This window comes from Pseudomonas sp. PARCl1 (genome assembly GCF_947311875.1).
GTDB lineage: Bacteria > Pseudomonadota > Gammaproteobacteria > Pseudomonadales > Pseudomonadaceae > Aquipseudomonas > Aquipseudomonas juntendi.
In genome coordinates this window covers 1-41822 of record NZ_CAMZMX010000045.1, presented here as the reverse complement: position 1 = coordinate 41822, position 41822 = coordinate 1, and the positions used below count along the sequence as shown (strand labels likewise).

The 41822-nt window shown below is 63.0% G+C and carries 39 protein-coding genes; 21 read left to right on the top strand and 18 right to left on the bottom strand.

Features of this window, described 5'->3' with window-relative positions; translation table 11 throughout:
• Positions 1–116: 116 nt before the first annotated feature.
• The 3 genes from QME24_RS20230 to QME24_RS20220 form a co-directional block, all read right to left on the bottom strand.
• Positions 117–428 carry a hypothetical protein gene (locus QME24_RS20230; protein ID WP_280091510.1) on the bottom strand — a complete coding sequence of 104 codons (312 nt, stop codon included), beginning with the start codon at positions 426–428 and terminating at the stop codon, positions 117–119.
• Positions 429–463: 35 nt separating this feature from the next.
• Positions 464–1759, bottom strand: a complete 1296-nt coding sequence (locus QME24_RS20225) for a site-specific integrase (protein WP_280091511.1) — start codon at positions 1757–1759, stop codon at positions 464–466.
• A gap of 227 nt (positions 1760–1986) precedes the next feature.
• Positions 1987–2481: a DUF6231 family protein gene (locus tag QME24_RS20220; RefSeq protein ID WP_009684600.1), complete on the bottom strand. Its 495-nt coding sequence runs from the start codon at positions 2479–2481 to the stop codon at positions 1987–1989.
• Between the two features lie 159 nt (positions 2482–2640).
• Here QME24_RS20220 and QME24_RS20215 point away from each other — a divergent pair, with 159 nt between their 5' ends.
• The 3 genes from QME24_RS20215 (at position 2641) to QME24_RS20205 (ending at position 4575) form a co-directional block, all read left to right on the top strand.
• Entirely contained in the window at positions 2641–3336 is a 696-nt protein-coding gene (locus QME24_RS20215) for an OmpA family protein (protein ID WP_009684601.1), read from the top strand.
• A gap of 212 nt (positions 3337–3548) precedes the next feature.
• Complete coding sequence (locus QME24_RS20210; protein ID WP_009684602.1) at positions 3549–3824, top strand: DUF1145 domain-containing protein; 276 nt, start codon at positions 3549–3551, stop codon at positions 3822–3824.
• Positions 3817–4575, top strand: a complete 759-nt coding sequence (locus QME24_RS20205; RefSeq protein WP_192440810.1) for a collagen-like protein — start codon at positions 3817–3819, stop codon at positions 4573–4575. The genes QME24_RS20210 and QME24_RS20205 overlap by 8 nt, the downstream gene beginning before the upstream one ends.
• A 91-nt stretch (positions 4576–4666) precedes the next feature.
• Here the strand turns inward: QME24_RS20205 and QME24_RS20200 are convergent, their stop codons facing one another.
• Positions 4667–5131, bottom strand: coding sequence for a CopD family protein (locus QME24_RS20200; protein WP_029887503.1), 465 nt, complete (start codon positions 5129–5131; stop codon positions 4667–4669).
• A gap of 98 nt (positions 5132–5229) precedes the next feature.
• On the opposite strand from QME24_RS20200, the gene dinG reads away from it, so the two are divergent.
• The 5 genes from dinG (at position 5230) to pdxH (ending at position 12698) form a co-directional block, all read left to right on the top strand.
• Positions 5230–7374, top strand: coding sequence for an ATP-dependent DNA helicase DinG (dinG, locus tag QME24_RS20195; protein ID WP_029887504.1), 2145 nt, complete (start codon positions 5230–5232; stop codon positions 7372–7374).
• A gap of 79 nt (positions 7375–7453) precedes the next feature.
• Positions 7454–9691: a beta-galactosidase gene (locus tag QME24_RS20190; RefSeq protein ID WP_281690977.1), complete on the top strand. Its 2238-nt coding sequence runs from the start codon at positions 7454–7456 to the stop codon at positions 9689–9691.
• 118 nt (positions 9692–9809) lie between these two features.
• Entirely contained in the window at positions 9810–10955 is a 1146-nt protein-coding gene (locus QME24_RS20185) for an EstA family serine hydrolase (protein WP_029887506.1), read from the top strand.
• A gap of 99 nt (positions 10956–11054) precedes the next feature.
• Complete coding sequence (locus QME24_RS20180; protein ID WP_054904080.1) at positions 11055–12032, top strand: OmpA family protein; 978 nt, start codon at positions 11055–11057, stop codon at positions 12030–12032.
• Between the two features lie 18 nt (positions 12033–12050).
• Positions 12051–12698 carry a pyridoxamine 5'-phosphate oxidase gene (gene pdxH / locus QME24_RS20175; RefSeq protein ID WP_009684611.1) on the top strand — a complete coding sequence of 216 codons (648 nt, stop codon included), beginning with the start codon at positions 12051–12053 and terminating at the stop codon, positions 12696–12698.
• A gap of 112 nt (positions 12699–12810) precedes the next feature.
• On the opposite strand, the gene QME24_RS20170 is transcribed toward pdxH, so the two are convergent.
• Entirely contained in the window at positions 12811–13050 is a 240-nt protein-coding gene (locus tag QME24_RS20170) for a hypothetical protein (protein WP_054904081.1), read from the bottom strand.
• A 146-nt stretch (positions 13051–13196) separates the two neighbouring features.
• Here QME24_RS20170 and QME24_RS20165 point away from each other — a divergent pair, with 146 nt between their 5' ends.
• Positions 13197–13661: a glycine zipper 2TM domain-containing protein gene (locus tag QME24_RS20165; protein ID WP_009684613.1), complete on the top strand. Its 465-nt coding sequence runs from the start codon at positions 13197–13199 to the stop codon at positions 13659–13661.
• Positions 13662–13772: 111 nt separating this feature from the next.
• Here the strand turns inward: QME24_RS20165 and QME24_RS20160 are convergent, their stop codons facing one another.
• From QME24_RS20160 to QME24_RS20130, 7 genes are all read right to left on the bottom strand, one after another.
• Positions 13773–15380, bottom strand: coding sequence for an NAD(P)/FAD-dependent oxidoreductase (locus tag QME24_RS20160; protein ID WP_009684614.1), 1608 nt, complete (start codon positions 15378–15380; stop codon positions 13773–13775).
• A 103-nt stretch (positions 15381–15483) separates the two neighbouring features.
• Positions 15484–16158 (bottom strand): hypothetical protein, encoded by a 675-nt coding sequence (locus tag QME24_RS20155; RefSeq protein ID WP_154211086.1) that lies wholly within the window; start codon positions 16156–16158, stop codon positions 15484–15486.
• A gap of 209 nt (positions 16159–16367) precedes the next feature.
• Positions 16368–17069, bottom strand: a complete 702-nt coding sequence (locus QME24_RS20150; protein WP_054904083.1) for an ABC transporter ATP-binding protein — start codon at positions 17067–17069, stop codon at positions 16368–16370.
• Positions 17070–17837, bottom strand: coding sequence for a high-affinity branched-chain amino acid ABC transporter ATP-binding protein LivG (livG, locus tag QME24_RS20145; protein ID WP_280091513.1), 768 nt, complete (start codon positions 17835–17837; stop codon positions 17070–17072). It abuts the gene before it with no gap.
• Positions 17834–19090: a high-affinity branched-chain amino acid ABC transporter permease LivM gene (locus QME24_RS20140; RefSeq protein WP_009684618.1), complete on the bottom strand. Its 1257-nt coding sequence runs from the start codon at positions 19088–19090 to the stop codon at positions 17834–17836. The genes livG and QME24_RS20140 overlap by 4 nt, the downstream gene beginning before the upstream one ends.
• A complete protein-coding gene (gene livH, locus QME24_RS20135) occupies positions 19087–20010 on the bottom strand; it encodes a high-affinity branched-chain amino acid ABC transporter permease LivH (protein WP_008097482.1) in 924 nt (307 codons plus the stop codon). Before livH ends, QME24_RS20140 begins: the two co-directional genes overlap by 4 nt.
• A 185-nt stretch (positions 20011–20195) precedes the next feature.
• Positions 20196–21311 (bottom strand): branched-chain amino acid ABC transporter substrate-binding protein, encoded by a 1116-nt coding sequence (locus tag QME24_RS20130; RefSeq protein ID WP_009684619.1) that lies wholly within the window; start codon positions 21309–21311, stop codon positions 20196–20198.
• A gap of 359 nt (positions 21312–21670) precedes the next feature.
• On the opposite strand from QME24_RS20130, the gene QME24_RS20125 reads away from it, so the two are divergent.
• Both QME24_RS20125 and QME24_RS20120 read left to right on the top strand, forming a co-directional pair.
• A complete protein-coding gene (locus QME24_RS20125; protein WP_009684620.1) occupies positions 21671–21982 on the top strand; it encodes a DUF2288 domain-containing protein in 312 nt (103 codons plus the stop codon).
• 165 nt (positions 21983–22147) lie between these two features.
• Entirely contained in the window at positions 22148–23035 is an 888-nt protein-coding gene (locus QME24_RS20120) for an NAD(P)-dependent oxidoreductase (protein WP_232892806.1), read from the top strand.
• Here the strand turns inward: QME24_RS20120 and QME24_RS20115 are convergent.
• Together QME24_RS20115 and rapA are read right to left on the bottom strand one after the other, a co-directional pair.
• Positions 22935–25199, bottom strand: a complete 2265-nt coding sequence (locus QME24_RS20115) for an EAL domain-containing protein (protein WP_232892807.1) — start codon at positions 25197–25199, stop codon at positions 22935–22937. The genes QME24_RS20120 and QME24_RS20115 overlap by 101 nt on opposite strands.
• A 254-nt stretch (positions 25200–25453) precedes the next feature.
• Positions 25454–28300 (bottom strand): RNA polymerase-associated protein RapA, encoded by a 2847-nt coding sequence (rapA, locus tag QME24_RS20110; RefSeq protein WP_054904086.1) that lies wholly within the window; start codon positions 28298–28300, stop codon positions 25454–25456.
• Between the two features lie 151 nt (positions 28301–28451).
• Here rapA and QME24_RS20105 point away from each other — a divergent pair, with 151 nt between their 5' ends.
• The 7 genes from QME24_RS20105 to QME24_RS20075 all read left to right on the top strand — a co-directional run bounded on the left by QME24_RS20105 (position 28452) and on the right by QME24_RS20075 (position 33317).
• The gene (locus QME24_RS20105) at positions 28452–29147 is read left to right on the top strand and encodes a hypothetical protein (protein WP_232892809.1); all 696 of its coding nucleotides are present in this window, start codon (positions 28452–28454) and stop codon (positions 29145–29147) included.
• Between the two features lie 63 nt (positions 29148–29210).
• Positions 29211–29540, top strand: coding sequence for a hypothetical protein (locus tag QME24_RS20100; protein WP_029885159.1), 330 nt, complete (start codon positions 29211–29213; stop codon positions 29538–29540).
• 67 nt (positions 29541–29607) lie between these two features.
• A complete protein-coding gene (locus QME24_RS20095; RefSeq protein WP_009684626.1) occupies positions 29608–29769 on the top strand; it encodes a hypothetical protein in 162 nt (53 codons plus the stop codon).
• Positions 29770–29904: 135 nt separating this feature from the next.
• The gene (gene ccoM, locus QME24_RS20090; RefSeq protein ID WP_003254862.1) at positions 29905–30021 is read left to right on the top strand and encodes a cytochrome c oxidase subunit CcoM; all 117 of its coding nucleotides are present in this window, start codon (positions 29905–29907) and stop codon (positions 30019–30021) included.
• A 244-nt stretch (positions 30022–30265) separates the two neighbouring features.
• Positions 30266–32254, top strand: a complete 1989-nt coding sequence (locus tag QME24_RS20085) for an FUSC family protein (RefSeq protein WP_235768014.1) — start codon at positions 30266–30268, stop codon at positions 32252–32254.
• A complete protein-coding gene (locus QME24_RS20080; protein WP_009684629.1) occupies positions 32241–32447 on the top strand; it encodes a DUF1656 domain-containing protein in 207 nt (68 codons plus the stop codon). Before QME24_RS20085 ends, QME24_RS20080 begins: the two co-directional genes overlap by 14 nt.
• 12 nt (positions 32448–32459) lie before the next feature.
• Positions 32460–33317 (top strand): HlyD family secretion protein, encoded by an 858-nt coding sequence (locus QME24_RS20075; RefSeq protein ID WP_192440797.1) that lies wholly within the window; start codon positions 32460–32462, stop codon positions 33315–33317.
• A gap of 22 nt (positions 33318–33339) precedes the next feature.
• Here the strand turns inward: QME24_RS20075 and QME24_RS20070 are convergent, their stop codons facing one another.
• Positions 33340–34098: an SDR family oxidoreductase gene (locus QME24_RS20070; RefSeq protein ID WP_280091514.1), complete on the bottom strand. Its 759-nt coding sequence runs from the start codon at positions 34096–34098 to the stop codon at positions 33340–33342.
• 112 nt (positions 34099–34210) lie between these two features.
• On the opposite strand from QME24_RS20070, the gene QME24_RS20065 reads away from it, so the two are divergent.
• Both QME24_RS20065 and QME24_RS20060 read left to right on the top strand, forming a co-directional pair.
• Entirely contained in the window at positions 34211–35119 is a 909-nt protein-coding gene (locus tag QME24_RS20065) for a LysR family transcriptional regulator (protein WP_192440793.1), read from the top strand.
• 125 nt (positions 35120–35244) lie between these two features.
• Positions 35245–35574 carry a DUF2025 family protein gene (locus QME24_RS20060; RefSeq protein ID WP_029885164.1) on the top strand — a complete coding sequence of 110 codons (330 nt, stop codon included), beginning with the start codon at positions 35245–35247 and terminating at the stop codon, positions 35572–35574.
• 70 nt (positions 35575–35644) lie between these two features.
• Here the strand turns inward: QME24_RS20060 and QME24_RS20055 are convergent, their stop codons facing one another.
• Positions 35645–38209 (bottom strand): EAL domain-containing protein, encoded by a 2565-nt coding sequence (locus QME24_RS20055; RefSeq protein ID WP_280091515.1) that lies wholly within the window; start codon positions 38207–38209, stop codon positions 35645–35647.
• Between the two features lie 51 nt (positions 38210–38260).
• Entirely contained in the window at positions 38261–39334 is a 1074-nt protein-coding gene (locus QME24_RS20050; RefSeq protein ID WP_033690737.1) for a diguanylate cyclase, read from the bottom strand.
• A 129-nt stretch (positions 39335–39463) separates the two neighbouring features.
• Between QME24_RS20050 and QME24_RS20045 the strand changes: the two genes are divergently transcribed.
• A complete protein-coding gene (locus QME24_RS20045) occupies positions 39464–40555 on the top strand; it encodes an MBL fold metallo-hydrolase (RefSeq protein WP_280091516.1) in 1092 nt (363 codons plus the stop codon).
• A 2-nt stretch (positions 40556–40557) separates the two neighbouring features.
• Here the strand turns inward: QME24_RS20045 and QME24_RS20040 are convergent, their stop codons facing one another.
• On the bottom strand, positions 40558–41454 hold the full coding sequence (locus QME24_RS20040; RefSeq protein WP_154211879.1) for a formate/nitrite transporter family protein: 897 nt from the start codon (positions 41452–41454) through the stop codon (positions 40558–40560).
• Between the last annotated feature and the right edge of the window lie 368 nt (positions 41455–41822).

Genomic DNA, 41822 nt, shown 5'->3' with positions numbered 1-41822 from the left:
CCGGGTTGGGTGAGCAGGGTCATGATAGTGGTCCTCATATGGCCGCTGCGAACGTGCAGCCATAGTGAGGGTTTTTAACGACACTCTCCGAGTGAGCCGGGACACACTCTCCGAGTTTAGTTACGTCCCATTACGGGAAACGCCAGCCATTCACCATCAACCTGAGGTACGGTGTTGTGGCGTGTGATTTCGTAGGTTCTTTCCTCGCCGCTCTTGCTGTTCGTCACAAATATCAGCTCTGCGGAATACCAGCCGGGAAATTCTCCCGCCCTTATTCTAAGTTCCCCCGCACGTTTGATTCTGGCCCCACTCCCGTCTGCTCCGGTGTAGACAGTGGGCGCAGGGAATGAAATTTCTACTTCCACGTCTACAAGGTCATACTCCTTGCCCATCTGGGATTCGACATGAACATTAAAGGTGTCAGTCATTGAGGTATCGCTCCGTCGATCATTGTGATTGATGATTATTCAGCAACGCTGAAAGCCTTTACAAGCGCCTCATAGAGCGTCTTTGTGGGAACCCTCTGAGACCCCGCGTAGAGGTCGTAAGTGATGTTCCCTGAGCTGTGCCCGGTGATGCTCTGAGCGATGACCTCAGGGGTCGCAGCGGCCTTCAGCAGACCCGACAGGGAATGCCTCAGTGAGTGGAACGACTGATTCCCGCCAGAGGCCAGACCCAGAGGTTCCCTGAGGGCCTCATTAAGCGGCTTGTTGAAGTAATGTTCCTTGGCCTTGAACAGACGGCCTTCGTTGGCATCGACCCACTCAAGGAAGGTCTGAAGGGAGAACCCATAGGCCCCATCCACCAGAGGGACTTGCCTCACGGAGAAGCTGTTCTTCAGGGTCTTTCCACCGTTTTCATCTTTGTTGATGTCGATAACGGTGATGCCGTCCACCTGCTTAATGTCCTCCTTGGTTAACTGGTAGATTTCGCCAATGCGGGCACCTGTGAGAACCCCAAGGGACAAGGCCCAGCGCTTCCAATCGTCTATAGCCAGACCATTGGCGTGATCCATGATCTTTACAACCTGATCCTGAGTTAGGGGCTTGCGAGTGCTCTCAGCGCCTCTCTCGATCTTCAAGCCCTTGTCAAAGGAACGCTCAAGGAATCCGTTGTTTACCGCCCAGCTCATCACAGTTGATAGCTGAGTGAGTAGCTTGTTGGATGTCAGAGGTTTGCGACCATCAATGACTTTCTCCTTCAGCGCCACCATATCGGCCCGAGTGTGGGTCTTGAGGTTCAAGTCTCCAAGGAGCCCGCTGAGGGTCCGGCAAGCGGACGTGACTGATTTGTGAGTGGTCGCAGTGACGTTGCCCTTGCGCTCAGCCAGATAGAGCCCTGAGAGGGTCTCAAAGGTCACTGGCTCATCTGACGGTAAAACAGATAGGGGCAGGGACGCATTTACAGATAGGGACACGGAAGGGGCTACAGACGTGCTACAAGACAGCTCCCCAATGATCTCCGTGAGTTCCTGAGGACGACCCTCAAGACGCTCCTGAGCAGCCCTGAGAACTCGCTGGCCTGTCCCGATAGCTCGTTGCTGGCTCCCAGTGAACCGACCAAGCGAGGCAGCCTCAGCGAGGTGATTGCTCATCTGGTCATAGATTTCCATGTAGAGGCCCCGTGAGTCCTCGCTATGGCCCTGTAGGGCGTCCTCAGCGATCTCCTTGAGTCGTTCCTTGAGGTCCTCCCACGAAGCCTCAGGGCGGTCGAGGTGGAAGACAGCCAGTGTCTTGAGGATGTCCTTTGAGAACTGCATAGCGGTTGGCCTATCGGTGGAACGGAGAGAAATGGCGAGACTACGGGTTGAGCATCCCCGAGGGCGAACCCTCAGGTAATAGATTCCTGACCGTCTGTAGTGCCAGACCGAAAGGGCCTGAGATGGTCTTTGGTGACAAGGCTGGTTACAGGCTGGTGACAGTTGGTCCTGCTCGGGCATAGCAATGCTGGTGGTCATGGTTAGGTAAGCCCTTGATATTCATGGGTTTACCACCAGTACTTCCCAAACATTTCCGGATTGGCCCAGAACCTGGCGTTGAGCCAGTCCGGGACCTGCTTGTAATCATGCAGATCATAGGTGAACAGGCTCAACACCTGCTCATCGCGGCAGAATTTCTCGCTGGCTGACAATGCCAGGGCGAAAAAGTCGGTGTCCTGCCAGCTGCACGCCGCCAGGTCGGCCAGCACGGCAACCCGGCTGGCATTGAGGTTGCGAATGCCGCCCAGCAACTCCAGGCCGGTTCGCTTGGGCAGGTGTTCCAGGCAGTCCACCAGCAAGGCCAGGTCGAAACGCTGGGCTGCCAGTTCGGCAGGCAGTGGCCCTGGCGCAGCGGTAGCGATGGTCACCTGCGGGTGCGCTTGGGCAAAGGCGTCCAGCGCCGGGAAGCGGGTGCCCACCAACAGCAGGCGTTGCGGGGTGAAGCGTTCGAGCAGGGCCGCCAGGGCCTGCTGCGGAGTACGTTGGGAAAAACCTGCGGTCATTGCCAATCCTCGTTCAAGTCGTCCAAGACTAGCCGGCTGCAGCGTGCGGGCATAGAGGCATGTGACCGCGTCGTGGCTAATTGCTGGCAGCATTGGAATGCGCGGTCTTTACTCCCAGAGATCGGCCTTATGCCGATTCCCCCTAGGAGAAGCAATGAAATGAGCATAGTACGCACAGCGTTACCCCTGGTACTGCTCACCAGTGTGTTGACTGGTTGTGCAGGTTTGCAAAAAACCGACTGGCCTAAATGTGCCGCCGTCGGGGGTGTCGGTGGCGCCGCGCTGGGCGCTATCGAAAGTTCCAGCTGGGCTGGCTGGGGCGCGTTGCTGGGCGGCGGCCTGGCGGCAGGTTATTGCTGGGCCCATGGTGATGGCGACGAAGATGGCGATGGCGTGCCGGACAGCCGCGACAAGTGCCCGGGCACCCCACGGGGTGTGCAGGTCGATGCCAACGGTTGCCCGCCAGCTGCGCCGGCGGTGGTCGAGGAAGTGGTGGTGGTGGAGAAGGAAGAAGTCATCGTCATTCGTGATGTGCACTTCGAATTCGACTCTGCACGCCTGACTGCCACTGACAAGGAGCGCCTCAACACGATTGCCACGCGGCTGAAACAGGAAGCGCCCTCTGCCCGCCTGAGTGTCAGCGGCCATACCGACAGTGTCGGCTCCGACAGCTACAACCAGAAACTGTCCGAGCGCCGTGCCCACTCGGTGACCGACTACCTGGTGCAGAGTGGTGTACCGCGCAGCAGCTTCGTTTCGGTGGTAGGTGCCGGTGAAACCCAGCCGGTGGCCGACAATGCCACGGCCGAAGGGCGTGCCATGAACCGCCGTACCGAGATCAAGATCCAGCGCTAGCTCGGCGTGCGCCCGTGCCTTGGGCAGTGGCACGGGCGCTTTCTCAGCGCCGCCGACAATGAAACCGAGGAAAGGCGCGCGCGCAACCGACGGGTGGAACTGCACCTCAGCTGACGGGTGCTGGCGCCTGCCTTGGCATTGCAGTTAATGTGGAGCGCACGGCCGGCGCGAACGGGCCGGCACGCCATAACAACAATCAATGGGGGCGGGGTATGAAGTTCATCCTGGGCCTGGGCAAGGTCCTGACAGTCGCATTCTGGGGCGTGGTGTTGTTCAACCAGTTGCTGCCCCAGCCGTTGCCTTTCAATCTGCTGATCAATGCCCTGGGCATCGTTGTGCTCAGCCTGCATCTGCTGGAAATTCTGTTCTTCAATGGCAGCTTGCGCGGGCGCAGCCACCGTTGGTTCGATCGCCTGCAAATTCTGTTGACGGGGATATTCCACGTCATGTCCATTCCCCGTGCGCAGGAGGCGCTGCGAAATGCGTAATCTGATACTGCTTGCCCTGTTGGCTGCCCCCTTTGCCCACGCCGAAAGCCTGGAGGTTGCTGCCAATTCCATGCTGCGCCTGCCGAGCAAGTCGGCCAGCGTACACCTTGAGCATTTGCGTGTTGCCGATGCTGCCACCCTGATGCTGCCTGCGTCGCTGGCGCAATTGAAGGTCGACCAGTTGGAGCTGGGGCGTGATGCGCGGATCGTCGTGGCCCCTGGCGAGCAGCTGTTGCTGATCGACGTGCGTAGCGCGCGCCTGGGCGAGGGCAGCGAGTTCAGTGCCACCGGCGCTGCGGGCAGCTACCAGCGGCCAGCCCGCCCCGGTCGTAGCCTGGACCTGGTACTGGCGGAGCTGGATGCCCAGCAGCTGGTCATCGACGCCCGGGGCGGCGCCGGTGCACCGGGCTACGCTGGGCTCGACGGCGGCAATGGCCAGGCCGGCGGCTGCACCTGGGGCCAGGCCAGCCGCGGGGCCAATGGCGATGATGGCGGCAACGGCCATGATGGTGCAGCAGGTGGGCGCATACGCCTGAGCTTGCCGCAAGGCTTTGCCCAGGAGCACATCGTCGTGCGCCTCGATGGCGGGGCGCCGGGCAAACCCGGTGAGCCTGGCAAGGCCGGCAAAGGTGGGGCGAGCAAGGGTTGCCTGGTGTACCGCACCGATGCCGGTGCCAATGGCCGACCGGGGCAGCCTGGCCAGCCAGGCTTGGCGGGGGCGGCGGGCGAGCTGATCCTGCAGCGCCTCTGAACCGTGCGCAGGGGCCTGGGTGCGGCGTTGTCGCCATGGGCCCCACCCACCGGTCGCGCAGGCAGCCCGCCAGGCGAAGGGCTGCCTGCGATCAGATCACCAGCCGCGAACTGGCCACCGCGACCACGGCCAGCCCCAGCAACAGGTTGATGCCCACCATTCGCCGAATGCGGGCCAGCACCGCCGCACCCGTGGGCCAGTCCTGCGCCTGTACCGCCGCTTTCAACTCTGGCAACAGCAAGGCCTGGATGCGCATGAACAAGGCGAACATGGCGATCCCGCCGCCGATCATCACGTGAACGTACTTCGGCGCAGTCTCGAACCCGCTGAAGCGCAGGTGCAACATGCCGATACCACTTATCGCCAAGATCGCCACCGCCAGCCAGACCCAGACGAAGAAGCGTCGGAAAACTTCCACCCACAAGCGCAGGCGCGCAGGCCCCTCAAGGGCTGTAACCGTGGCGGGGCGCAGCACCAGCCAGGCGAAGAACATGCCGCCAACCCATACCAGGGCGGCCAGAACATGCAGTGTGTAGGGCAGGGTAAAGGCGAGCATCCGGATCTCCATGCGGCACAATAGGCAATAGCGGGGTATGATAGCCGCCCCATGCGAAACACTGAAAATATATCCAGCCCTACGGGCGCCTGCAGACCATGATCAGCAACGAACTCAAAGCCACCATCCAGGGCGCCTATACGCGTTTTCTCGAAGCCAAGAGCCTCAAGCCGCGCTATGGCCAACGCCTGATGATCGCCGAAGTGGCCAAGGTGCTTGGCGACATTCCCTGCGACGATGAAGGTCGCCGTGCCGGCGAGCCTGCCGTGGTGGCGGTGGAGGCGGGCACCGGTACCGGTAAGACGGTCGCCTATGCGTTGGCCGCGATTCCGGCCGCCAAGGCCGCCGGCAAACGCCTGGTGATCGCCACCGCGACCGTGGCCCTGCAGGAGCAGATCGTCATCAAGGACCTGCCCGACCTGATGCGCAGCAGCGGGCTGAACTTCAGCTTCGCCCTGGCCAAGGGCCGTGGCCGCTATCTGTGCCTGTCGAAACTCGACATCCTGCTGCAGGAAGGCCATGCCCAGTCGGCCACTGCCCAGCTGTTCGAAGAAGAAGGCTTCCACATCGAAGTCGATGAACGCAGCCAGAAGCTGTTCAACAGCATGATTGAAAAGCTCGCCGGCAACCGCTGGGACGGTGACCGTGACAGCTGGCCCGAGGCCCTGGAGGACCAGGACTGGGCCCGGCTGACCACCGATCACAGCCAGTGCACCGGTCGCCACTGCCCGAACTTCCAGCAGTGCGTGTTCTACAAGGCCCGTGAGGGGATGGGCAAGGTCGATGTGATCGTCACCAACCACGACATGGTACTGGCCGACCTGGCCCTGGGCGGCGGCGCGGTATTGCCCGATCCGCGCGATACCCTGTATGTATTCGACGAAGGCCACCACCTGCCAGACAAGGCCATCGGCCATTTCGCCCATTACTCGCGGCTTCGCTCCACCGCCGACTGGCTGGAGCAGACTGCCAAGAACCTGACCAAACTGCTGGCCCAGCACCCGCTGCCGGGGGACCTGGGCAAATACATCGAGCAGGTGCCGGAGCTGGCGCGGGAAGTCCGCACCCAACAGCAGTTCATGTTCACGCTGTGCGAACAGGTCGCCGACTTCCGCCCGAGCGAGGACACCGAAGGCCGCGAACGGCCGCGTTACCGCTTCGAGGGTGGCGTGGTACCGGAGCAGATCCGTGAGGTCGGCATCGAGCTGAAAAAGGGCTTTGCCCGGCTCAACGATCTCTTCACGCGGCTGGCCGACCTGCTCAAGGAGGGCATGGACGGCGAGGTCAGCATCGGTATCGCCAGCCACCAGGCCGAAGAGTGGTACCCACTGTTCGGCAGCCTCGTCACCCGTGCCCAGGGCAACTGGGAGCTGTGGACGGCCTTTACCGCCGAAGACCCGGAAGACAGCCCGCCGATGGCACGCTGGCTCACCCTGGCTGAAAGCGGGGCGTTGTTCGACATCGAAGTCAACGCCAGCCCCATCCTCGCTGCCGAAATGTTGCGCCGCAGCCTGTGGAGCGTGGCCCATGGCGCGCTGGTGACCTCGGCCACACTGACCGCGCTGGGCAAGTTCGACCGCTTCCGCATGCGCTCGGGGTTACCGCGCGATGCCGTCACCTGTGTGGTGCCCAGCCCGTTCGTGCATGGCGATGCCGGCCTGCTGCGGGTGCCTGACCTGCAAGCCGACCCGCGCGACGCTACCGCGCATACGGCGGCGATCATCCGTGAGCTGCCGGGTATCGTCGAAGGGGCCCGGGGTGCGCTGGTGCTGTTCTCGTCACGCAAGCAAATGCAGGATGTGTTCGACGGCCTGGACCGGGACTGGCGCAAACTGGTGCTGATCCAGGGCAACCTGTCCAAGCAGGAAACCCTCAACAAGCACAAGGCCCGGGTCGACGATGGCCAGCACAGCGTGCTGTTCGGCCTGGCCAGCTTTGCCGAAGGGGTCGACTTGCCGGGGGCCTATTGCGAGCACGTGGTCATCGCCAAGATTCCGTTCTCGGTGCCCGACGACCCGGTCGAAGCTGCCCTGGCCGAATGGATCGAGGCCCGCGGCGGCAACCCGTTCATGGAAATCGCCGTGCCCGACGCCTCGCTCAAGCTGATCCAGGCCTGCGGTCGGTTGCTGCGTACCGAACAGGACCGCGGCATCATCACCTTGCTTGACCGGCGCCTGGTCACCCAGCGCTATGGCAAGGCTATTCTCAATGCGCTGCCGCCGTTCCGGCGGGAGATTTCCTGATCGCCGGAGCACTTGCTTCGGCGCGCTGTCCATTACTCAGTCCTGGGCCATGACGGCCCTGAAGGAGAGCCCCAGCCTTATGGTCCGCCGTACCCTGCCCGCTGTTTTCGCCCTGTTGTTCAGCTCGTCCGTATGGGCCGGGCAGCAGACGCTGTTCAGCTTCGTGCGCCCGGCCTCGGTGGTCAACGTGGCGACCGAGGATGCCGGTATGCCGCAGTACAACGCAGAGCAGACGGCCGAAGGCGAGGTGCTGCGGCGTGTGGTGTTCAACCCGGCGCAGCGGCCGACCTTGCGCCTGAGCCCGCAAAGTGGTGTGTGGGACTGGTCCAGCGGCAAGTTTCTTACCTTGCGCCTGCAAAGTGCCATGGACTGGGCGCTGACCGTGGATGCCACGGTGCAAGGCAGCGATGGGCGCACCCTGACCAGCCGTATCGATTTGCCGGCCGGCCCGGCGCAAACCGTGATGGTGCCGCTGACCGCCAGCTCGCCGTTGAGCCAGGGCATGCGCGCAGGCCCCCCCATGCCCTGGCTGCACGGCGGCCAGCGGCTGCTGCTGACCAGCAGCGCCGGCGCTGTAGACCTCAAGCAGGTGGCCTCGGTCAGCTTGAGCATTCCCGGCCCCAAGGTCGCCCAGAACCTGCTGATCGAACGGGTGGGCATTCAGGATGACGACCAGGCCCATCAGGCGGCGTACCGTGAACTGATCGATGCCTATGGGCAGTCCACGCGTGGCAGCTGGCCGGAAAAGGTGGCCAACGACGAACAGCTCAAGGCAGCCGCCACCCGTGAACAGCAGCAACTCAAGGCTTGGCTGGCCGAGCGCGGCAAGCAGCAGTTGGATGCCTATGGCGGCCTGCTGGCGGGGCCGGCCTTTGCTGCCGAGGGTTTTTTCCGTACCGAAAAGCGTGATGGCCGCTGGTACCTGATTACCCCTGATGGCCACCCGTTCTATTCGCTGGGTGTCAATGCCGTGGCCGCCGACGGCGGGCGTACCTACACCGCCGGGCGTGAGGCCATGTTCAAGGCACTGCCGGGAGAGGGCGACGCCCTCGGAGCGTTCTACGGTGAAGGCAACAACGACGACGGCAATGCGTCCTCGCAGGGGCGCAATTTCAAGAAAGGGCGCTGGTTCGACTTCTATGCAGCCAACCTGCAGCGGGCCTATGGCAAGCCCTGCCCGCCGGCGGCAACAGCGCAGCCGGCCGCTTGCCCACCGCTGGTAGTGGACACTGGCCGTTGGCAGGCGCATGCGCTCGACCGTTTGCAGGCCTGGGGTTTCAACACGCTGGGCAACTGGAGCGAGCCTGCCCTCGGCCAGGCCAGGCGCATGCCCTACACCCTGCCGCTGTCGATCGTTGGCGATTACGCCAGCATCAGCACCGGCATGGACTGGTGGGGCCGCATGCCCGACCCGTTCGACCCGCGCTTTGCCATGGCCACCGAACGCGCCGTGGCCATTGCTGCCCGTGATCACCGTGACGATCCCTGGCTGATCGGCTACTTTGCCGATAACGAGCTGGCCTGGGCCGCACCGGGTAGCGAGCCCAAGGCCCGTTATGGCCTGGCCTACGGCACATTGCGCCTGACCACCGACGTGCCTGCCAAGCGCGCCTTCCTCAAGCAGTTGCGTGACAAGTACCGCAACCAGGAGGGGTTGTCCAAGGCCTGGGGCATCGAGCTGAACGCCTGGGAACTGATGGAGGATCCAGGCTTCGAGGCACCGCTGCCCAGCCCGGAGCACCCGGAAATCGAGCGGGACTACCAGCACTTCCAGCAGGTGTTCGCCGAAACCTACTTCAAGACCATTTCCGATGCCTTGAAATGGCATGCACCCAACCACCTGTTGCTGGGGGGCCGTTATGCCGTGAGTACGCCAGAGGCGGTCAACGCCTGCGCCGAGTTCTGCGATGTACTCAGTTTCAACTTTTATACGCTCAAGCCGCAGGACGGCTACGATTTCGCCCGCCTGGCCGAGCTGGACAAGCCGGTGCTGGTGTCTGAATTCCAGTTCGGTTCGCGTGATCGCGGCCCGTTCTGGCCGGGGCCACTGGAGCTGGCGCGAGAAGAAGACCGCGGCCCGGCCTATGCCAATTTCCTCACTGCCGCCTTGCAACAACCCATGATCGTGGGCGCGCACTGGTTCCAGTACCTCGACCAGCCGGCCAGCGGTCGCCTGCTCGATGGCGAGAACGGCCACTTGGGGCTGGTGGCGATCACCGATGTACCGTACCCCGGTTTTATCGATGCCGTGCGCAAGGCCAACGCCCAGGCCATGGCGCAACTGCGCACCGGCCTGGAGAAGAAGCCGGCGCCATGATTACAGGTGGGTGCGGTGCACTGGGCATCGCGACCGCCGGGCTCAAGCCAGTTTGCAAAACGCCCAACTACTGAAACAATGCAGACCTTTTTGACTATCGTCACACGGAGAGCAGCGGGTGCAGATCCAGGGTCACTATGAGCTGAAGTTCGAAGCCGTGCGCGAGGCTTTTGCCGCGCTGTTCGATGATCCCCAGGAGCGTGGCGCCGCGCTGTGCATCCAGGTGGGGGGCGAAACCGTGGTCGACCTGTGGGCCGGCAGTGCAGACAAGGACGGCCAGCAGGCGTGGCACAGCGACACCATCGCCAACCTGTTTTCCTGTACCAAGACCTTCACCGCGGTGACCGCACTGCAGCTGGTCGGCGAGGGCAAGCTGGCACTCGATGCACCGGTGGCCAACTACTGGCCCGAGTTTGCCCAGGCCGGTAAGCAAGCGATCACCCTGCGCCAACTGCTCAGCCACCGTGCGGGTTTGCCCGCCCTACGCGCGCTGCTGCCGGCCGAAGCCTTGTATGACTGGCAGGTCATGGTCGATGCCCTGGCGGCCGAAACGCCGTGGTGGGCGCCTGGCACGGAACACGGGTATGCCGCCATCACCTACGGCTGGCTGATCGGCGAACTGATTCGCCGGGCCGACGGTCGGGCCCCGGGTGACTCGATCGTGGCGCGTACCGCTCGCCCGCTAGGGCTGGATTTTCATGTTGGCCTGGCCGACGAAGCGTTTCACCGCGTGGCGCATATTGCCCGCGGCAAAGGCAACCCCGGCGACGCCGCGGCGCAGCGCTTGCTGCAGGTGACCCTGCGCGAGCCCGAGGCCTTGTCCACCCGTGCCTTTACCAACCCCCCGGCGATCCTGACCAGCACCAACAAGCCAGAATGGCGGCGCATGCAGCAGCCGGCGGCCAACGGCCACGGCAACGCACGCAGCCTGGCGGGGTTTTATGCCGGGTTGCTGGACGGCAGCCTGCTCGAGTCCGAATTGCTCGACGAACTGACCCGCGAACACAGCCTTGGCCAGGACCGCACCTTGCTCACCCAGACCCGCTTCGGTCTGGGCTGCATGCTCGATCAGCCGGAGGTGGCCAACGCCACTTTCGGCCTGGGGCCCCGCGCCTTTGGCCACCCTGGGGCCGGGGGTTCTGTGGGGTTCGCCGACCCGGAACATGATGTCGCGTTCGGCTTCGTGGTCAATACCCTCGGGCCTTATGTGCTCATGGACCCGCGGGCGCAAAAACTGGTCCGTGTGCTTGCCGGTTGCCTTTGATCGGGTAATGCGGGTATTGCTTCCGCCCTTTGACTATCCTCAATGCCAACGCCTGAAGTGCCTAGGCAAAATATCTTTCTATTTCATGGTGTATCGCTGATGTCTTCACATAAAACCTTAGCACTCGCCCTGTGTCTGACCGCCGTTACCGGTTGCGCCAGCCACTCCCCGGAGGGCTCCAAGGAAGGTGGTTCCAGCTGGTGGCCTTTCGGTTCGGACAAGGTCGCCGAGCAGGAAGTGAAGGCAGCCGTCACAGACAATGTGGCCAAGGCCGATGCCAAGTCGGAAAGCACCAGCCGCTGGTGGTGGCCGTTCGGCGGTGACGACCAGCAAGCCAAGGGCCCTGTGGTGCCTAAAATCGACCAGCAGGCGACCCAGGCCTGGCTGGACGAGTACGAGCCGAAGCTGCGCGAAGCCATCAAGGACAGCAAGCTGGAACTGGAGCGCCGCGACAACGTGTTGGCCGTGACCCTGCCGGTGGACAGCTCGTACAACCCAGACCGCCCTAACATGCTGCTGCCCATGTCGCTTGGCCCGATCACCCGGGTTGCCAAAACGGTTGAAGGCGACCCTAAGACCGCCGTACTGGTATTGGGCCATGCCGACACCAGCGGTGCCGCTGCTGCCAACCAGAAGCTCAGCCTGGAACGCGCCGCGTCGGTTTCGGCTATTTTCCGCCTCAGCGGCCTGCAGCGTGACCGCCTGACCCTCAAGGGTATGGGTTCGGTAATGCCGCGTGCTGCCAATGACAGCCCCGAGGGCCGTGCCCTCAACCGCCGCGTGGAAATGCTGCTGACCCCGCAAAACACCATGGTCGCGCTGCTGGCCAAGTACCAACAGGCTGCTCCGGCACCGGCGCCGGCTGCAATGGTGGCCGTGCAGGATGCCAAGGCGCCTGCCGCCAAGCCGGCCACCAGCAAGCCGGCTGCCAAGCCCGCAGCGAAAAAGCCCGTGGCCAAGGCCAAGGCGCCTGCCAAAACCACGGCCAAGAAAAAAGCCGCGCCAGCCAAGCCTGTCGCCAAGAAAGCTACCACCGACAAGAAAGTAGCTGCCAATAGCCCTGCGAAGACCAACTGATCGTCAAGGAACGCAGCAATGACCCAATCCCTGGCCGATATGCGCCGCGACTACACCCGTGATGGCCTGGCAGAAGCCCAGGCGCCGGGCGAGCCGTTCGCCCTGTTTCACCAGTGGTTCGCCGACGCGGTCAAAACCGAGCAGGCGCCGGTGGAAGCCAACGCCATGACCTTGGCCACGGTGGACGGCGAGGGCCGTCCGCATTGCCGGGTACTGTTGCTCAAGGGGCTCGATGAGCAGGGTTTCACCTTTTTCACCAATTACGACAGTGCCAAAGGCCAGCACCTGCAAGCCAACCCGTTTGCAGCCATGACCTTTTTCTGGCCGGCGCTGGAGCGCCAGGTGCGTATCGAGGGGCGGGTGGTGAAGGTGTCGGCCAAGGAGTCGGACGACTATTACCAAGTGCGCCCACTGGGCAGCCGCCTGGGGGCCTGGGCATCACCGCAGAGCCGGGTGATTGCCGGGCGTGAAGAGCTGGAGGGGCTGGTGAAGGCCACCGAAGCGCGGTTTTCCGATACACAGCCACATTGTCCGGAACATTGGGGTGGCTATCGCTTGCTGCCTGAGCGGGTCGAGTTCTGGCAGGGGCGGGCGAGCCGTTTGCATGACCGCCTCAACTACCGGCGGGTCGATGGGCAGTGGCTGCGGGAGCGGTTGGCGCCCTGAGATTTTCCAGGGCTTGCCATGCCATGTCGCGACACCGCGACAGGGCATGGCCTTGCGACCCATCGCCGGCAAGCCGGGCTCCCACAGGTGGGATCAGGGCATGGTCGGTCTTTCAACGTGACCTTGAATACTCCACCGCCTCCCGTTGCAGCCAGCCTGCCAGTTCCCTGCGCTTCACCTTCGCCAGCCGCGCCTGCTCCAGCCTCTGCAGCATGAACGCGCGTTTGTGCGGATCAGCCCCTGCCAGCGACAACGCCAGGTCGCGGTCCATCCAGCGGCGCATGCGCACGTACAGCCACCCGTGGAAATAAAGCCCCGCAACGGTGGTCACCACGACGATGAAGTAATCCATGGCTATCCTTGGTCTCAATTGAAGCGCCATGGCACAGCCGCGCTGGCTGTACCCCGGCTGAATGAAAACAACTTTATTGCGTTTGTACCGTGACAGCCGTCAATGTGCAGCGTCTAATAAGCACCTGACTTATGGAGATTTTACCCATGCGTAAATCCGCTTTGCTGGTGGCAACCTTTACCACCATGTCGCTGCTGCTAGGGGGCTGTGCCTCGAGCCTGACCGGCGATAGCTACTCCCGTGATGAGGCCCGCCGCGTGCAAACCGTACGGATGGGCACTATCGAATCCCTGCGCCCGGTCAAGATCGAGGGTACCAAGACCCCGATCGGTGGCGGCGCAGGCGCCATTGTCGGTGGTGTGGCGGGCAGCGCCGTCGGCGGTGGCCGTGGCAGCATCGTTGCCGCAGTCATCGGTGCCGTTGCCGGTGGCCTGGCGGGTTCCGCTGCCGAAGAAGGCCTGACCCGTACCCAGGGTGTCGAGATCACTGTGCGTGAAGACGACGGCAGCATGCGTGCCTATGTCCAGGCCGTGCAGGAAAACGAAATCTTCCGTGTGGGCGACCGTGTGCGCATCATGACTGTTGACGGCACCAGCCGCGTTTCGCACTGAGCGTAGCGCAGCCAAACAAAACCCCGACTGGCGACTGCCAGCCGGGGTTTTTTTATGCTTCAGGCTGATGGCAGAGCCGGGGTACGCGAACCACGGTTCGGCTGACCCCCGTCAAAGGCCCAGCATGTCCCGCGCTACCGCTTCGGCAATGCGAATGCCGTCGACCCCTGCCGACAGGATGCCGCCGGCATAACCTGCGCCTTCGCCGGCCGGGAACAGCCCCTTGAGGTTCAGGCTTTGATAGTCCTCACCGCGGGTGATGCGCAGCGGCGAGGAGGTCCGGGTTTCGATCCCGGTCAACACCGCATCAGGCAGGTTGTAGCCCTTGATCTGCCGGTCGAATGCCGGCAGTGCCTCGCGGATCGCCTCGATGGCGAACGCCGGTAGGCTTGGTGCCAGATCGCCCAGGGTCACGCCCGGCTTGTAGGATGGCTCGACACTGCCCAGCGCGGTCGACGGCCGCCCCGCAACGAAGTCACCCACCAGCTGTGCCGGCGCCTGGTAATTGCTGCCCCCCATCACGTAGGCATGGGCCTCCAGGCGTTCCTGCAGTTCGATACCGGCCAGCGGGCTGCCTGGGTAGTCGCGTTCGGGGTCGATGCCGACGACGATGCCGGAGTTGGCGTTGCGCTCGTTACGCGAGTACTGGCTCATGCCGTTGGTGACTACCCGGCCCGGTTCGCTGGTTGCGGCGACCACGGTGCCGCCCGGGCACATGCAGAAGCTGTATACCGAACGGCCGTTACTGGCGTGGTACACCAGTTTGTAGTCGGCAGCCCCCAGTTTCGGGTGACCGGCGTATTTGCCAAGGCGCGCCTTGTCGATGAGCGTTTGCGGGTGCTCGATGCGAAAGCCCACCGAGAATGGCTTGGCTTCCATGTACACGCCTTTGGCATGCAGCATGCGGAAGGTGTCGCGGGCACTGTGGCCCAGGGCCAGAACCACATGGCGCGAGTGCAGTTGCTCGCCGCTTTCCAGCACCACGCCGGTCAACTGGCCATCTTCGATCAGCAGGTCGGTGACCTTTTCCTGGAAGCGCACTTCGGCCCCGAGGGCGATCATGTCCTGACGCATCTGCTCGACCATGCCGGTCAGGCGGAAGGTGCCGATGTGCGGCTTGTTGATGTACAGGATCTCGTCGGGCGCACCGGCCTTGACGAACTCTTCCAGCACTTTGCGGCCGTGGTGCTGCGGGTCCTTGATCTGGCTGTACAGCTTGCCGTCCGAGAAGGTGCCGGCGCCGCCTTCGCCGAACTGCACATTGGACTCGGGGTTGAGCACGCTCTTGCGCCACAGGCCCCAAGTGTCCTTGGTGCGCTGGCGCACTTCCTTGCCGCGTTCGAGGATGATCGGCTTGAAGCCCATCTGCGCCAGCAGCAGGCCGGCAAAAATGCCGCACGGGCCAAAGCCGACCACGATCGGACGTTCCTGCAGGCCGGCCGGGGCCTGGCCAACGAACTTGTAGGTCACGTCGGGGGCAGGGCCGATGTTGCGATCATCGGCGAACTTGGCAAGCAGCTCGGCTTCGTTGCTGGCTTGCAGGTCGATGGTGTAGATGAACAGCAGCTCGCTGTTCTTCTTGCGCGCATCGTAGCTGCGCTTGAACAGGTTGAAGCTGAGCAGTTGCTCGTCGCGGATGCCCAGGCGCTGGACGATGGCGTCACGCAGCGCTTCGTCGGGGTGGTCCAGGGGCAGCTTCAGTTCGGTGATTCGTAGCATGGCAGGGTCCAGTATCCCGGCCATGGGCGGCCGGCGGCTTTACACAAACCGCCAAGTATAAGCTGTTAGCCGCCTTGACTGGCAGGATAAAAGCGCCCGGTGATCAGTTGTCGCGTGCGCCGCCGTAGTAGCCGCAGCCTTGCAAGGTCTTGCCGTCGATGCGCAATTCGGCACGCAGGTGGTCAACGGCCCCAGTGGCGCTGTCTACGCAGCGTTGTGGTGCGACCCACAGTTCCACATGCTGACCGTTGGCTTCGCTGGTCAGGGTCAGGCCGCCACCGGGGACTTCTTCTTCAAGGAATGGCAGGGGCAGGGGCGCTTGACCCACACGGTTGAGCACCATGCCCTTGCCACTGGCCTTGACGTCCCAGCCCGGCTCGTGGCCGCTGGCGCGCAGGGTCAGTTGCCTGAAATTGGGGTCCTCGCAGGCGCGGGCGGACGGTTCCAGGCGGTACAGGCGACGCACTTCCAGCTGGCCGTCGCTATTGGCCTGCTTGCTGCCGGTGAGGCGGCCGCGCACATCGGCGAACAGCTTGTCATTGGCACCCTTGGCCAGGTTGGCGGCTTCTTGCAGGATGCCGGTGGCGCCAACGTCATTGATCACGAAGGTACGGTTTTCGCTGCAAGGCTTGAACAGCAGCTGGCCACCGGCAGCGCGCAGTTCGCCCTGCATGCGCGTGGTGCCGATGTTCGGGTCGCTGGGGGCGTCAGCCATCAGTTGGCAGCCGGTGAACAGGGGCAGCAGGGCGGTGAGCAGCAGGGTGGGGGTCAGGCGCATGGGGCGGGGCTCCGGGATCTTTGCCGTGAAAGCTGGCCACGTTACGCAGGCTGGCGGTGGATCTCAAGTCAAGGGTTGCTCGCACAGGCGCCCACTGCCCTGAGGATTGCGGGTGGCTTGCAGGCGCCGGCTTGCCGGCGACGGGGGGCGATGCAGACAACACGTTCCTTGCAGGCAGAAAAAAGGGCCTGTGAAGGCCCTTTCCCCAATCAACCACCCAGATACGCGTCGCGCACCTTCGGGTCGGTCAACAAGGCTTCCCCGGTACCGTGCATCACCACCCGGCCGTTTTCCAGCACGTATGCCCGGTCGGCAATCTTCAGCGCCTGGTTGGCGTTCTGTTCCACCAAGAACACCGTTACGCCGTCGCGGCGCAACTGTTCGATGATGTCGAAGATCTGCTGGATGATGATTGGCGCCAGGCCCAACGAGGGTTCGTCGAGCAGCAGGAGCTTGGGCTTGCTCATCAGGGCCCGGCCAATGGCGAGCATCTGCTGCTCGCCACCCGACATGGTGCCGCCACGCTGTGAGTAGCGCTCCTTGAGGCGCGGGAACAACTGCAGGACTTTGTCCAGTTGCGCCTGGTAGTCGCCTTTGTCGGTGAAGAAACCACCCATGGCCAGGTTCTCCTCGACGGTCAGGCGGGCGAACACGCGGCGGCCTTCCGGTACCACCGCAATGCTCTTGCGCATGATGTGCGAGGACGGCTGGCCGACCAGTTCTTCACCCAGGTACTTGATGCTGCCGCTGTGCGCCTGGGGTGAGCCGCACAGGGTCATCAGCAGGGTCGACTTGCCGGCCCCGTTGGCACCGATCAGGGTGACGATCTCCCCTTGGTTGATCTCCACGTTGACGCTGTGCAGTGCCTGGATCTTGCCGTAGAAGGTGGAAACGTTCTCGAACTTCAGCATTTACGCTTCCCCCAGGTAGGCTTTGATCACATCAGGGTTGTCGCGGATCTCCTCGGGCGTGCCGTGGGCCAGGGGGGTGCCCTGGTTGATCACCACGATATGGTCGGAAATACTCATCACCAGCTTCATGTCGTGCTCGATCAGCAGCACGGTGACGTTGTGCGACTCACGCAGGTAGCCGATCAGGGCCTTGAGGTCTTCGGTTTCCTTGGGGTTCAGGCCAGCTGCCGGCTCGTCGAGCATGATGATGCGCGGCTGCGTCATCATGCAGCGGGCGATTTCCAGGCGGCGCTGCTGGCCGTAGGCGAGGGTGCCGGCGGTACGGTTGGCGAACTCGGTCAGGTTGACCTTTTCCAGCCAGTACTGCGCGCGCTCCATGGCCTCCTTTTCGCTGCGGCGGAAGCCCGGGGTCTTGAACAGGCCTGCGAAGAAGTTGGTGTTGAGGTGACGGTGCTGGGCGATCAGCAGGTTTTCCAGCGCGGTCATTTCCTTGAACAAGCGCACGTTCTGGAAGGTGCGCACCACGCCCTTGCGGGCGATCTGCTGCCCGGCCAGGCCCTGGATGGGCTGGCCATCGAGCAGGATGGTGCCGCCGCTGGGCTTGTAGAAGCCGGTAAGGCAGTTGAACACCGTGGTCTTGCCGGCGCCGTTCGGCCCGATCAGTGCCACCACCTGTTTTTCCTTGACGGTCAGGCCCACGCCGTTGACCGCCAACAAGCCGCCGAAGCGCATGCTCAGGCCGCTGACTTGCAGAATTTCGCGGCTCATCGACGCAGCTCCATGTGTGGACGTTGCATAGGCAGCAGGCCTTGCGGACGCCAGATCATCATCAACACCATCAGCGCACCGAACATCAGCATCCGGTATTCGCTGAACTCTCGCATCAGCTCTGGCAGCAGGATCATCACGATGGCCGCGAGGATCACGCCCAGTTGTGAGCCCATGCCGCCGAGCACGACGATGGCGAGGATGATCGCCGACTCGATGAAGGTGAACGACTCGGGCGTCACCAGGCCTTGGCGGGCAGCGAAGAAGCTGCCGGCGAAACCGGCGAAGCAGGCACCCAGGGTGAACGCCGAAAGCTTGATCACCGTCGGGTTGAGGCCCAGTGCACGGCAGGCGATCTCGTCTTCGCGCAGGGCTTCCCAGGCGCGGCCGATCGGCATGCGCAGCAGGCGGTTGATGACGAACAGTGCCAGCAGGGCCAGCAGCAGGGCCACCAGGTAGAGGAAGATGACCTTGTTGATCGAGTTGTACGGCAAGCCGAAGAACTCATGGAAGGTCTGCATACCCTCGGCGGCACGCCGTTCGAAGGTCAGGCCGAAGAACTCCGGCTTGGGGATGTTGCTGATGCCGTTGGGGCCGCCGGTCCAGTCGGTGAGGTTACGCAGGAACAGGCGGATGATCTCGCCGAAGCCGAGCGTCACGATCGCCAGGTAGTCGCCGCGCAGGCGCAGCACCGGGAAGCCGAGCAGGAAGCCGAAGGTGGCAGCCATCAGGCCGGCGATCGGCAGGCATACCCAGAAGCTCCACCCCAGGTAATGCGACAGCATGGCGTAGCTGTAGGCGCCGACGGCGTAGAAACCCACGTAACCCAGGTCGAGCAGGCCCGCCAGGCCAACCACGATGTTCAGGCCCAGGCCCAGCAACACGTAGATCAGGATCAGCGTGGCAATGTCGACCGCGCCGCGTGAACCGAAGAACGGCCACACCAATGCGGCGACGATCAGGCCCATGATCACGTAGCGCTGGGTTTTCGGCAGGGTCAGGTAGTTGCTGACTGCCGGTGGGATCAGTTTGCGGTCCGAGCGGCGGCCCATCACCGCACTCCACTGCCGGTCGAACAGTACCCGCAGGAACATCAGTAGCGAACACACGGCAATGATGCTGATGGTGAACGTGCCTTGGCTGTGCACCACCAGGCTGATGCCGTCGATGCTCAGTTTCAGGCCCAGCACCGGGAAGGCCACGGCCCAGACCAGCAAGGCGCTGAAGAACGCCTGTTTGAGATTTCTGTTCATACTTTTTCAACCTCCGGGCGGCCCAGGATGCCGGTCGGCCGGAATAGCAGGACAAGAACCAACAAGCCGAATGCCACGACGTCCTTGTACTGGTCACCGAAGATATCGGCGCCGAACGCTTCGGCCACGCCCAGCACCAGCCCGCCGAGCATGGCGCCCGGGATGCTGCCGATGCCACCCAGTACCGCCGCCGTGAAGGCCTTCAGGCCCACCAGGAAACCGGCGTTGGGGTTGATCACCCCGTACTGCATGCTCAGCAGCACGGCCGCCACGGCTGCCAGGGCGGCACCGATGACGAAGGTGAGGGCGATGATGTTGTTGGTGTTGATGCCCAGCAGGTTGGCCATCTTAATGTCCTCGGCGCAGGCGCGGCAGGCGCGACCCAGGCGGGAACGGGAGATGAACAGTGTGAGCAGGGTCATGGCCACCAGGGTGACCACGAACACCAGGATCTGCATGTAGCTGATCAGGACCTCCTCCGCGCCACCTGGCCCGAACGAGAAGCTGCCGGGGATCAGGTTGGGGATGGACTTGTCCTTGGAATCTTGCGACAGCAAGACCGTGTTCTGCAGGAAGATCGACATACCGATGGCGGAAATCAGCGGGATCAGGCGGTTGCTGTTGCGCAGGGGGCGGTAGGCAACCCGTTCGATGCTGTAACCGTAGGCACTGGTGACGAAGATCGTCGCGACGAAGGCAACGGTCATCAGGATGGGCAGCGAGTGGATGCCCATCATGGCCAGGCCCGCCAGGGCGATGAAGGCCACATACGAACCGATCATGTACACCTCGCCGTGGGCGAAGTTGATCATGCCGATGATGCCGTACACCATCGTGTAACCGATGGCGATCAAGGCATAGGTGCTGCCGATGGTCAATCCATTAACCAGTTGTTGGAAGAAATGGTAGATCTCAGGCATTACAGCGCTCCTAAAAACCTGATTTGCATTTCGCTGGCGAGGGTAAGGCCAGGAAACCGCGGGTGACGGTTTTAAGATTTTCAGGTGAGCCCGCCCCCGGATCGCGGGGGCCAGGCCCATGAACCTCGTAAAACAAAGCCCACTGCTCGCACAGTGGGCTTCTAGGTCAGCTATTAGTCACGCAGTTACTGAGGGGAGACTTCGGTCTTCGGCTTGCCGAAGTGCCATTCGTAGACCACGAACTTGAAGTCTTTCAGGTCGCCTTTGGCGTCGTAGGACAGCTCGCCGGTCGGGGTTTTGAAGGTGCCGGCGTGGATGGCCTCGGCCACCTTGTCGGTGTCTTCGGACTTGGCGGCCTTGATGCCTTGGGCGATCAGTTCCACAGCCGAGTAGGCAGGGAATACGAACGGGCCGCTTGGGTCCTTGCCGTCAGCCTTGATGGCGTCGACGATCTTCTTGTTCGCAGGGTCGGCGTCGAACGACTTCGGCAGGGTGACCAGCAGGCCTTCGGAGGCGTTCTGGGCGATCTGCGAGATGGAGTCGTTGCCCACGCCTTCCGGGCCCATGAACTTGGCTTTCAGGCCTTTTTCCTGAGCCTGGCGCAGGATCAGGCCCAGCTCTGGGTGGTAGCCACCGTAGTAGACGAAGTCAACGTTGTTCTGCTTGAGCTTCTGGATGATCGAGGAGAAGTCCTTGTCACCCGCGTTGAGGCCCTCGAACACGGCGACCTTGGTGCCTTTTTTCTCCAGGGTCTGCTTGACCGCGGTGGCGATGCCTTCACCGTACTGTTGCTTGTCGTGCAGTACCGCCACCACTTTCGGTTTGACGAAGTCGGCGATGTAGTTGCCGGCCGCCGGGCCCTGAGCGCTGTCCAGGCCGATGGTGCGGAAGATCAGCTTGTAGCCACGGGCAGTGATTTCCGGCGAAGTGGCGGCCGGGGTGATCATGATCACGCCTTCGTCTTCGTAGATGTCCGATGCCGGCTGGGTGGAGCTGGAGCACAGGTGGCCGATGACGAACTTGACGCCGTCGTTGACCACCTTGTTGGCGACTGCCACGGCCTGTTTGGGGTCGCAAGCGTCGTCGTATTCCTTGGCTTCAAGCATTTTGCCATCGACGCCACCAGCGGCGTTGATATCCTTGATAGCTTGCTTGGCGCCGATGAACTGCATGTCGCCGTACTGGGTCACAGGGCCGGTCTTGGGGCCGGCGATGCCGATCTTGATGGTATCGGCGGCAAACGAATGGCTGGCTACCCCGGCCAGTACCATCGCGGCGAACAGCTTGGAAATCTTGATCATAGTGCTCCACTCATTCTGTTGTAATTCTTATAGTCCTGGCGGCCAGGGCTACAGACCGGGCGGGATTTGCGGCGTGGCCATGCCAACGCGCAAGCCCACCTTTCCCCCGGAACATGTCCCGGAACTGTACCGGTACAGTGTAGAGCGCTGTCGGATCGCTTGAAAAGCGGTCAAAAAGTGCCTGCTTCCTGGGTTGTCGCTTGATCGAAAGAAAGATACAGAAAGGCGCCATCAAACTGCCTGTATCTGCGCTTTCAGCCCACAAGTTCGGGGCTAATCGACCAAATTACATATTTGAAACCGGGTTTTTCTGCAAAAATGCCGGCCTTTTTTATTGGCGATTTTTGCGGATACCACCCATGACCGATCAAACAAGCACCCTCTATGCCAAATTGCTTGGCGAGACTGCAATCATCGAGTGGAAAGCGCTGGAGCGTTTCTGGGCAAAGGGTGACCTGATTTGGGTCGACCCCAGCCTGGATCTGATCGCTGTGGCTGAGGCGATGGCCGAGAACCGCAGTGAAATCTTCGCCAAATGGCGTAGTGATGGCACTGTGGGGCCTGTCTCGGCAGAGCAGGCCCTGGACCTGCAAACCCGCGATCCAGAGATATGGGCGGTGGTGGTGTCACCGTTCATCGTGATCCAGGCGAAGCGTGCTGACCAGGCGTGATCTTTTTTGGTGCGTAAAAATGCGCACCGGCCTCGTTTTGGTGCTCGCTGCTGCTCAGGGCGGGTAGAGGTAAGTAACAATTCGGCGTGGCGGTAACAGTTTACGGGATGCGTAATGAGGTTGCCCCGCACACCAGCTCGATATCGAATCTGACGGGAGTCATTGATGAACACTGCACTACCTTCGCTTGGTTTTGCCGGCATTGGCCTGATGGGCTTGCCCATGTGCCGCCGGTTGCTGGCTGCGGGCTATCCGCTGACGGTCTGGAACCGTAGCCCGGACAAGTGCGCCGCGCTGGTCGCCGCCGGTGCCCGTCTGGCTGGCAGCCCGGCCGAACTGTGCCGCGACAGCGACATGGTGTTGTTGTGCCTGGCCGACACGGCGGTGGTGCGTGAGGTGGTGTTTGGCGAGCAAGGCGTTGCCGAGGGTGGCCGTGGTGGCCAGTTGCTGATCGACTTCTCGAGCCTGGAGCCTACTGCCACCCGAGAAATGGCGGCCGAGCTGGCAGCGCTGTGCGGCATGGCCTGGCTCGATGCGCCGGTGTCAGGCGGCACCGCGGGTGCCGAAACTGGCACGCTGGCGATCATGGTCGGTGGCGAAGCGGCGGACCTGCAGCGCGCTCAGCCGGTACTTGAGGTGCTGGGCCAGCGTGTCACGCACATGGGGGCGGTGGGCGCAGGCCAGGTGACCAAGGCGTGCAACCAGATGATCGTCGCCTGCAATGCGCTGGTGATTGCCGAAGTGGTGGCCCTGGCCGAGCAGGCCGGGGTGGACGCCACGCTGCTGGCCGAGGCGCTGGCCGGTGGTTTTGCCGATTCCAGGCCGTTGCAGATCCTGGCACCGCAAATGGCCGAGAGCCGCTTCGAGCCGGTCAAATGGCACGTGCGCACCTTGCTCAAGGACCTGGACGGCGCGGTCAAGTTCGCGCGCGAGCAAGGTTCGGCAACACCGCTCAGTGGCCTCGCCGCGCAACTGATGCGCCTGCACGGTAGCCATGGGTACCTGCATAAAGATCCGGCGACCCTGGTAACGCTGTATCGCAGCAAGGGGTAAACACCACGAGGGTGCGCTGCAGCCGGTCCAGCATGGGTTGCAGCTCGGCCCAGGGCATTGGCCGCCCGAGCAGAAAGCCTTGCAGGTAGTCGCAGGCGTGGTCTGCGAGAAACGCCTGCTGTTCCTCGGTCTCCACGCCTTCGCTGACCACTTGCAAGTGCAGGGTATGCGCCATCACGATGATTGCCTGGACAATTTCACGGTCTTTCTGGCTGGCCGGCACGCCTTGCAGGAAGGTGCGGTCGATCTTCAGCACATCCAGGGGCAGGTGCTTGAGGTAGGCCAAGGACGAGTAGCCGGTGCCGAAGTCGTCGATCGACAGGGCGACGCCCAGGGCGCGGACCCGTTTCAGCAGGTTGACCGTGCGCTGGATATCCCCCATCAAGGCGTTTTCGGTCACTTCCAGCTCCAGCTGGTGCGCTGAGACCCCGGCGTGGAACAAGGCCGTCTCCACCTCGTTGGGCAGTTCGTCATGGCTGAGGGTCACCGCCGAGCAGTTGACCGTTACCTTGAGGTCGCCGTGGCCGCCGCGCTGCAGCAGGGCCAGGTCGGCGCAGGCGTGCCGCAACACCCACAAGTCGAGGTCGACGATCAGGCCGTTGGTTTCGGCTATGCCGATGAACCGGTCGGGCCCAAGCAGCCCATGCTGGGGGTGCTGCCAGCGTACCAGGGCTTCCAGCTTGGCCACCCGCCCAGTGCGCTGGTCGAAGATCGGCTGGTAATGCACGCACAGGCCGCGCTCTTCCAGCAGCGCCAGTCGCAACTCTTCTTCCAGTTGCAGGGCAATCGAGGCGCGTGCCTTGAGACTGTCATTGAAAAAATTCAGGCTGTTGCGGCCGTTGTCCTTGGACTGGTAAAGGGCCAGGTCCGCATGCTTGAGCAGCTCTTCGGCGCTGCTGCCATCATCCGGAAAGATACTCACCCCAATACTGGTGGTCATCACCATGCGCCTGCCGCAAAGCTCGATGGGGTCTTTCATGCGTTGCATGATGCGCTGGGCCAGGTGGCGGGCTTCGTCGCGGCTGTTGAGGCTGGTGACCACACAGAACTCATCGCCACCAAAGCGTGCCACCAGGTCCTGGCTGCGGGTCGCGGCCTTGATATGGTTGGCAATGACCTTGAGCAATTCATCGCCAGCGTGGTGGCCAAGGCTGTCATTGATGCGTTTGAAATGGTCGATATCCAGGAACATCACCGCCAGGCGGCTTTCGCTGGCCAGGTGCTCGGCCAGGCGTTCGGCGAACAGTTGGTTGAAACCACGGCGGTTGACCAGGTTGGTCAGTGCATCGTAGTGCGCTGCCTGCTGCAGTGACGCGCGGGCCTGGTCCAGTTCGCTGAGCAGCACGCTGACCCGGCGCAGGTCATGCTCCTTGCTTTGCAGCTTCTTGTCGGCCAGGGCCGCACTGATGCTGGCACCGCTGATCAGCAAGGTGATGAAACCGATGCCCAGCGCCAGTTGCAGGCTGTTATCCCCAGACGGCAAGCGCAGTGCGGTATCGCTGGGGATGACCAGGGTCATCGCCGACATCGCCGTGAAATGGGAAGCCACCATGCCCGCGGCGATCAGCAGGCTGGCGCCGTACTTCGCGGCCTGGTACAGGGTGCCGCTGCCATTGCGAAAGTTGCGCGCCAGGTACAATGCCAGCAGGCTGGTGAGCGGGGCGATGATGGCAGCACCCAGCAGCGGGCCGGTCTGGTAGTACTGCCGGGCGCCGGTTTGCATCGCGGCCATGCCGACAAAGTGCATGAGGACGATACCCATGCCGATCAGTACCGCGCTTTGGACGATGTGTGGCGTGCGCATGTCCTTGCGATCGAGGCTGCGCATGGCCAGCCAGGCAACCGCCAGGGCAATGAGCAGGGAAAGGATGGTCAGCGGCAGGTCGTAGTGCACTTCGACGGATGCCTGAAAGGCCAGCATGCTGATGAAATGCATGGCCCATATGCCGCCGGCCAGGCAGCAGGCGCCAAGTACGTTCCATTGCCGGTGGGCGGTAGGGTCTTCGCTGTGGGACTGGCGCTCGGCCATGTCGAGGGTGGCGAAACAGGCTGCGCAGGCTACTACGTAGGCGAGTAGAACCAGCAGCGGCTCATGCCGACAATCGAGCAGGATACGTCCGGTTGCCGGCAAGTCGGCGAACAGTTGCAGGCCCAGCCACTCCATGGAATGCCTCTCGATCGAGTTTTCACTCGTCTGCGCTACAACCCTGTGCAGACTGCCCAGAGGCAGTATAGGAACAAGTGTTTAAGCCTTCCTGGATAATGGCACATTGATTTCTACGATTTGGTTATCAACCTAATCGCTGTCGGAAATATGGCCCCCACCCAAGGGCAGCGTGCCCGCTATGTGCCTGGCACCGGCTACGCCAGTTTTCGCGGGTACCTGCGCTGCCCAGGGGGAGGGGTGCTGGTATGGCTTCAGCCGGCGACTAGTACACGAATGGCTTCCAGGCGCAGGGCAGCTTTTTCCAGCATTGCCAGGCCCTCTTCGCGCTGCTTGCGCAGGGCGTCGATTTCGCTGTCACGCACGCTTGGGTTCACCGCTTGCAAGGCGAGCAGGCGCGCCAGTTCTTCGTCGGCCTCCGCTGCCAGGCGGCGTTGGGCTTCGGCCACACGCTCGACGTGGGTCGGCAGGATCTTCTCTTCGCCACCGCTGATGCGCTTGGCCAACACGTCGCGCTGCGCCTGGACAAACTTGTTGGCACTGGCCCGTGGCACGCTTTCAAGCTGGTCGTTGAGCGTTTCGAAGGCCACGCGCGAGGCCAGGTCGTTGCCGTTGGCATCGAGCAGGCAGCGCAGTGCCGCAGGGGGCAGGTAACGTCCCAGTTGCAAGCTTCGCGGTGCCACCACCTCGCTGACGAACAGCAGTTCGAGCAGCACGGTACCGGGCTTGAGCGCCTTGTTCTTGATCAGGGCGACGGCCGTATTGCCCATGGAGCCAGACAGCACCAGGTCCATGCCGCCTTGCACCATCGGGTGTTCCCAGGTCAGGAACTGCATGTCTTCGCGCGACAGCGCCTGGGCGCGGTCGTAGGTAATGGTCACACCTTCGTCGTCGCCCAGCGGGAAGCTGGCGTCGAGCATTTTTTCGCTCGGCTTGAGGATGAGGGCGTTCTCGGAGTGGTCTTCGCTGTCGATGCCAAAGGCGTCGAACAGCGTTTCCATGTAGATCGGCAGGGCGAACTGGTCGTCCTGCTCGAGGATGGCTTCAACCAGCGCCTCGCCTTCACCCGCGCCGCCCGAGTTCAGCTCCAGCAAGCGATCGCGGCCGGTGTGCAGTTCGGCTTCCAGGCGCTCGCGTTCGTGACGGGCGTCGGCCACCAGGCTGTCCCAGGCCTTGCTGTCGCCGCCTTCGAGCAGCGGCAGCAGGCGTGGGCCGAACTGGTGCTGCAGGGCGTTGCCGGTCGGGCAGGTGTTGAGGAACGCGTTGAGCGCTTCGTGGTACCACTGGAACAGGCGTTCCTGCGGGCTGCCCTGCAGGTAGGGAACATGCAACTGGATGGTGTGCTTCTGGCCGATACGGTCCAGACGGCCGATACGTTGTTCCAGCAGGTCCGGGTGGGCCGGCAGGTCGAACATCACCAAGTGGTGCGAAAACTGGAAGTTGCGGCCTTCGCTGCCGATCTCGGAGCAGATCAGCACCTGGGCGCCGAACTCCTCATCGGCAAAGTAGGCGGCTGCCCGGTCGCGCTCCAGAATGCTCATGCCCTCATGGAACACCGAGGCCGGAATGCCGGAGCGCACGCGCAGGGCGTCTTCCAGGTCCATGGCGGTTTCGGCGTGGGCACAGATGACCAGCACCTTGGTGCGCTTGAGCATTTTCAGGGTGTCGATCAACCAGTCGACCCTTGGGTCGAAACGCCACCAGCGCTCGTCGTCGGTGCTGTCACCCTGTGCCTGGAAGGCGACCTCCGGGTACAGCTCGGCTTTCTCGCCTGGCGGCAGCTCGCGGTATTGCTCGGGCATGGCCACCGGGTAAGGGTGCAGTTGGCGCTCCGGGAAGCCCTGGACCGCCGCGCGGGTGTTACGGAACAGCACTCGGCCGGTGCCGTGGCGGTCGAGCAGCTCACGGATCAGCCGCGCGCTGGCCTGGGTATCGCCATCGCTGACCGCGGCCAGCAGCGCTTCGCCCTCAGCCCCCAGGAAGCCCTGGATGGTGGCGTGTGCCTTCGGCGACAGGCGGCCTTCGTCGAGCAGCTCTTGCACGGCTTCGGCGACCGGGCGGTAGTGATCGCTTTCGGCGCGGAAGGCGGCCAGGTCGTGGAAACGGTTGGGGTCGAGCAGGCGCAGGCGAGCGAAGTGGCTGTCCTGGCCAAGCTGTTCGGGGGTAGCGGTAAGCAGCAGTACGCCAGGAATCACCTGGGCCAGTTGCTCGACCAGGGCGTATTCGGCGCTGACCTGGTCCTCGTGCCAGACCAGGTGGTGAGCCTCATCGACAACCATCAGGTCCCAGCCGGCGGCAAACAGCGCATCCTGGGCCTTCTCGTCCTCTACCAGCCACTCCAGGGCCACCAGTGCCAACTGGGCGTCATCGAACGGGTTGCTGGCGTCGCTTTCGATGAAACGTTCGGCGTCGAACAGCGCCACCTGCAAGTTGAAGCGCCGGCGCATTTCTACCAGCCACTGGTGCTGAAGGTTCTCCGGCACCAGGATCAGTACTCGGCTGGCCCGGCCCGTCAGCAACTGGCGGTGAATGACCAGGCCAGCCTCGATGGTCTTGCCCAGGCCCACTTCGTCGGCCAGCAGTACCCGCGGCGCGCTGCGGTCGGCGACTTCGCGGGCAATGTGCAACTGGTGAGCGATTGGCTGAGCGCGGCAACCGCCCAGCCCCCACAGCGCCGACTGCATCTGCTTGCTGGTGTGCTGCAGTGTGTTGTAGCGCAGGCTGAACCACGCCAAAGGGTCGATCTGCCCGGCAAACAGGCGGTCGCTGGCCAGGCGGAACTGAATGAAGTTCGACAGCTGGGTTTCCGGCAAGGTGCGCGGCTGGTTCTGCCCGTCGAGGCCGTGGTAGACCATCAGCCCGTCGATGTCCTCGACCTCGCGTACGGTCAGCTTCCAGCCTTCGAAGTGGGTGATCTGGTCACCTGGCGCGAAGCGCACGCGAGTCAGCGGCGCATTGCGCAGGGAATACTGGCGCGTGTCGCCAGTGGCCGGGTAGAGCACGGTCAACAGGCGGCCATCCTGCGCCAGGATGGTACCCAGGCCGAGCTCTGCTTCGCTGTCGCTGATCCAGCGTTGCCCCGGTTGATACTGCTGCGCCATACTGCCTGAACTCCCGCGATGAAAAAGCCGATTATGTTAACGGATCGGCCGGTGAGACCAAAGTGCCGAGCGCACCTAATGGTGCCGAAAGCCATCAGTCTAGCCGTTTCACCGCTCTGTACCGCACCGCCGACGAGGGCCACGCACCAACATGTCTGCCAAGCACAGCTGGATCAGCGCTTTCATCGCCCTGGGCAGCCTGTTGCTGCTCAGTGCCTGCGAGCAGAAAACCTTCGAGCCTTTGGCCCCCATTCCCACCGATCAGCTTGAAGTGCTGGGCGTGCAGGCGCCGATCAAGAGCGTGCATTTTCGCGACCGCGATGGCGAAGGGCTGCTGGTATTGAGCCGCAGCGATGGCCAGGCCAGCGACCCGGAAAGCGAGCAGGAGGTCGACAAGGTGGTGCTCAAGGCCACCTTGTACGGGCGCACGGCGCAAAGCGATGCGTTCAAGGCCCGCTGGCAGATCGAGCAGGAAACCACGTGCCCCGGCCTGGACCTGGATGTCGACTTCTATACGGATGTCAGTGACGTCAGCGACCTGAACAAAGATGGCGTGGCCGAAGTGACAGTTGCCAGTCACGCCTTTTGCGGCGGGGGTATCGACCCCCACGACATCGCCATCGAAATGCGTGAAGGGCAGGCCAGCTACACCATTACCGGGCAGTCGCTGATCAGCCCCGCAGGCGAGGACCCGGTGGGGGGCGAGCGCACCGACAGCGCTTCGCTCAAGAACGCCCCGCAAGTGTTGCGTGACCACATGGATGCGGTCTGGCAGCAGGTCTACAAGCGCCCCTGGAGCGAAGCCAGCCCGCCCAGTGACGACGAGCCTGACGATGATGTGGAGTAAAGGCTGGGCCTGAGATCAAGGTAATGCCGCGCCTGCCGATACAGCGGGCATAGGAGAACGCCCATGCTGCCGCCGATCATACCGCTCAGTGCCGCCCCGGTGACCTCGCAACAGGACCCGGTCAAACCTACCCCCGACATCAAGCCGGTGGTACCGGCGCAGCCTGCGTCCGGCGAAACTGCCATCGACCTCAAGCAGCAGCGTGATCCACAGGAGCAGGCACTGCTGTTGCGTGATGAGCAGCGCCGCCAGCAGCAACGGCGCCAGCAGCGTGGGGAAGGGCGCTACAACCCCGAGCCTGGCGACGAGGTCAACGCCGACAATACTGTCCCGGTCGTGCCATTGATGGACGAGCCCAACCGCCAAGGGCTGCTGGTGGACATCGAAGTCTGACACGGGGCTGGTCAGCGCCTGCGTCGGGCTTCATCATGCAAGTCTCCGTTGATCGTCGAGCCCACCCATGAGCCAAGACAACCTTATCGATTTCGATGCTGAACGCGCCAAGCGCGTGCATGACCTCAAGGAAAAGCGCCTGAACGAGATGCGCAATGCATTCGAACAAGCCCTGCCGTTGAACACCGGCAAGAAAAAGAAGCCCAAGGGCAAGCCGAAGAAGCGCTGAAACTTGACGCAGGTCAACCCTGCACCTGCCTCGTGTGCCCGGGCCCGGGCACCATTGACCCTGATCAATTTTCCCTCGCCCGACATTGGTTAACGTTCTCCCATCGGACAACGGCAAACGAGTGGGGAGGCCAGCATGTTCTTCGACAATGTGGTTATCGCCGGTGTGGTAACGGTCGGGCTGATGGTTGCTTTCTTTGCCGGTCTGGGCATTTTCATCTGGAAGGACTCGAACAAGCGCAAGCCGCGCTGACCTTCCGGGTACACGAGCACGCAAGGCATTTAGGGCGACTTCGGTCGCCCATTTTTTTTGCCTGGCATTTGCGTGTTGCCTGCTGGGCCGCAGGGCTCAAGCCAGCTATCGCGCAGCGTGGCGTGCGCTGGCGCAGCAGTTGGATTGCAATGAAGATGAGTAGCTAGCTAATTATTCATTTTCACTTTATTCTCTGCGCCATTGTCTATCTTTTTACTACTACCCTCCCCGCAAGGTTCGCCCAGTGCCCATCACGCTTCAGGCCCTGTTCGCCCCCACCCCCCTCGCCATCAAGTTCGCCATCAAAACCCTGCTCGGTGGTGGCCTGGCGTTGTGGCTGGCAATGCGTTGGGGCCTGGAGCAGCCGTCCTGGGCATTGATGACGGCGTTTATCGTTGCCCAGCCGCTGTCTGGCATGGTGGTGCAGAAAGGCCTGGCGCGGTTGGCCGGGACCTTTGTCGGTACGGTCATGGCGGTGGTGCTGCTGGGCCTGTTCGCCCAGACCCCGGGGCTGTTTCTGATTGCCCTGGCCTTGTGGCTGGCCTTGTGCACCGCCGCCTCTACCCAGTTGCGCAGTGCCTGGGCCTATGCCTTCGTGCTGGCCGGCTACACGGCAGCGATCATCACCTTGCCGGCCATCGACCACCCGCTGCAGGTGTTCGACCAGGCGGTGGCCCGCTGCACCGAGATCAGCCTGGGTATTTTCTGCGCCACGGCCAGCAGTGCCTTGCTCTGGCCGATGCGGGTCGAGCAGCAGCTTGGCGGCCAGGCGCGTCAGGCCTGGCAGAACGGTCTGCAGGCCGCCAGTGCGATGCTGGGTGGCGAGGACGATGCACGCAGGGGCTTGCTGGAGAGCCTGGGGCGCATCGTTGCCATCGACAGCCAGCGCGAGCATGCCTGGTTCGAAGGCAACCGCGGGCGTCAGCGTGCCCGTGCCATTCGGGGGCTGAGCCAGAAGCTGATGGTGCTGTTGCGTATTTCCCGGTCGGTGCGCCGGCAGTGGCGGCAACTGGATGAGCAGCAGGCGGAACACCTGGCCCCCTGGTTGTCTGAAGTTCGGGCGCTGCTGGACAAGCCCGACCAGCCCAGCCTGTTGTTGCTGCGCCAGCGCGTCTGGGATGCCGCGCACGATGAGCATATAAGTTCGGTTGAGCATTACTGCCTGGCGCGCATGGCCCTGCTGCTGGATTACGCAATGGCCGCCGGCCAGGCGCTGGATGCTGTGGAAACGGGCACGGCGCCGAAGGATGTCGGCCAAGGCCTGGCCGTGCACCGCGATTGGTCGCTGGCCTTGCTGTTCGGTTCGCGTAGCGCACTGGCGTTTCTGGTGATGAGCGCTTTCTGGCTGGCCACCGCCTGGCCTTCGGCGCCGGGCGGCCTGGTGCTGACCTGTGTGGTCTGCAGCCTGTTCGCCAGCCGCGAGAATGGCGCGCAGATTGGCTTGAGTTTCCTGCGCGGGATCTGCCTGGCCATACCGGCAGCGTTCCTGGTCGGGCAGATTCTGCTGCCGCAATGGAGCAGTTTCGCGCTGCTTTGCCTGGGCATGGGCGTGCCGCTGTTGTTCGGCGCGCTGGGCATGGCCCACCCGCGTACCGGCGCCACTGCCACCTCTTATTGCCTGCACTTCATCGTACTGGTGTCGCCGGTGAATGCCATGCAGTTCAGCGTGGCGACCATGCTCAACAGTGCCTTGGCCATGCTGGTAGGGGTGTCGGCAGCGGTCATGGCGTTTCGCTTGTTGGTGTTCCGTCACCCGGCCTGGCTTGGGCGGCGCCTGCGTGCTGCAACCCAGAGTGACCTGGTGCGCCTGACCCGGCGTGACCTGCGCGGGGCCGATACTTGGTTCGGCGGGCGCATGGCCGACCGCCTGATGCAGTTGGCGCGGCATGCCAGCGAGTTGCCCGAGGGCGAGCGCAAGCGCTGGGACGATGGCCTGCACGGGCTGGATATCGGTGATGAACTGGTGCACCTGCGCATGTGCCTGGCGGTCGCGCAGGCGCCGTTGGGCGGCGCCGAGCGGGAGTACCTGCAGCAAGTGGAGGCGGTACTGGCCAAAGGGCCTGCCGCCGGGCGCGGGCAACAGCTGGACAGTGCCAGCGAACGATTCATTGCTGCGTTGCACCGCCAGCCTGCGAGCGACCCGCTGCGGTTGGCCGAGGGCGCGGTGCTGCAATTGCAGAAAAGCTGGGGCAAGTGGTGCCGCTGGCAGGAGGAAGCCCATGGGGTTGCGTGAATGGGAAGTGGGGGGCGTGCTGCTCAGCCCGTTTTTGCTTTATGTGTTGCTGGCGCTGGTGCTTACCGGCCTGCTGCGCCTGCTGGTGCAGGCCACACCGTTGGCGCGCTGGATCTGGCATGAAGCGCTGTTCGATGCGGCGGTTTTCGTTTGTGTGCTGTTCCTGGTGGTACGCCTGCTGGGAGCTTTTTAAAGGAGTGTTTCGATGCGTGCGGCCGTACGTACTCTTGTAACCCTGTGTGTGGTGGCCCTGGCCGTGTTGGCCGGCTACCAACTGTGGCAGTACTACATGCTTACCCCCTGGACCCGGGATGCCCGTGTGCGCGCCGATGTGGTGGTGATTGCACCTGACGTTTCCGGCTGGGTGCGCCAGCTCAAGGTGCATGACAACCAGCAGGTCAAGGCGGGTGAGCTGTTGATGAGCATCGACCGCGAGCGTTTCCAGGCCGCGTTCGACCAGGCCAGTGCGGTGACGCAAACTCGCGCCCAGCAGCTGCGCCTGCGCGAGAGTGAAGCAGCCCGGCGTACCGCCCTGGGGCCCGAGGCGATCAGTGCCGAGCTGCGGGAGAACGCGCAGATCAATGCTGCCATCGCCCGTGGCGAGTTGCAGGAAGCCCAGGCGCAGCTGCAGGTGGCGAAAATCAACCTGGCGCGCAGTGAAGTGCGTGCGCCGCGCAGCGGGCATATCACCAACCTGCGCCTGGCCGAAGGCAACTACGTGAACACCGGCCAGTCGGTGATGGCCTTGGTGGACGATTCGACGTTCTATATCCAGGCCTACTTCGAGGAAACCAAGCTGCCGCGCATTCGCGTGGGTGACCCGGTAAAGGTCTGGCTGATGGGCGCGGGTGAACCCATGCAGGGGCAGGTAGAAAGCATCAGCCGCGGCATCACCGACAGCAACAGCAACCCGGACAGCCAGCTGCTGCCGGAGGTTGAGCCGACCTTCAATTGGGTGCGCCTGGCCCAGCGGATACCGGTGAGAATCCGCCTGGACCAGGTGCCCGACGGCGTGACCCTGAGTGCGGGGATGACTGCGAGTGTGCAAGTGCATGAGCCGTGAGCCGGGGCCCAGGCACCCGCCACTACAGGAACATACCGCCCGAAACCTCCAGGCGCTGCCCGGTGATCCAGCCATTACCGTCTTCCCGCACCAAGGCGATCGCCGCGCTGATGTCATCCGGCAAACCCACCCGTCCCAGCGCGGTGTTGCCAGCAATGTAGTCATTCACCTGCGGGTTGTCCCGCACGACGCCCCCGCCAAAATCGGTCTCGATGGCCCCCGGCGCCAGGATGTTCACGCGAATGCCCCGGGCGCCCAGTTCCTTGGCCTGGTAGCGGGTCAGCACTTCCATCGCGCCTTTCATGGCGGCATAGGCGGCGTACCCTGGTAGGGCAAACCGTGCCAGCCCGGTCGAAATGTTGATGATCCGGCCGTTATCGACCAGCAGTGGCAACAGGCGTTGGGTGAGGAAGAACGGGCCTTTGAGCCGAATGTTCAGCAGTTGGTCGAATTGCGCCTCGCTGGTTTCGGTATACGGCACGTTCAACCCGATGCCGGCATTGTTCACCAGAAAGTCGAAACGCTGGCGACCGTGGTGCTGCTGCAAGGCAGCCGCCAGCCGCTCGGCAAAGCCGGCAAAGCTGCTGGCGTCACCCACATCCAGTTGCAGCATGGTCGCCTTCACACCTGCCTGCTCCAGCGTGGCCGCCACGGCCTGTGCTTCTTGCGCCTTGCTGTTGTAGGTGCCGATGATGTGGATGCCACGGGCGGCCAGATGCTCGGCGGTGTTACAGCCAAGGCCGCGGCTTGCGCCGGTGATCAGGGCAATCTTGCGGGTCATGGTAAGAACCTCGTGATGGGTGGATGCTCCCAGGTTATTGGTCGGCTGGCGGGTGTTAAATCCTGCAAAAATGGAAATACTGTTCGCCTCAACCGGATAGTCGAGGGCGGGCGTGAACAAGTTGGAGTTGCTGCGGACCTTTGTGCGGGTCAGTGAGGTGAACAGCTTTACCCTGGCCGCCGAGAGCCTGGGCTTGCCACGTTCGACCGTGTCGGAACAGGTCAGGGCGCTGGAGCGCCTGCTGGGTACGCAACTGTTCAACCGCACCACCCGCCGGGTGCGGGCCACGCAGGATGGTGCCTTGCTGTACACACGCAGCAAGGACCTGCTGTCAGGTATGGAAGAGATCGAGAGCCTGTTCAGCGCCGATGATGCCGAACTGGCCGGGCGCCTGCGTGTCGACCTGCCGACGATGATGGCGCGGCGGGTCATCATTCCCGCGTTACCCCGGTTCCTGCAGCGTTTTCCACGTTTGCAGGTAGAGCTCAGTTGCACCGATCGGCAGGTCGATTTGCTGCGTGAGGGCTTCGACTGCGTGATGCGCATCGGCGCCTTGCATGACCTGGATGTCGTGGCCAGGCCGGTCGGGCAATTGAGCATGCGCAACTGTGCCAGCCCGGCTTACTTGGCGCGCCATGGGGTGCCCCGTACCCTGCAGGACCTGGCAGGGCATCAATTGGTGCACTACGTGCGCAACCTGGGGGGGCGCTGCGCCGGCTTCGAATACGTGCAAGGTGGCCAGGTGCAGTACCAGCCCATGGCTGGGGCGGTAACGGTCAATAATGCCGAGGCCTACTCGGCAGCCTGCCTGGCCGGGCTGGGGCTGATACAGGTACCGGCGGTGGGGGTGGCCGAGCACCTGCAGCGCGGCGAACTGGTCGCACTGCTGCCGGCCTGGCAGGCGCCGGCCATGCCCGTGTCGTTGCTGTATGCGCGGCAACGGCATGTACCCCGCCGGGTGCAAGCGTTCATGCAGTGGCTGGCAGAGGTGCTTAGCAGCGAGGTCGATGCTACGGCGTGAAGTTGAGCCGGGTCATGGCGCACGCACGGCTGCTTGCATTAGGCTTGGACTGGCGAGGTGCCCGGCAGAGGCGACCCTGTGCTGCCCAGCGTGCGTATCTTCCGATTTCATCACGAGGTTACGCCATGGCCATTACTTCCCAGGACATCTGCAACGCAGCTGACCAGCTCAAAGGCTTCGTCGGCTTTCATGACAAGCGCGGCGTTCATATCGTGCGTTTTTCCGAAGACGCGTTCGGTATGGATGTCGCTGACGCCAGCATCACCCCCTGCAGCGAGTTTGTCTGGCGCCCCGAGCAGGGGCAGCGCATGGCCCTGTGCCGGGAGCGCCTGGCACTGTTGCTGGACCAGCACGTGGATGACCGCTTGAACATCGCCGAGCCGCTGCGCATCTACCTGCGCCGCGGCGACTTGCCGGAAATCATCGCCGAGCGGCGTGTGCAGCCTACTGGCTGAGGCCCGCTCGCGCCCGTTGGGTTGATCGAGGCGTTGCCGCGCAACCGTGCAGGGGCGGCTCGACCCGCGCCTACCGGGGGCGCTGCAACAACGCCCGCATGGCCGCGGTATCCAGTGGCCGGCTCAGGTAATAGCCCTGTACTTCATGGCAGCGGTCCATTCGCAGCATGGCTAGTTGCTGTTCGGTTTCCACGCCCTCGGCCGTCACGGTCAGCCCCATTGCCTTGCCCAGGTTGATGATGGCCTGGACCACCGCACGGTCGCTGCCGCCGTTGGTGCTCAGGCCACTGATGAAGCGCTTGTCGATCTTGAGGCTGTCGAAAGGATACGTTCGCAGGTAACCCAGCGATGAATAGCCGGTACCGAAGTCGTCCATGTTCAGGCACACGCCCAGTTCTTTGAGCGACAGCATGGTCCCCAGCGCGCCCTCGATGTCGTTGAGCATCACGTTCTCGGTGATCTCCAGTTCCAGGCGTTGCGCCGGGAATGCCGTGCCCAGCAGGATTTCCCGCACGTCTTGTACCACATCGCTGCGCAGGAACTGCGCCGGTGACAGGTTGACCGACACCAGGATGTCTGCAGGCCAGTCAAGGGCGGTGCGGCAGGCCTCGTGCAGCACCCAGCGGCCCAGCGCGACAATGATATCGCTCTGTTCGGCCAGCGGGATGAAGGTATCCGGCCCCAGCAGCCCTTCCTGGGGGTGCTGCCAGCGTATCAGCGCCTCGACCGCGACCACGCGCAGGTCGCTGAGGCGGTAGCGCGGCTGATAGTGCAACTCGAACTCCTGGTTGCGCAGGGCGCGGCGCAGGTCGTTCTCCAGTTGCCGCCGGTACTGGATCTGCTGGTTCATTTCGCTGGCGAAGTAGCGCCAGGTGCTCTTGCCGTCTGCCTTGGCCTGGTACAGGGCAATGTCGGCACAGCGAATCAGCTCGCCGGCGTCGAAGCCCTGGGTGCGGGTCTGGGCGATGCCGATGCTGGCGCCAATGTGCAGGGGTTGGCTGTCGAACATGACCGGTTGTTGCAGCAAGCCGATCAGGCGCGCGCAGAAGCGGTCGATCTCCTGGCGGTTGTCCATGCCGCCAAGTACCACGATGAACTCGTCCCCGCCCAACCGCGCCACCAGGTCACCGTCGCGGGTGGTGTCGCGCAGGCGGGCTGCCACTTCCTGCAGTACCGCATCGCCAGCCGCATAGCCGAGTGAGTCGTTGATCGGCTTGAAGTTGTCCAGGTCAAGCAGCAACAGGGTCAACGGCGGTGAGTCTGTGCCGCGCAGCAGGGCCTGTTCCAGGTGCCGGGCCAGTTTGTTGCGGTTGGCCAGGCCGGTCAGTGGGTCGTGCAAGGACAGGTGCTGAATACGCGCATGGGCGTCGACTTCGTCGGTGATATCGCTGGCAGTGCCGCGCAAACCCACGGCCGTGTCCTGGTGCCAGATGGCGCGGGCGGAAATCCGACAATAGCGGTTCTGGCCATTCTGGTCGCGGTAGGTGCAGCGCAGGTTGGCCAGCTGCTGTGGGTCAGCGGTAGCCAGGGCATCCAGCCAGGGCGACAAGGGCGTGGTGTCGCAGGCCAGCAACTGGTTGAGCGGTTGGCCGAGCCAGTCTTCGACCGGGTAGCCCGTCACGCTGGCAAAGCGTTGCGACAAGTAGGTCAGGCGGTGGTGCCGATCGGTCTCCCAGATCCAGTCCGATGCCGACTCGGCCACCGCGCGAAAACGTTGCTCGCTGGCCTCCAGCGCCAGGTTGCTATGCTGCAGGTGGGCAAGCGTCAAGCCGATGGCCCGGGAGCTGCGCCACGCATGGCGGCACAGGTAGAGCATGACCAGCCCAAGGATCAGCAGGGCGCTGAGCAGGGCAGGCAATACCGCCCCTAGCAGCTGGCGCCCAGGCAACACGCTGTTCCACGACAGATGGTAGCCGGTGTCGCCCAGGTTGATGCGCAGGTGGTGGTGGGCTTGTGCGTCTTCCTTCTCAACGCGTATGCCGGCCAGGCCTGCACGCTTACCCAGCTGCGCCAGTTTGGCCTCGGTCAGCTGGTCGACGAACAGCAAGACCGGCGCCTGGCTCACTTCGCCTTCAGTGACATCGCGATCTGGCCGTATGGCCGCGGCGGTGAGCACGGCCGGCCAGCCATTGAACAGCACGAAGCGGGTGATCTGATCGCGGGCAATGGCCGCCGCTCGGGCCTGGTCGATGATCGGCTGGATAGGGGCATCTATGTACGTGCCTACGCCTGCGGGGCTGGGCTGGCCTTTGAACAGGGCATAGGTGGTGCGGCCGTTTTCCACGACGAACACGCCTTCATAGCCGCTGGCGCTGTACAGCGATTCACCTATGTTCTTTTCATCATAGGCCCACTGCCAGTCGGCTTCGCCAGACAAGTGCTGCAAGGCGTCCTCCCATACGGCATAACTGGACAGGAATTGGCGCGACGCCAGTAACCGTTGCTCCAGCGCCTGATTGGCATGGAAGGCGCTGCGTTCGCGCTCTTGCTGGTCGAGGGTTGCGGCGATGTTGAACAGTGCGCCGAGAATGACCATGCAAGCCAGACCGTAAACGGTGCTGAAGCCGGCGATCAGGTTACGCACTTGGAAACGTGGGGTAGGGCTGGCGGGTAGAAGGTTGGCAGTCCTGGCCATGCGCGAGCGGCTCCTTCAGGAAACCTCCTGCCAGGCAGTGAGGCAGCAGGTTCAATCAGGATAGGCCAGCTTCAGTGCGGTAGCTGCGCCACCGGCAAAATTCACCCGGTCGCGGCCAGCGTGCTTGGCAGTGTATAGCGCCTTGTCTGCCTCTTGCAGCCAATGTTCCGGTGACTCCAGGCTGGCATTGAAAGGCGACAGACCAATACTCAGGCTGATGCGCAGGTGAGGGAGCTGCGCGTTGCGATACCCGGAAACCTGCTCACGCAGGCGTTCCATGATCTGGCAGGCCTGGGCTTCGCTGGTACCCGGCAGGATCACGCAGAATTCGTCGCCACCGTAGCGCCCGGCCTGGTCGCACTCGCGCAGGTTGCGGCGCAGCTCGGCGCTGAGCTGGCGCAGTACGCAGTCGCCAACCACGTGGCCAAAGGTGTCGTTGATGGTCTTGAAATGATCGATGTCGATCAAGGCGATCACCGCGTGTGCCTTTTGCTGTTTGCATTTTTGGTATTTGACGAGCAACAGGTCTTTCCAGGCGCCGTGGTTGAGCAACCCGGTGAGGCTATCCGTGAGGCTCAGGGCGCTGAGCCGGCGTTTATGGTCGCCCAGCTGGATTGCCAGCCGGTAGCACACCCAGCCCAGAGCCAGGGGGTACAGCGTCAGCATGGGCAGGCAGGCGTATATCTGCAGTGCAGTGGCATTCAATTGCAGGCCTGGGGCGAGCAGGAGGGTGCCGACCAGAATCCCGGCCAGTTGCGCAACAGCCCCTTTGAGCACCAATTGCCGGCCCCCGGCGGCCACGTTGTTCATGGTCATCATCGACAGCACGGTCACGGTCGGCAGCGGGTTGAAGTGCATGGCGGCGGCCCAGAAACCGCCCAGCAGCGAGTCCAGCAACAGGTTGCGTTGCTCGGCCCGGTACGGGGTTGCCGACCGGCTCGCCCACAAGTAGGCGACGTGGGGCCACAACAGGCCATTGAACAGCATCAGGCCCCACACCCAGGTGGGCGGGGATTGCGGGGCCACGCCAGCCATGACGCTGAACAGGCCGATGCCCATGCCCACCACACGTGGCGGGTAGATGCGCTTGACGAACGAAAGGCCTTTGCCGCTGCGGTTGTGCATCATGCTCATGTTCTTCTACCGGGGTACCGTTTATCGCATAAATCGCATGAATATTGTCGAACAGTGTCGTCCCACTGAAAAATGACCTTACAAGCCAATTCACGGTTGATGCGATCACTGTGGGGTAACATGCGGACTTTCCTGTTGCTAGGAGTGTTGCTGATGGTTCCTTTGGCCAATGCTGCCGGTGACCCGGCGCCCCAGCGTGACGGGCGTTTTCACAATCAGGCGCAGCTACCGAAAGATGGCGTGCTGAAGAAGCTGCGCATCGGTCTGAAGTACCTGTTCCTGCGCAAACCGCCGAATACCCGGCCAACCACGCCGGTCAGCCTACAACCGATGACCCGCCAGCAGGTGCTCGATGCGCCAGACCGCAGTTTGTGGCGGCTGGGCCATTCCACGGTATTGCTGAAGTTGCGGGGGCGCTTCTTCATTACCGACCCGGTATTCGCCGAACGCGCCTCACCGGTGCAGTGGGCCGGCCCGCAGCGGTTCCATGCGCCCCCGCTGGGGCTTGACCAGCTGCCGCCACTGGCGGCGGTGGTGTTGTCGCACGACCATTTCGATCACCTCGACGAGCAGGCAATCCGCCAGCTGGCCTCGCGAACCGGGGTTTTCCTGGCCCCGCTTGGCGTGGGTGAGCTGCTGATCAGTTGGGGCGTTGCGCCAGCGAAGGTGCGTCAGCTGGACTGGTGGCAGGAAAGCGAAGTGCAGGGTGTGCGTTTCATTGCTACCCCGGCCCAGCACTTTTCCGGGCGTGGGCTGTTGGACAGCAATCGCACCTTGTGGGCCTCGTGGGTGATCATCGACCAAGGCGTGCGGGTGTTCTTCAGTGGCGATACGGGCTATTTCAACGGGTTCAAGCTGATTGGCGAGCGCTTTGGGCCGTTTGACCTGACCCTGGTCGAGACCGGCGCCTACAATCTCGCCTGGTCTGATGTGCACATGCAGCCAGAGCAGAGCCTGCAGGCCCACCTGGATTTACGCGGGCGCTGGTTGCTGCCGATCCATAATGGCACGTTTGACTTGTCCACCCACGGCTGGCAGGAACCCTTCGAGCGCATCCTGGCGTTGGCAAACCAGGCCCAGGTACGGCTCAGTACGCCGCAGATGGGCGAGCGGGTGAGCCTCGACTCGCCGCATGCCGGGCAGAACTGGTGGCAGCCCCGCCCGGTGCGCCAGCGCAGCCTGAAGAATGAGCGAAGCGTTGCGGCGCGCTAGTGTCACTTGGTGTCGTCTTTGCCGCGCTGGCGTTGCGCCCGCTCGTGCTCCAACAGCCGCGAGGGTGCCTTGCCACTGTCACTGCGCACCTGAGCGTGGCTGATGAGCGCGAAAATGAAACTACCGCCGATGATGTTGCCGGCCAGTGTCGGCAAGGCAAACTCCAGCCAGAAGCTGCGCCAGGTTTCTTCGCCGGCCCACACCAGGTAGGACACCTCGACCGAGCCCACTACTATATGGGTGAAGTCGCCAATGGCCATCAGGTAGGTGATCATCAGGATGATCCAGATCTTGGCGTTCTCCATCGAGGGGATCATCCATACCATGGTGGCGATCATCCAGCCCGAGACGATGCCCTTGGCGAACATCTGGCTGATGTCGTTGCTCATGACCTTGTGGCCGATCTCCAGAAACGCCATGTCGGTCTTGCTGTCGAAGATCGGCAGCTCGAGCATCACCCAGGCCACCAGCAGGGTACCCGCCAGGTTGCCCAGCAGCACTACGCCCCAAAGCCGCAGAAGGCGGCCGAAGTTGGCAAGGGTAGGGCTGGTCATGACCGGCAGCACCGCAGTCAGGGTGTTCTCGGTAAACAGTTGCTGGCGGGCCAGGATCACGGCAAGGAAGCCGGCGCTGTAGCCGATGCTGGCGACTACCTGGGCGCTTTCACCTTCTGGCAGGCGGGCATAGAACAGTCCCATGGCCATCAGGGACAAGCCCATCGACAAACCGGCGGCGACAGCCGACCACCACAAGGCGGCGAGGGTCCGTTCCAGTTCCTGATCGCCCTGGTAGCGAATGGTCTCGTGCAGCACTGCCGCTCGTGGCGGTTGGTTGTGGCTGACTTCCTGCTCTTCATCTGCCGAAAGCCCTGGGGTTTTCTCGCTTTGCTCGACACTCATGGCCGTTTCGCTCCGTGGTGGGGTTCTCTACAGATTCGTGGCGGTTTCATTAGTTGCCGGGGGGCAGGCGAAACGGCTGAGAAAAGTTTTTGGAACAAGGTGTTGACTCTGAATTCAAAGCGCGTATTATTCGCCTCCTCGCAGCGATCAACGCTTCGAGGCAAGCGGTAAGTTGTTGAAGTTGTTGGCTTTCGAAAGAAAGCAGCGGTAAAAAACTTCAAAATAAACGCTTGACAGCAAATGAGGAAAGCGTAGAATGCGCGCCTCGGTTGAGACGAAACGCTCTTAACCACCGCTCTTTAACAAATCGAATCAAGCAATTCGTGTGGGTGCTTGTGAGTACGGACTGATAGTCAAAAAGATTATCA

Bases quoted from the DNA above. Each gene is read 5' to 3' on its own strand.
- dinG (WP_029887504.1), top strand. From the start codon at position 5,230: ATGATCAGCAACGAACTCAAAGCCACCATCCAGGGCGCCTATACGCGT.
- QME24_RS20060 (WP_029885164.1), top strand. From the start codon at position 35,245: ATGGCCATTACTTCCCAGGACATCTGCAACGCAGCTGACCAGCTCAAA.
- QME24_RS20050 (WP_033690737.1), bottom strand. From the start codon at position 39,334: ATGCACAACCGCAGCGGCAAAGGCCTTTCGTTCGTCAAGCGCATCTAC.
- QME24_RS20140 (WP_009684618.1), bottom strand. From the start codon at position 19,090: ATGAACAGAAATCTCAAACAGGCGTTCTTCAGCGCCTTGCTGGTCTGG.
- QME24_RS20200 (WP_029887503.1), bottom strand. From the start codon at position 5,131: ATGCTCGCCTTTACCCTGCCCTACACACTGCATGTTCTGGCCGCCCTG.
- QME24_RS20215 (WP_009684601.1), top strand. From the start codon at position 2,641: ATGAGCATAGTACGCACAGCGTTACCCCTGGTACTGCTCACCAGTGTG.
- QME24_RS20080 (WP_009684629.1), top strand. From the start codon at position 32,241: ATGGGGTTGCGTGAATGGGAAGTGGGGGGCGTGCTGCTCAGCCCGTTT.
- QME24_RS20180 (WP_054904080.1), top strand. From the start codon at position 11,055: ATGTCTTCACATAAAACCTTAGCACTCGCCCTGTGTCTGACCGCCGTT.
- QME24_RS20130 (WP_009684619.1), bottom strand. From the start codon at position 21,311: ATGATCAAGATTTCCAAGCTGTTCGCCGCGATGGTACTGGCCGGGGTA.
- QME24_RS20115 (WP_232892807.1), bottom strand. From the start codon at position 25,199: ATGGAGTGGCTGGGCCTGCAACTGTTCGCCGACTTGCCGGCAACCGGA.
- QME24_RS20165 (WP_009684613.1), top strand. From the start codon at position 13,197: ATGCGTAAATCCGCTTTGCTGGTGGCAACCTTTACCACCATGTCGCTG.
- QME24_RS20225 (WP_280091511.1), bottom strand. From the start codon at position 1,759: ATGCAGTTCTCAAAGGACATCCTCAAGACACTGGCTGTCTTCCACCTC.
- QME24_RS20040 (WP_154211879.1), bottom strand. From the start codon at position 41,454: ATGAGTGTCGAGCAAAGCGAGAAAACCCCAGGGCTTTCGGCAGATGAA.
- livG (WP_280091513.1), bottom strand. From the start codon at position 17,837: ATGAGCCGCGAAATTCTGCAAGTCAGCGGCCTGAGCATGCGCTTCGGC.
- QME24_RS20220 (WP_009684600.1), bottom strand. From the start codon at position 2,481: ATGACCGCAGGTTTTTCCCAACGTACTCCGCAGCAGGCCCTGGCGGCC.
- livH (WP_008097482.1), bottom strand. From the start codon at position 20,010: ATGCCTGAGATCTACCATTTCTTCCAACAACTGGTTAATGGATTGACC.
- QME24_RS20105 (WP_232892809.1), top strand. From the start codon at position 28,452: ATGTCTGCCAAGCACAGCTGGATCAGCGCTTTCATCGCCCTGGGCAGC.
- QME24_RS20170 (WP_054904081.1), bottom strand. From the start codon at position 13,050: ATGGATTACTTCATCGTCGTGGTGACCACCGTTGCGGGGCTTTATTTC.
- QME24_RS20095 (WP_009684626.1), top strand. From the start codon at position 29,608: ATGAGCCAAGACAACCTTATCGATTTCGATGCTGAACGCGCCAAGCGC.
- QME24_RS20205 (WP_192440810.1), top strand. From the start codon at position 3,817: ATGCGTAATCTGATACTGCTTGCCCTGTTGGCTGCCCCCTTTGCCCAC.
- QME24_RS20230 (WP_280091510.1), bottom strand. From the start codon at position 428: ATGACTGACACCTTTAATGTTCATGTCGAATCCCAGATGGGCAAGGAG.
- pdxH (WP_009684611.1), top strand. From the start codon at position 12,051: ATGACCCAATCCCTGGCCGATATGCGCCGCGACTACACCCGTGATGGC.
- QME24_RS20120 (WP_232892806.1), top strand. From the start codon at position 22,148: ATGAACACTGCACTACCTTCGCTTGGTTTTGCCGGCATTGGCCTGATG.
- QME24_RS20070 (WP_280091514.1), bottom strand. From the start codon at position 34,098: ATGACCCGCAAGATTGCCCTGATCACCGGCGCAAGCCGCGGCCTTGGC.
- QME24_RS20100 (WP_029885159.1), top strand. From the start codon at position 29,211: ATGCTGCCGCCGATCATACCGCTCAGTGCCGCCCCGGTGACCTCGCAA.
- QME24_RS20125 (WP_009684620.1), top strand. From the start codon at position 21,671: ATGACCGATCAAACAAGCACCCTCTATGCCAAATTGCTTGGCGAGACT.
- ccoM (WP_003254862.1), top strand. From the start codon at position 29,905: ATGTTCTTCGACAATGTGGTTATCGCCGGTGTGGTAACGGTCGGGCTG.
- rapA (WP_054904086.1), bottom strand. From the start codon at position 28,300: ATGGCGCAGCAGTATCAACCGGGGCAACGCTGGATCAGCGACAGCGAA.
- QME24_RS20045 (WP_280091516.1), top strand. From the start codon at position 39,464: ATGCGGACTTTCCTGTTGCTAGGAGTGTTGCTGATGGTTCCTTTGGCC.
- QME24_RS20210 (WP_009684602.1), top strand. From the start codon at position 3,549: ATGAAGTTCATCCTGGGCCTGGGCAAGGTCCTGACAGTCGCATTCTGG.
- QME24_RS20190 (WP_281690977.1), top strand. From the start codon at position 7,454: ATGGTCCGCCGTACCCTGCCCGCTGTTTTCGCCCTGTTGTTCAGCTCG.
- QME24_RS20055 (WP_280091515.1), bottom strand. From the start codon at position 38,209: ATGGCCAGGACTGCCAACCTTCTACCCGCCAGCCCTACCCCACGTTTC.
- QME24_RS20160 (WP_009684614.1), bottom strand. From the start codon at position 15,380: ATGCTACGAATCACCGAACTGAAGCTGCCCCTGGACCACCCCGACGAA.
- QME24_RS20075 (WP_192440797.1), top strand. From the start codon at position 32,460: ATGCGTGCGGCCGTACGTACTCTTGTAACCCTGTGTGTGGTGGCCCTG.
- QME24_RS20155 (WP_154211086.1), bottom strand. From the start codon at position 16,158: ATGCGCCTGACCCCCACCCTGCTGCTCACCGCCCTGCTGCCCCTGTTC.
- QME24_RS20150 (WP_054904083.1), bottom strand. From the start codon at position 17,069: ATGCTGAAGTTCGAGAACGTTTCCACCTTCTACGGCAAGATCCAGGCA.